General features: G+C 66.2%; 49 protein-coding genes and 1 other RNA gene. 27 read left to right on the top strand and 23 right to left on the bottom strand.

Annotation, left to right across the window (positions count from 1 at the left end):
• Positions 1-475: 475 nt before the first annotated feature.
• Complete coding sequence (locus tag ACN6O8_RS19075) at positions 476-952, bottom strand: Lrp/AsnC family transcriptional regulator (RefSeq protein ID WP_427992557.1); 477 nt, start codon at positions 950-952, stop codon at positions 476-478.
• A 156-nt stretch (positions 953-1,108) separates the two neighbouring features.
• Between ACN6O8_RS19075 and hppD the strand changes: the two genes are divergently transcribed.
• The gene (gene hppD / locus ACN6O8_RS19070; protein WP_427992556.1) at positions 1,109-2,221 is read left to right on the top strand and encodes a 4-hydroxyphenylpyruvate dioxygenase; all 1,113 of its coding nucleotides are present in this window, start codon (positions 1,109-1,111) and stop codon (positions 2,219-2,221) included.
• An 84-nt stretch (positions 2,222-2,305) separates the two neighbouring features.
• Here the strand turns inward: hppD and msrA are convergent, their stop codons facing one another.
• Genes msrA through ilvD form a run of 3 tightly spaced genes read right to left on the bottom strand, consistent with a single transcriptional unit; the run spans position 2,306 to position 4,903 of the window.
• Positions 2,306-2,860, bottom strand: coding sequence for a peptide-methionine (S)-S-oxide reductase MsrA (msrA, locus tag ACN6O8_RS19065; protein ID WP_427992555.1), 555 nt, complete (start codon positions 2,858-2,860; stop codon positions 2,306-2,308).
• 38 nt (positions 2,861-2,898) lie between these two features.
• Entirely contained in the window at positions 2,899-3,234 is a 336-nt protein-coding gene (locus ACN6O8_RS19060; protein ID WP_427992554.1) for a c-type cytochrome, read from the bottom strand.
• A complete protein-coding gene (gene ilvD, locus ACN6O8_RS19055) occupies positions 3,218-4,903 on the bottom strand; it encodes a dihydroxy-acid dehydratase (protein WP_427992567.1) in 1,686 nt (561 codons plus the stop codon). Before ilvD ends, ACN6O8_RS19060 begins: the two co-directional genes overlap by 17 nt.
• Before the next feature lie 181 nt (positions 4,904-5,084).
• On the opposite strand from ilvD, the gene lgt reads away from it, so the two are divergent.
• Positions 5,085-5,873, top strand: a complete 789-nt coding sequence (lgt, locus tag ACN6O8_RS19050) for a prolipoprotein diacylglyceryl transferase (protein WP_427992553.1) — start codon at positions 5,085-5,087, stop codon at positions 5,871-5,873.
• On the opposite strand, the gene ACN6O8_RS19045 is transcribed toward lgt, so the two are convergent.
• From ACN6O8_RS19045 to ACN6O8_RS19030, 4 genes are all read right to left on the bottom strand, one after another.
• Positions 5,848-6,618 carry an SIMPL domain-containing protein gene (locus tag ACN6O8_RS19045; RefSeq protein WP_427992552.1) on the bottom strand — a complete coding sequence of 257 codons (771 nt, stop codon included), beginning with the start codon at positions 6,616-6,618 and terminating at the stop codon, positions 5,848-5,850. The two genes, lgt and ACN6O8_RS19045, sit on opposite strands and share 26 nt — an antisense overlap.
• 74 nt (positions 6,619-6,692) lie before the next feature.
• Positions 6,693-6,877, bottom strand: a non-coding RNA gene (gene ssrS, locus ACN6O8_RS19040) — 6S RNA.
• Between the two features lie 34 nt (positions 6,878-6,911).
• Positions 6,912-7,223: a cell division protein ZapA gene (locus ACN6O8_RS19035; RefSeq protein ID WP_427992551.1), complete on the bottom strand. Its 312-nt coding sequence runs from the start codon at positions 7,221-7,223 to the stop codon at positions 6,912-6,914.
• Positions 7,223-7,669: a hypothetical protein gene (locus ACN6O8_RS19030; RefSeq protein ID WP_427992550.1), complete on the bottom strand. Its 447-nt coding sequence runs from the start codon at positions 7,667-7,669 to the stop codon at positions 7,223-7,225. The genes ACN6O8_RS19035 and ACN6O8_RS19030 overlap by 1 nt, the downstream gene beginning before the upstream one ends.
• Positions 7,670-8,151: 482 nt before the next feature.
• Here ACN6O8_RS19030 and ACN6O8_RS19025 point away from each other — a divergent pair, with 482 nt between their 5' ends.
• From ACN6O8_RS19025 to ACN6O8_RS19010, 4 genes are all read left to right on the top strand, one after another.
• Positions 8,152-8,616, top strand: coding sequence for a tripartite tricarboxylate transporter TctB family protein (locus ACN6O8_RS19025; RefSeq protein WP_427992549.1), 465 nt, complete (start codon positions 8,152-8,154; stop codon positions 8,614-8,616).
• A gap of 13 nt (positions 8,617-8,629) precedes the next feature.
• A complete protein-coding gene (locus ACN6O8_RS19020) occupies positions 8,630-10,135 on the top strand; it encodes a tripartite tricarboxylate transporter permease (protein WP_427992548.1) in 1,506 nt (501 codons plus the stop codon).
• Between the two features lie 203 nt (positions 10,136-10,338).
• A complete protein-coding gene (locus ACN6O8_RS19015) occupies positions 10,339-11,943 on the top strand; it encodes a gamma-glutamyltransferase family protein (RefSeq protein WP_427992547.1) in 1,605 nt (534 codons plus the stop codon).
• A gap of 52 nt (positions 11,944-11,995) precedes the next feature.
• Entirely contained in the window at positions 11,996-12,901 is a 906-nt protein-coding gene (locus ACN6O8_RS19010) for an NAD(P)-dependent oxidoreductase (RefSeq protein WP_427992546.1), read from the top strand.
• 47 nt (positions 12,902-12,948) lie between these two features.
• Here ACN6O8_RS19010 and ACN6O8_RS19005 read toward each other — a convergent pair whose 3' ends face one another.
• Positions 12,949-13,581, bottom strand: a complete 633-nt coding sequence (locus ACN6O8_RS19005; RefSeq protein WP_427992545.1) for an FMN-dependent NADH-azoreductase — start codon at positions 13,579-13,581, stop codon at positions 12,949-12,951.
• Positions 13,582-13,705: 124 nt separating this feature from the next.
• Here ACN6O8_RS19005 and ACN6O8_RS19000 point away from each other — a divergent pair, with 124 nt between their 5' ends.
• Positions 13,706-14,647 carry a LysR family transcriptional regulator gene (locus tag ACN6O8_RS19000; RefSeq protein ID WP_427992544.1) on the top strand — a complete coding sequence of 314 codons (942 nt, stop codon included), beginning with the start codon at positions 13,706-13,708 and terminating at the stop codon, positions 14,645-14,647.
• Here ACN6O8_RS19000 and ACN6O8_RS18995 read toward each other — a convergent pair.
• The 6 genes from ACN6O8_RS18995 to ACN6O8_RS18970 all read right to left on the bottom strand — a co-directional run bounded on the left by ACN6O8_RS18995 (position 14,641) and on the right by ACN6O8_RS18970 (position 20,684).
• Positions 14,641-15,570, bottom strand: a complete 930-nt coding sequence (locus ACN6O8_RS18995; RefSeq protein WP_427992543.1) for a 2-hydroxyacid dehydrogenase — start codon at positions 15,568-15,570, stop codon at positions 14,641-14,643. The genes ACN6O8_RS19000 and ACN6O8_RS18995 overlap by 7 nt on opposite strands.
• Positions 15,571-15,682: 112 nt before the next feature.
• A complete protein-coding gene (locus tag ACN6O8_RS18990) occupies positions 15,683-17,206 on the bottom strand; it encodes a tripartite tricarboxylate transporter permease (RefSeq protein WP_427992542.1) in 1,524 nt (507 codons plus the stop codon).
• Between the two features lie 6 nt (positions 17,207-17,212).
• Positions 17,213-17,692, bottom strand: a complete 480-nt coding sequence (locus tag ACN6O8_RS18985) for a tripartite tricarboxylate transporter TctB family protein (RefSeq protein WP_427992541.1) — start codon at positions 17,690-17,692, stop codon at positions 17,213-17,215.
• Between the two features lie 212 nt (positions 17,693-17,904).
• Complete coding sequence (locus ACN6O8_RS18980; protein ID WP_427992540.1) at positions 17,905-19,437, bottom strand: sensor histidine kinase; 1,533 nt, start codon at positions 19,435-19,437, stop codon at positions 17,905-17,907.
• Positions 19,438-19,444: 7 nt separating this feature from the next.
• The gene (locus ACN6O8_RS18975; RefSeq protein ID WP_020925157.1) at positions 19,445-20,131 is read right to left on the bottom strand and encodes a response regulator; all 687 of its coding nucleotides are present in this window, start codon (positions 20,129-20,131) and stop codon (positions 19,445-19,447) included.
• On the bottom strand, positions 20,112-20,684 hold the full coding sequence (locus ACN6O8_RS18970) for an RNA pyrophosphohydrolase (protein WP_049071340.1): 573 nt from the start codon (positions 20,682-20,684) through the stop codon (positions 20,112-20,114). Before ACN6O8_RS18970 ends, ACN6O8_RS18975 begins: the two co-directional genes overlap by 20 nt.
• 65 nt (positions 20,685-20,749) lie before the next feature.
• Here ACN6O8_RS18970 and ACN6O8_RS18965 point away from each other — a divergent pair, with 65 nt between their 5' ends.
• From ACN6O8_RS18965 to ACN6O8_RS18920, 10 genes are all read left to right on the top strand, one after another.
• The gene (locus tag ACN6O8_RS18965; RefSeq protein ID WP_427992539.1) at positions 20,750-22,480 is read left to right on the top strand and encodes a proline--tRNA ligase; all 1,731 of its coding nucleotides are present in this window, start codon (positions 20,750-20,752) and stop codon (positions 22,478-22,480) included.
• 57 nt (positions 22,481-22,537) lie between these two features.
• Entirely contained in the window at positions 22,538-22,960 is a 423-nt protein-coding gene (ybgC, locus tag ACN6O8_RS18960) for a tol-pal system-associated acyl-CoA thioesterase (RefSeq protein ID WP_427992538.1), read from the top strand.
• A 2-nt stretch (positions 22,961-22,962) separates the two neighbouring features.
• Positions 22,963-23,640 (top strand): protein TolQ, encoded by a 678-nt coding sequence (tolQ, locus tag ACN6O8_RS18955; protein ID WP_427992537.1) that lies wholly within the window; start codon positions 22,963-22,965, stop codon positions 23,638-23,640.
• Positions 23,640-24,098, top strand: coding sequence for an ExbD/TolR family protein (locus ACN6O8_RS18950; protein WP_006392914.1), 459 nt, complete (start codon positions 23,640-23,642; stop codon positions 24,096-24,098). The genes tolQ and ACN6O8_RS18950 overlap by 1 nt, the downstream gene beginning before the upstream one ends.
• A 39-nt stretch (positions 24,099-24,137) precedes the next feature.
• A complete protein-coding gene (tolA, locus tag ACN6O8_RS18945; RefSeq protein WP_427992536.1) occupies positions 24,138-25,214 on the top strand; it encodes a cell envelope integrity protein TolA in 1,077 nt (358 codons plus the stop codon).
• A gap of 16 nt (positions 25,215-25,230) precedes the next feature.
• Positions 25,231-26,553 carry a Tol-Pal system beta propeller repeat protein TolB gene (gene tolB / locus ACN6O8_RS18940; protein ID WP_427992535.1) on the top strand — a complete coding sequence of 441 codons (1,323 nt, stop codon included), beginning with the start codon at positions 25,231-25,233 and terminating at the stop codon, positions 26,551-26,553.
• 31 nt (positions 26,554-26,584) lie between these two features.
• Positions 26,585-27,085, top strand: a complete 501-nt coding sequence (gene pal / locus ACN6O8_RS18935) for a peptidoglycan-associated lipoprotein Pal (protein WP_173010749.1) — start codon at positions 26,585-26,587, stop codon at positions 27,083-27,085.
• A gap of 86 nt (positions 27,086-27,171) precedes the next feature.
• Positions 27,172-27,864, top strand: a complete 693-nt coding sequence (gene ybgF, locus ACN6O8_RS18930; RefSeq protein ID WP_427992534.1) for a tol-pal system protein YbgF — start codon at positions 27,172-27,174, stop codon at positions 27,862-27,864.
• Positions 27,864-28,907, top strand: a complete 1,044-nt coding sequence (locus ACN6O8_RS18925) for a FecCD family ABC transporter permease (protein WP_427992533.1) — start codon at positions 27,864-27,866, stop codon at positions 28,905-28,907. Before ybgF ends, ACN6O8_RS18925 begins: the two co-directional genes overlap by 1 nt.
• Positions 28,904-29,707 carry an ABC transporter ATP-binding protein gene (locus ACN6O8_RS18920; protein WP_427992532.1) on the top strand — a complete coding sequence of 268 codons (804 nt, stop codon included), beginning with the start codon at positions 28,904-28,906 and terminating at the stop codon, positions 29,705-29,707. The genes ACN6O8_RS18925 and ACN6O8_RS18920 overlap by 4 nt, the downstream gene beginning before the upstream one ends.
• Positions 29,708-29,762: 55 nt before the next feature.
• Here ACN6O8_RS18920 and ACN6O8_RS18915 read toward each other — a convergent pair whose 3' ends face one another.
• Complete coding sequence (locus ACN6O8_RS18915; RefSeq protein ID WP_427992531.1) at positions 29,763-30,260, bottom strand: YbaK/EbsC family protein; 498 nt, start codon at positions 30,258-30,260, stop codon at positions 29,763-29,765.
• A 140-nt stretch (positions 30,261-30,400) separates the two neighbouring features.
• On the opposite strand from ACN6O8_RS18915, the gene ACN6O8_RS18910 reads away from it, so the two are divergent.
• Positions 30,401-31,210: an alpha/beta fold hydrolase gene (locus ACN6O8_RS18910; RefSeq protein WP_427992530.1), complete on the top strand. Its 810-nt coding sequence runs from the start codon at positions 30,401-30,403 to the stop codon at positions 31,208-31,210.
• A gap of 13 nt (positions 31,211-31,223) precedes the next feature.
• On the opposite strand, the gene ACN6O8_RS18905 is transcribed toward ACN6O8_RS18910, so the two are convergent.
• Positions 31,224-31,694, bottom strand: a complete 471-nt coding sequence (locus ACN6O8_RS18905; RefSeq protein WP_427992529.1) for an Lrp/AsnC family transcriptional regulator — start codon at positions 31,692-31,694, stop codon at positions 31,224-31,226.
• 245 nt (positions 31,695-31,939) lie between these two features.
• Between ACN6O8_RS18905 and ACN6O8_RS18900 the strand changes: the two genes are divergently transcribed.
• Complete coding sequence (locus tag ACN6O8_RS18900; RefSeq protein WP_427992528.1) at positions 31,940-32,896, top strand: DMT family transporter; 957 nt, start codon at positions 31,940-31,942, stop codon at positions 32,894-32,896.
• Between the two features lie 46 nt (positions 32,897-32,942).
• Here ACN6O8_RS18900 and fusA read toward each other — a convergent pair whose 3' ends face one another.
• From fusA to ACN6O8_RS18880, 4 genes are all read right to left on the bottom strand, one after another.
• Positions 32,943-35,054 carry an elongation factor G gene (fusA, locus tag ACN6O8_RS18895; protein WP_427992527.1) on the bottom strand — a complete coding sequence of 704 codons (2,112 nt, stop codon included), beginning with the start codon at positions 35,052-35,054 and terminating at the stop codon, positions 32,943-32,945.
• 282 nt (positions 35,055-35,336) lie between these two features.
• Positions 35,337-35,801: a universal stress protein gene (locus ACN6O8_RS18890; RefSeq protein WP_006388728.1), complete on the bottom strand. Its 465-nt coding sequence runs from the start codon at positions 35,799-35,801 to the stop codon at positions 35,337-35,339.
• A gap of 87 nt (positions 35,802-35,888) precedes the next feature.
• The gene (locus ACN6O8_RS18885) at positions 35,889-36,233 is read right to left on the bottom strand and encodes a TIGR01244 family sulfur transferase (RefSeq protein ID WP_427992526.1); all 345 of its coding nucleotides are present in this window, start codon (positions 36,231-36,233) and stop codon (positions 35,889-35,891) included.
• A gap of 46 nt (positions 36,234-36,279) precedes the next feature.
• Positions 36,280-37,719: a PLP-dependent aminotransferase family protein gene (locus tag ACN6O8_RS18880; protein WP_427992525.1), complete on the bottom strand. Its 1,440-nt coding sequence runs from the start codon at positions 37,717-37,719 to the stop codon at positions 36,280-36,282.
• Positions 37,720-37,856: 137 nt separating this feature from the next.
• Between ACN6O8_RS18880 and ACN6O8_RS18875 the strand changes: the two genes are divergently transcribed.
• On the top strand, positions 37,857-38,783 hold the full coding sequence (locus ACN6O8_RS18875; RefSeq protein ID WP_427992524.1) for a DMT family transporter: 927 nt from the start codon (positions 37,857-37,859) through the stop codon (positions 38,781-38,783).
• Positions 38,780-39,424 (top strand): LysE family translocator, encoded by a 645-nt coding sequence (locus ACN6O8_RS18870; RefSeq protein WP_427992523.1) that lies wholly within the window; start codon positions 38,780-38,782, stop codon positions 39,422-39,424. Before ACN6O8_RS18875 ends, ACN6O8_RS18870 begins: the two co-directional genes overlap by 4 nt.
• 64 nt (positions 39,425-39,488) lie before the next feature.
• Here ACN6O8_RS18870 and ACN6O8_RS18865 read toward each other — a convergent pair whose 3' ends face one another.
• Together ACN6O8_RS18865 and ACN6O8_RS18860 are read right to left on the bottom strand one after the other, a co-directional pair.
• Positions 39,489-40,184 (bottom strand): LrgB family protein, encoded by a 696-nt coding sequence (locus ACN6O8_RS18865; RefSeq protein ID WP_427992522.1) that lies wholly within the window; start codon positions 40,182-40,184, stop codon positions 39,489-39,491.
• On the bottom strand, positions 40,174-40,578 hold the full coding sequence (locus ACN6O8_RS18860) for a CidA/LrgA family protein (protein WP_427992521.1): 405 nt from the start codon (positions 40,576-40,578) through the stop codon (positions 40,174-40,176). The genes ACN6O8_RS18865 and ACN6O8_RS18860 overlap by 11 nt, the downstream gene beginning before the upstream one ends.
• A 93-nt stretch (positions 40,579-40,671) precedes the next feature.
• Here ACN6O8_RS18860 and ACN6O8_RS18855 point away from each other — a divergent pair, with 93 nt between their 5' ends.
• The 6 genes from ACN6O8_RS18855 (at position 40,672) to ACN6O8_RS18830 (ending at position 46,522) form a co-directional block, all read left to right on the top strand.
• Positions 40,672-41,559 (top strand): LysR family transcriptional regulator, encoded by an 888-nt coding sequence (locus tag ACN6O8_RS18855; protein WP_427992520.1) that lies wholly within the window; start codon positions 40,672-40,674, stop codon positions 41,557-41,559.
• Between the two features lie 71 nt (positions 41,560-41,630).
• On the top strand, positions 41,631-42,518 hold the full coding sequence (locus ACN6O8_RS18850) for an alpha/beta hydrolase (protein WP_427992566.1): 888 nt from the start codon (positions 41,631-41,633) through the stop codon (positions 42,516-42,518).
• Positions 42,519-42,781: 263 nt separating this feature from the next.
• Positions 42,782-43,693 (top strand): dihydrodipicolinate synthase family protein, encoded by a 912-nt coding sequence (locus tag ACN6O8_RS18845; RefSeq protein ID WP_427992519.1) that lies wholly within the window; start codon positions 42,782-42,784, stop codon positions 43,691-43,693.
• Between the two features lie 75 nt (positions 43,694-43,768).
• Positions 43,769-44,524, top strand: a complete 756-nt coding sequence (locus ACN6O8_RS18840) for an ABC transporter ATP-binding protein (RefSeq protein WP_427992518.1) — start codon at positions 43,769-43,771, stop codon at positions 44,522-44,524.
• Positions 44,517-45,230 carry an ABC transporter ATP-binding protein gene (locus ACN6O8_RS18835; protein WP_427992517.1) on the top strand — a complete coding sequence of 238 codons (714 nt, stop codon included), beginning with the start codon at positions 44,517-44,519 and terminating at the stop codon, positions 45,228-45,230. Before ACN6O8_RS18840 ends, ACN6O8_RS18835 begins: the two co-directional genes overlap by 8 nt.
• 86 nt (positions 45,231-45,316) lie before the next feature.
• Complete coding sequence (locus tag ACN6O8_RS18830) at positions 45,317-46,522, top strand: ABC transporter substrate-binding protein (protein ID WP_427992516.1); 1,206 nt, start codon at positions 45,317-45,319, stop codon at positions 46,520-46,522.
• Positions 46,523-46,555 lie beyond the last annotated feature (33 nt).

Here is a 46,555-nt window from a genome sequence, read left to right as displayed (position 1 = left end):
CTTCTGCCTGATTTGCACCGACTTACGCAAAATTCGCCGACTGCCGGTTCGAGAGAATCATCGCTGACTCACCGCCTCGCTGCCCTGCGACAAATCCGATTGCCGTAGCGTTCGAATCCGTTGCACTTGCCTGGCTTCGCGGCTCAACAGAACTGCTTGAACTGCGAAGGAGCGAGACTATAGCACAGAATTTTGGCTTGTCACGCCAGCATGGCAAGCTTTTTGCAGAAAGATGATGCTTCCGGGGACGCACCTCGCATTTGCCATGGAAACATCATCCGCGCGGCTTTATGTAACGCGAGCCCGCAGGGGCCGCTCGCCTAGAAATTCCTAATTGCCGAGGCCACCACACCATTGCCCCCCAGAGGAAACCGCGCATCTCAGGCCTATACCTATATATAGAGAAAGTTTTGTCGCCGCGATGGACAGCCTATATAGATAGCCCGACAGACAAAGGACAACTCTTCCCATTCCCCTACAGCCGCAGCTCGGTAGTTTCCTTGATCTGCTGGAGTGCGAAGAACGAGCGCATGTCGACCACCGCAGGGTGGCGCATCAGCGTGTCCATGGCGAACTTGGAGAAATGCGCCAGGTCGGCGACCTGGATACGCAGCAGGTAGTCCATGTCGCCGGACATGGCGTAGCACTCGACGACCTCGGGCCAGAGCTGAACGTCGCGGGCGAAGTCGCTCATGGGTGCGTGGCTGGAACCGCTGTGCTTGTTCAGGCGGATATTGACATAGGCCAGCAGGCCCAGCCCGACTTTCCCGGCATCGATCAGCGCCACGTATTTCTTGATGAAGCCCCTCTCTTCCAACCGGCGCACCCGACGCAGGCAGGGACTAGGCGAGAGCGATACCCGGTCGGCCAATTCCTGGTTGCTCAGCCGGCCGTCCCGTTGCAATTCGGCCAGAATCTTTATATCTGTCCTATCCAGCTCCATGTCAGACATTTTCAGCCCCATATTTTTTATCTTGGGCAATATTATTGCTCAACCTCGGCGCGTTCGCGACATGTTTGCAATTGTCTGCCTGCCTTTCCTCCCTACAATCTTCATCCTGGACTTGAACAACAAGTCGCCTCTACAACGACTCAAGGGAGCAGACTCATGAGCAGCGCTTTCCAACCCTGGGACAACCCGATGGGCACCGCCGGGTTCGAATTCATCGAATATGCCGCGCCGGATCCCGCCGCGCTGCGCAAAGTGTTTGAACTGCTGGGCTTCAAGGCGATCGCCAAGCACCGGCACAAGGATGTCACGCTGTACCGCCAGGGCGGCGTGAACTTCCTGATCAACGCCGAACCCGATTCCTTCGCCCAGCGCTTTGCCCGCCTGCACGGCCCGTCGATCTGTGCGATCGGCTTTCGCGTGCAGGATGCTGCAGCCGCCTACAAGCGCGCGCTGGAACTGGGCGCATGGGGTTTCGACTCGCACAGCGGCCCGATGGAATTGAACATTCCCGCCATCAAGGGTATCGGCGACTCGCTGATTTACCTGGTGGATCGCTGGAACGGCAAGGAAGGCCATGGCGGCATCGGCGACATCAGCATCTATGACGTGGACTTCGTGCCGGTGGATCCGCAGAACGCCCAGGCCGACCTGAACCACCGCGGTGCCGGGCTGACGCTGGTGGATCACTTGACGCACAACGTGCACAAGGGCCGAATGGCCGAGTGGTCGGAGTTCTACGAGCGTCTGTTCAACTTCCGCGAGGTGCGCTACTTCGACATCGAGGGCAAGGTGACTGGCGTGAAGTCCAAGGCCATGACCTCGCCCTGCGGCAACATCCGCATTCCCATCAACGAGGAAGGCACCGAAGAGAAGGGTCAGATCCAGGAATACCTGGATCTGTACCGTGGCGAAGGCATCCAGCACATCGCCATGGCCACTGACGACATCTACGGCACCATCGAGGCCTTGCGCGCCAATGGCGTGGTGTTCCTGGATACGCCCGATACCTACTACGAACTGCTGGACCGCCGCCTGCCCAACCATGGCGAAGACGTGGCGCGCCTGAAGAAGAACCGCATCCTGCTGGACGGCGCGCCCGATGGCGGCCTGCTGCTGCAGATCTTCACCGAGAACCAGATCGGCCCGATTTTCTTCGAGATCATCCAGCGCAAGGGCAACGACGGCTTCGGCGAAGGCAACTTCAAGGCGTTGTTCGAGTCCATCGAACTGGATCAGATGCGCCGCGGTGTGGTGAAGGCCGTCGACTGACCGCTTCCCCTGCCGGCGCCCGGAGGCTTGTGCCCGGCGCCGGCCTTGAAACCTCGCCGGTGGCGAGGTTTTTTTTCGTCTGCGCTACCGCTTCAGGCGATCCTGGAATTGCTTGCGGAATTTGGCCACCTTGGGCGCGATCACAAATTGGCAATAGCCCTGCTCGGGATGCAGGGCGAAATAGTCGCGGTGATAGTCTTCGGCGGGCCAAAAGCGCGCGGGTGCCAGCAGCTTGGTGACAATGGGCGCGTCGTAGACCTTTTGCGCCTGGACCTCGGCGATCACCGCCTCGGCCTGCGCGCGCTGGGTCTCGTTCTGCCAGAAGATGGCGGATTCGTACTGCGGGCCGACATCGTTGCCCTGACGGCCCGGCGTGGTCGGATCGTGAGTGGCGAAGAAGACGCGCAGCAGGTCACTGTAGGAGAGTTCCGCCGGATCGAATTCGACGCGGGCGACTTCGATGTGGCCGGTATCCTTGCCGCAGACCTGTTCGTAGCTGGGGTTGTCGACGTGCCCGCCGCTGTAGCCGGGCAGCACGCCCTTGACGCCGCGCAGGTCGGTGAAGACCGCTTCGACGCACCAGAAACAGCCGCCGCCGAGAACGGCGACTTCATTGCCCGGGGAGGGTTGTTCTGCCATGACGATTCCTTTCCTGAAACGATCCAGAGACGATACGACTACTTCTTGGCCGGCGCCAGCGTCAGGATCCATTCGGCCAACTGGCGGGCATCTTCCGGGCTGACATGGGTCTGCGCCGGCATCGGCACGGCGCCCCAGGCGCCCCGGCCGCCACTGCGGATCTTGCCGGCCAGATAGTCCACCATGGCGTCACCCTGGCCGGCGTAGCGTTCGGCCACGCTGGCCAGCGGCGGGCCGACGCGCTTGACGTCGACTTGGTGACAGGCCATGCAGGCCTTGCTCTTGGCCAGATCCAGGCCGGTGGTTTGCCCCTGGGCCGCGCCGGCGACCAGCAGGCCGGCGGCGACCGCCAACAGACTACGTATCAAATGCATCGGTTACTGCCCCACGGCTCGCGGTGCTGGCGAGCTTGCCGAACTTGGCAAGCACACCGCGTGTATAACGCGGCTTGGGCTGGACCCAGGCCTGGCGACGAGCCGCCATCTCTTCGTCGCTGATATTGAGCTGCAACAGCAGCTGGTGGGCATCGATGGTAACCGAATCGCCCTCGCGGATCAGCGCGATCGGGCCGCCGACGAACGCTTCGGGCGCGACGTGGCCCACCACCATGCCCCAGGTGCCGCCGGAGAAACGGCCGTCGGTGATGAGGCCGACGGTTTCACCCAGCCCCTGGCCCACCAGCGCGGAGGTGGGCGCCAGCATTTCGCGCATGCCAGGCCCCCCCTTGGGGCCTTCGTAGCGGATGACGACCACATCGCCGTCGCGGATCTGCCGCGCCATGATGGCGGCCATGGCATCGTCCTCGGAATCGAAAACCCGCGCCGGCCCGGTGATCACCGGATTCTTCAGGCCGGTGATCTTGGCCACGCAGCCTTCCGGCGACAGGTTGCCTTTGAGAATGGCCAGATGCCCCTGGGGATAGAGCGCGCGATCAAGCGGCATGATCACGTCCTGGTCGGGGCGCGGGCTATCGGGCACGCCGGCCAGCGTTTGCGCCACGGTCTGGCCGCTGATGGTGATGCAATCACCATGCAGCAAGCCGGCATTGAGCAACAGTTTCATGACCTGGGGAATGCCGCCGGCGCGATGCAGGTCGGTGGCCACGTATCGACCCGAGGGCTTGAGGTCGCACAACACCGGCACACGTTGGCGGATGCGTTCGAAATCGTCGATGGTCCAAGGCACTTCGGCGGCATGGGCGATTGCCAGGAAATGCAGCACCGCGTTGGTCGAGCCGCCGGTCGCCATGATGACGGAGACCGCATTCTCGATGGACTCGCGCGTGATGATGTCGCGCGGACGCAGGCCGCGCCGCACGGCATCCACCAGCACCCGCGCCGATGCCGCGGCCGAGGCCACCTTCTCGTCGTCCTCGTTGGCCATGGTGCTGGAGTACGGCAGGCTCATGCCCATGGCCTCGAAGGCCGAACTCATGGTGTTGGCGGTGTACATGCCGCCACACGAGCCGGATCCGGGAATGGCGCATTTCTCGATCTGCTTGAAATCGGCTTCTTGCATCCGCCCCATGGTGAACTCGCCGACCGCTTCGAACACCGAGACGATGGTCAGATCCTTACCCTGGTAGCGGCCCGGCTTGATGGTGCCGCCGTAGACATAGATACCCGGCACATTCATGCGCGCCAGCGCGATCATGCCGCCCGGCATGTTCTTGTCGCAGCCGCCGATGACCACGACGCCATCCATCCACTGCCCCTGCGCGGCGGTCTCGATACAGTCGGCGATGACCTCGCGCGACACCAGCGAGTACTTCATGCCCTCGGTGCCCATGGACATGCCGTCGGAAATGGTGGGGGTGCCGAAGACCTGTGGATTGGCCTTGGCGCCGCGGATGGCCTCGATGGCGGCGTCCGCCAGACGCTGCAGGCCGCTGTTGCACGGCGTGATGGTCGAATGGCCGTTGGCCACGCCGATCATGGGATTGTCGAAGTCGGCCTCCTGGTAGCCCAGCGCGTAATACATGGCGCGGTTGGGGGCCCGGGCGACGCCGTGCGTGATGTGGCGGGAACGTTCGTTGTGCGACATGGTCTGTTGTCTCCTGTCGGCCGTCAGGGCGTGGACATGGCGATCGCGCCCGGTGAGGGTGGCCTGCTCGCTCGCGGGCGAGTCTCGGGATACATCGGCATTCAAGGCGCCCGCCTGTCGTGTCGATCTACCGCAGGGCTCGCCGGTTATTATCATTCAACTTTATTGTGTCGGGCGGAACATGCTGCAATATCCAAAATTCGACCCCGTTGCCCTGCAGATCGGACCCCTGTCCATCCATTGGTACGGGCTGATGTACCTGGTGGGCTTTGCCTTGGTCTATCTGCTGGGCCGGCGCCGCATCACCCGCGGCCACACCACGTCGATGAACGTGCGCGACCTGGAGGATCTGATCTTCTACAGCGTGCTGGGGGTGGTGCTGGGCGGACGGCTGGGCTACGTGCTGTTCTACAAGCCGGGCTACTACCTGGCCCACCCGTTGGAAGTGGCCTACCTGTGGGAAGGCGGCATGTCGTTCCATGGCGGGCTGATCGGCGTGATCCTGGTGATGCTGCTGTTTGCCCGCAAGAAGGGCCTGCCGTTCTTCGCCGTCAGCGACTTCATTGCGCCGTTGATTCCGCTGGGACTGGGCTTTGGCCGCCTGGGCAATTTCATCAATGGCGAACTGTGGGGCCGTCCGACCGACGTGCCGTGGGCGATGGTGTTCCCGAGCAGCGGCGATGGCATTGCGCGCCACCCGTCCCAGCTCTATGAACTGGGGCTGGAGGGCATTGTGCTGTTCGCGCTGATGTGGTGGTTCTCGAACAAGCCGCGCCCCCTGGGCCAGGTGAGCGCGGTTTTCCTGATGGGCTACGGAGCGTTCCGTTTCCTGGTGGAATTCACCCGCGAGCCGGACAACTTCCTGGGGCTGCTGGCGGGCGGCTTGAGCATGGGACAGTGGCTGTCCCTGCCGATGGTCGCCCTGGGCGCCATCATGTTCGTGCTTACTGCAAAACGATCGTCCCGTTGACCGAGATGCTGACCGTGACGTTCCCCGCTTCCAGGGGAACGTCCGCGCTGTAGCGGGCGCCTCCCGACGCGTCCTTGGCCATTGCGTTCATCATGCGCGGCATCGGTGTGACGCCGCCGGCGCCGCCCAGCTCGAGCTTGCTCAGGCGGTAGCCCGAGAAACCGAAAGCGTTGGCGGCGGCCAGCGCGCGATCCTTGAAAGCCTGGGCCGCTTCCTTGAGCAGCTTGCGCTCCTCGGCTTCGCGCACTTCGCGCGACAGCGAAAAGCCGATGCTGGAAATCGCGGTCTTGTCGGACAGTTTGGACGCCAGCGCCGCGGCGGCGGCAAAATCCTTCGATTCGAGAATGACCTCGCCCTGGCCGCGCCAGTTGGTGCTGGTCTTGCTCTTGCTGCTGCCGGTGGAATTGGGCCAGACGTTGAAGCCGCCAGTGCGCACTTCGACTGCCTTGGTGTCGCGCGCGCGCTTGACTACGTCGTCCAGCATTTCGGTCAGCTTCTTGCCAGCGGTAGGCTGGTCGCCGGCCTCGACCTCGGCCGACAGCGTGATACGTACCGTGTCCTGGTTGACCTCGGACGACGCGGTGGCCTGCAGCGTCAGTTCCGGCGAACGGTTGGCCGCGGACTCCGACGCGGCGGGCGCCTGCGCCTGGGTCTGCGCGAAGACAGGCTGCGCCAGGGACAGCGCGGCCACGGCAGCGCACGCCGCGCCAAGTCTGGTCAGCGAAAAAACGGGGGATTTCGACATGGACTGGTCCTATGAGGGAGGACGATGGGAAGGCGCCCGGCGCGGGCCTGCGCTCATGGCAGGCCCGCTGGGATAGATGCCCCGCCTGTGCCGTCAAGGCCGGCATCTCGAACCCTGAGGTTCAAGGTGGTCGCGTTCCGAAGAGCGTCGGGTTCGTCTACGAGAGACAATCGCTCCAGCTCTGCACTCCCGCAACCAATATGCCATAAGACATAGGTTCAGAGAATGTATGGCCAGGTCACGGACACGGCAGGGACAAACTGAAAAATCTTGATGAAAACCGCTTATGAACGTCAGAGCAGTTTTTCTTGCCCCGACAGGGCATTGTCCAGCACTGCGTTCATGTCCTCGATTCTACGCTTGAAGTCGCCGACCGCCAAACCGCCCAGCGGACCATCCGGCGCCTTCATGGCAAGCAGCTCGCCGGCGACCTGCAACGCGGCCATCACGGCGATGCGTTCGTTGCTGGAAACCTTGCCGGTGCCCTGGATGCGCAGCATGAGCTGGTCGACGTGGCGCACAGCGGCCAGCAGCGTGGGCTTTTCCTCGGCCGAACACGCCAGCGAGTAGTCGCGCCCGAGTATCGTTACATCAACGCGTTCCATCAGTGTTGCTCTCCGGACGGCGCACCCGGCAGACGGGCCAGGACGGCGTCGATGCGCTCGCGGGCGGCGGCGGCGGCCACACGCAGGCGCTGTAATTCGGCGTCGCGGCTTTGCAGGTTGCCCTGCAGTTCGGCTTCGCGGGCGGCAAAGCGCGCCTCGATCGATTGGCGCTCGGCGATTTCGCGGGCGAGCTGTTCGCGCAAGGCCACTTCGGCTTGCTGCGCCTGCTCCAGCATCGCGCTGACGGCGCCGTCGTGGTCCTGCAACTTGATCTGCAGCGCGGCGATGTCGGCGTCGCGCTCGGCGGCGCGTTGCTTGAGCACGCGCGTCTCGGCTTCGGTTTCGTTCAGGCGCATCCGCAAAGCGTCACGCTCGGCATGAAGTTGCCGGGTGCGTTGCACCAGTTGCCCGATACGGGCGGCGAGTTGGTCTAGGTCTTGCAGCATGGGCGCTATCGTAAACCATCCAGGTGGGAATCGGGCCGCTTCACGCATGGTGAGAAACACGGCAATATTCAGTAGGAAATACGGCGATCACGCCGGCGGCGGGCAACATAACCGATCAGGCACGACTAGAAAAGTCCCACGCGCGCGGCAAGCGGCGGCTCAAGCGAACCCGCTTTCGCATTTCTTTCTATCAACTTTCACTTAGCTTTCAAAAAACCCTCAATCAGCCCGCCCCGTTACATCTGGGGATCGGGAGTTCCCCAATTTTAGGGAAAACCCCAGGCTTTCACCTACCTTACAGGGTTTGCATCGCTGCAGGCGTCCATTACCATTCGCCCTTTCAAGAAGCCGCGACGAAGCTTTCAGAAGAACACCGGGCACCGTGACGTGCCTTTTTTGTGCCTGTCACCTGGCTTTCCGGCAGCCCGGGCAGATCACAAGCCTCTTTTTATCTACATGCTGTAAACAGGAGCCAACCAATCATGCAGCTACGCAATCGACAGGACTTCTGGTCGGGGGTGATGTTCATCGCCCTTGGACTGGGATTCGCCTGGCAAGCCAGCAGCTACCAAATGGGTACTGCCGCCCGGATGGGCCCCGGGTATTTTCCTTTCTGGCTGGGCATCGTTCTCGCATTGCTGGGTGCCATCGTGCTGCTTGGCTCGATGTCGAAGAAGGCCCAGGAAACCCACGTCGACAAGTTCGACTGGCGCATCGTCTTCCTGGTGGTCGGATCCGTGGTCATTTATGGCCTGGTCCTGAAACTGCTGGGTATCTATATCTCGGTGTTCCTGCTGGTCGTCATAAGCAGCCTGGCCAGTCATGAGTTCAACCTGAAGGTCGCCGTCGCCAACGGCATTTTCCTGGTGGTGTTCTCGTACCTGGCGTTCGTCAAGGGGCTGGGGCTGATTTTCCCGCTGTGGCCGTCGTTTCTGGGCATGAACTGAGGAGCTACTGGTCATGGAATTGTTTGACAATCTTATGTTGGGTTTCTCGGTGGCGTTCACGCCCGAGAACCTGCTTTACGCCCTGTTGGGCTGCATCCTGGGCACGCTGATCGGCGTGCTGCCGGGTATCGGCCCCGTGCCGACCATCGCAATGCTGCTGCCGATCACGTACGTGCTGCCCCCGGTGGCCGGTCTGATCATGCTGGCGGGTATCTATTACGGCGCTCAATACGGGGGTTCGACCACCGCCATCCTGGTGGCGTTGCCAGGGGAAACGTCCGCGGTGGTGACCGTGCTGGACGGTCACCAGATGGCCCGCAACGGCCGCGCTGGCGCCGCGCTGGCAATCGCCGCCCTGGGTTCGTTCTTCGCCGGTTGCGTGGCCACGCTGCTGCTGGCCGCCTTCGCGCCGCCGCTGGCTGAAGTCGCCTTCAAGTTCGGCCCCGCCGAGTACTTCTCGCTGATGTGCCTGGGTCTGGTCGGCGCCGTGGTGCTGGCCTCGGGCTCGCTGCCCAAGGCGATCGCGATGATCATCCTGGGTCTGCTGCTGGGCATGGTCGGCACCGACGTCAACTCGGGCGTGGCCCGCTTCGACTTCGGCGTCCCCGAGCTGCAGGACGGCATCGACTTCGCCATCGTGGCCATGGGCGTGTTCGGCTTCGCCGAAATCATGACCAACCTCGAGCAGAAGGAAAACCGCGTCGACATCACCGACAAGATCGGCTCGCTGTACCCGAACAAGCAGGAATTCAAGGAGTCCGCGCCTGCCGTGCTGCGTGGCACGGCCCTGGGTTCGGCCCTGGGTATCCTGCCGGGCGGTGGCGCCGTGCTGTCGTCGTTCGCCTCGTACACGCTGGAAAAGAAGATCTCGAAGAATCCGGAACGCTTCGGCAAGGGCCACCCGGCCGGCCTGGCTGGCCCGGAATCGGCCAACAACGCGGCCGCGCAGACCTCCTTCATCCCGCTGCTGACCCTGGGGATCCCGGGCAACGCCGTGATGGCGCTGATGGTCGGCGCGATGACGATCCACAACATCCAGCCCGGCCCGCAAGTGATGACGAGCCACCCCGAGCTGTTCTGGGGCCTGATCGCCTCGATGTGGATCGGCAACCTGATGCTGGTGGTGTTGAACCTGCCGCTGATCGGCCTGTGGGTCAAGCTGCTCAAGGTGCCCTACCGCATCCTGTTCCCGGCGATCCTGGTGTTCTGCACGATCGGTGTGTACTCGCTGAACTACAACTCGTTCGACATCTTCACGACGGCCATGTTCGGCATTGTGGGTTATGTCTGGTCGAAGCTGAAGTGCGAAGGCGCGCCGCTGCTGCTGGGCCTGGTGCTCGGCCCCATGATGGAAGAGAACTTCCGCCGCGCCCTGCTGCTGTCGCGTGGCGACTTCAGCACCTTCGTGACGCGCCCGCTGTCGGCCTCGCTGCTGGCGGTGGCGGTGTTCCTGGTGATCCTGGTGGCCCTGCCGGCGATCCGCAAGAAGCGCGAAGAGACCTTCGTCGAGGAAGATTGAGAACGCGCCGCCGCATCGCGCGGCGGCGTCGTTGCACCCGAACCCCCGGCTTGCCGGGGGTTTTTCTTTGCGCGCGCGTACTTGCGGGCGGCGCATGCGCGGATCGACGAACGAAACTAATTGCTACAACTCAATACAGGGTGTGCGCGCAAGCGCCCGCATCTACGTTAAGCTACGGGTTTACCCCCACGCGATGATTCGAGATGAATTTCGACTGGAACAACCCTTATCCCACGACGCGCACACCGGTCTTTGCCCGCAATATCGTCGCCACCTCGCAGCCGCTGGCGGCGCAGGCCGGGCTGCGCATATTGGCCAGTGGCGGCAACGCGGTGGATGCCGCCATCGCCGCGGCCGCGACGCTGACGCTGACCGAGCCGGTCAGCAACGGCCTGGGATCGGATTGCTTCGCCATCGTCTGGGACGGTTCGAAGCTGCACGGCCTGAACGCGTCGGGGCCGGCACCGGCGGCCTGGAGCCTGGACTACTTCCGCCGCAAGCACCAGGGCGCGATACCCACCCGTGGCTGGGACAGCGTCACGGTGCCGGGCTGTGTGGCCGGCTGGGCCACCCTGCATGAAAAGCTGGGACGGCTGCCGTTCGCCGACGTGCTGGCGCCCGCCATTGATTATGCCGAACGCGGCTTCGCCATCAGCCCCATGGTGCATCAGAAGTGGGCCGCGCAGGCCGACGTGCTGCAACCGCAACCGGGCTTCGCCGAACACTTCCTGCCGCGCGGCCGGGTGCCGCAGATCGGCGAACATTTCACCCTGAAAGGCGCCGCCGCGACACTCAAGCGCATCGCCGCCAGCGGTGGCCGCGATTTCTATGAAGGCGAAACCGCCCACAAGCTGGTGGCCCATGCGCAGGCCCACGAGGCGGCCATGACGCTGGCCGACCTGCGCGACTTCGCGCCGGAATGGGTGACGCCCATCAGCCAGACGTACCGCGGCCACACCCTGCACCAGATTCCGCCGAACGGCCAGGGCATCGCCGCCCTCATCGCACTCGGCATCCTGCAGAACTTCGACCTGGCGGCGCGGCCGATCGATCATCCCGACACCCAGCACCTGCTGCTCGAGGCCATGAAGCTGGCCTTTGCCGATGTCTATACGCACGTGGCCGACGCCCGCCACATGCGCCTGGCGCCCGAGCAGATGCTGCGCGCCGACTACCTGGCCGAACGCGCCCGGCTGATCGATCCCAATGTCGCCCAGGCATTCGCCTGCGGCCATGCGCCGCAGGGCGGCACCGTCTACCTGACCGCCGCCGACCGCGGCGGCATGATGGTCAGCTTCATCCAGTCGAACTACATGGGGTTCGGCTCGGGCGTGGTGGTGCCAGGCACCGGCGTCAGCCTGCAGAACCGCGGCCACTGCTTCAGCACCGAGGCCGAGCATCCCAACGCGGTGGCGGGCGGCAAGCGCCCCTTCCACACCATCATCCCGGGCTTCCTGATGCGCGATGGCGCGCCCGCGATGAGCTTCGGCGTGATGGGCGGCAACATGCAGCCGCAGGGCCAGGTGCAGACGCTGGTACGCATGCTCGACTACGGCCAGCAGCCTCAGGCCGCCTGCGACGCGCCGCGCTGGAAATGGAACCAGGGGCTGGCGGTTGACGTGGAAACCTCGATGTCCGCCGCCGTGACGCAGGGCCTGCGTGCGCGTGGGCACGTGCTCGAAGGCATCGACGACCCATACATGGATTTCGGCTCCGGCCAGTTCATCTGGCGCCTGGGCGATCCGGCGGTGGACGGCTACGTCAGCGCCAGCGACAGCCGTCGCGATGGGCTCGCCGCCGGCTTTTGATTGCGTTAAGGTTACTGCCTCAGGTTTTCCTTTCCACAGTGGAGTTCCCTGCATGGCATCGATCGGTACCAAAAGCTACGACGCGGTCGTGGCCCAGAAAGTCGCATTCCTCGGCCTGGGCGTGATGGGCCTGCCCATGGCCGGCCACCTGGCCCGTGCCGGGCATGACGTCACTGTCTACAACCGCACCGCCGCCAAGGCGCAGGCCTGGGCCGCCGAATTCGGCGGCCGCAGCGCCGTGACACCGCGCGAGGCCGTGGCTGGCGCCCAGATCGTGTTCGCCTGCGTCGGCAACGACGACGACCTGCGCAGCGTGACGCTGGGCCCGGATGGCGCGTTCGCCGGCATGGCGCCAGGCGCGGTATTCGTGGATCACACCACCGCCTCGGCCGACGTGGCGCGCGAGCTTTACGCGCAAGCCAAGAACCTGGGCCTGAACTTCATCGACGCGCCGGTGTCCGGCGGCCAGGCCGGCGCGGTCAACGGCGTGCTGACGGTCATGTGCGGCGGTGAACAGGCGGTGTTCGACGCGATCAAGCCGGTGGCGCAGGCCTTCGGCCGGGCGGTGACGCGGGTGGGCCCGCCGGGAGCCGGACAACTGGCCAAGATGGTCAACCAGATCTGTATCGCCGGCATCGTGCAGGGCTTGTCCGAAGCCGTGGCGTTCGGCCAGGCCGCCGACCTCGACATGAAGCTGGTGCTGGATGTGATCAGCAAGGGCGCGGCGCAGAGCTGGCAGATGGAGAACCGCGGCGGCACCATGGTCGACGACAAGTTCGACTTCGGCTTCGCGGTGGACTGGATGCGCAAGGATCTCGGCCTGGTGCTGGCCGAGGCGCGCCACAACGGCGCCCGGCTGCCGCTGACGGCACTGGTGGACCAGTTCTACGGCGACGTGCAGAAAATGGGCGGCGGCCGCTGGGATACCTCAAGCCTGATCAAGCGCCTGCGCGATTGAACGCCAGCCGGCCATGAAAAAGCGAACCACGGGGGTTCGCTTTTTTTTCAGGCCGCTTGCAGCGCGACCCGCGACGGCGCCAGGTCGAGCGCGTCGATGCGCTGGCGCGCCAGCGCCACACCTTCAAGCGCCGCCACTTCACCCATCGCCATGCCTTCGGCGGCGATGAAGGTGACCTCGTTCATGCCCAGGAAGCCCAGCATCTGCCGCAGGTACGGCGTCATGGTGTCGTTCGGCGTGCCTTCGGCCTTGCCGCCGCGCGCCGTGAGCACGAACACCTGCTTACCCTTCACCAGTCCCTCGGCCATCCCTTCCGGCGTATAACGGAACGTGACGCCGGCACGGGCCACGTGATCCAGATAGCTCTTGAACTGGGCCGGCAGATTGAAGTTGTAGACCGGCACCGCGAACACGACGCGGTCGGCCTGCAGCAGCTCCGCGATCAGGGCATCGCTGCGTTCGACGATGCGCTGCTGCTCAAGGGTACGCGCATCGGCGGGCGTGAACAGCGCGCCGGCGGTGGCGCCGTCGAAGTACGGCAACGGCTCGGCGCCGATGTCCCGGGTGGTGATGACAGCGGCGGGGTCGGCCTGCTTGATGCGGGCCACCAGGTGGTCGGCCAGTTCCTTGCTGTGCGAGCGATTGCCAAGAATCGAGGACAGGATGACGAGGGTCTTCATAAGGTGATCTCCAGTGCGGACCGCGAAGAGCGCGGTTCCTGAGTGCATGGCGTCACTGTAGATCGCTTAATTGATCACATAAACCCGGGTATGATGAACTGTTCGTTCCAAGCATAGAACAATCATGCAAGATCTAAACGACCTCTACTATTTCTCTCAAGTCGTCGAGCAAGGCGGTTTCAGCGCCGCGGCGCGGGCACTGGACATCCCCAAATCGCGCCTGTCACGCCGCATTTCCCACTTGGAGGAAAGCCTGGGCGTGCGGCTCCTGCAACGCACCACGCGGCGCCTGCGCCTGACCGCGGCCGGCGAACGCTACTTGCATTACTGCCGCGAGATGGCAGCCTCGGCGCGCGCGGCCGACGATGCGATGCGCCAGTTGCAGGCCGAGCCTGCCGGACCGGTGGTGGTCAGTTGCCCGGTCTCGATCGCGCAGGACGTACTGGCGCCACTGCTGCCGGAATTCCTGGACGCGTGGCCGGCCATTTCGGTGCAACTGCTGGTGACCAACCGCCGGGTGGACCTGATCCGCGAAGGCGTCGATCTGGCCCTGCGCGTACGCACCAAGCTCGATACCGACGCCGAGCTGGTGGTGCGGCACCTGGGCACCGCGCGCGGTACCCTGGTGGCCAGCCCGGCCTACATCCAGCGCCACGGGGCGCCCGACACGCCGCAGGATCTGGCCTCGCACACCACTTTGAGTTTCAGCGATCCGCAGAACGAGGTGCGCTGGCCGCTGCGCAACGACAAGGGCGAAGAGGTGCATATCGAGCTGAAGCCGCAGCTCTCGTGCAACGATTTCATTGTGCTGGTGGAGGCGGCCGTGCGCGGCCGCGGCATCGCGCTGTTGCCGTCGATCGCCACCCAGGAAGAACTGCGCCGTGGCCAACTGGTGCCGGTCCTGCCGCAGTGGCAATCGCCGGAGGGCATCGTCCACTGCATCTATCCGTCGCGGCGCGGCATGATGCCGGCGGTGCGCACCCTGCTGGATTTCCTGTCGCAGCGCCTGCCTCCCACCTACCAGCGGCTGGAAAAGCAGGGCACCACGGCGCCCGCGGCTCAGTAGCCGCGTTCGCGCTCGACCACGCCGCTGATGGGCTCGCCGCGCATCAGCCTGGCGACCTTGCCGGCGATCTGCTCGATGCTTTCGTCGCGCAGCGTGCGGGCGGCGATGTGCGGCGTGACATGCACGCGCGGATCGCGCCAGAAAGGATGATCCTGGGGCAACGGCTCGGTATGGAACACATCGAGCGTGGCGCCGGCGATCTCGCCCTCTTCCAACATTTGCACCAGGTCTTCCTCGACCAGATGCTCGCCCCGGCCAACGTTGACCAGGTGCGCCTCGGGCAGCAGTTGGCCGAGGGTGTCGCGGTTGAGGATGCCGCGGGTGTCGGGCGTAAGCGGCAGCACGTTCACCAGGAAGCGGGTGCGCGCCAGAAAGGCCGGCAACGCATCCTGGCCGCTGAAGGACTCCACGCCGGGAATCTCGCGCGGCGTGCGCGACCAGCCGGCCACCGGATAGCCGAATTCGGCCAGCGTCCGCGCCACGCGCGCGCCCACCTGGCCCAGGCCCAGCACGCCCACCGGCCAGTCGGCCTGGCGCGTGCCTTCGCGGGTATCCCAGTGCTGGCGTGCCTGCGACTCGTCGAAGGCCTGGAAATCGCGCGATACGCGCAGCAGCGCGTACAGCGCGTATTCGGCCATCTGCACCGACATGCCGGCGTCCTCCAGGCGGACAATGCGCACGTGCGGCGGAATTTCCTTCATCTTGAGCAAGGCGTCCACGCCCGCGCCGAGGTTGAACAGGGTCTCGATGCGGGTCTCATGCTGGAACAATTCCACCGGCGGTTTCCACACCAGGGCGACCTCGGCGCCCGAGGGCGGGCCTTCGGGATTCCAGACGGAAATGCGACAGCCGGGCATGGCGGCTTGCAGGCGCGGGACCCAGACGTCGGGGTCGTGCAGGGGGCAGGCGAAGAGGATATGCATGGCGGAAATCCGGACAGGCTCGGGAAACCGCAAGCATGGGGGAATACGGCGCGTAAATCAAACGGCCCGGCGTGAAAGCCGGGCCGTGTTCAGGACGGGTGACGCGCAGCGGTCAGGCCGTCTGCGTGACCTGCGGCTTGTTCTTGCTCTTGCCGCGGCGCAGGAAGGCCCACACCTGCAGCAGGATCAGCAGCGCGCTGGCGCCGATGAACCAGGCGCTGATCGGGCGTTGCACGAACACCGCCAGGTCACCGCGCGACAACAGCAAGGCGCGGCGGAAGTTCTCTTCGACCATCGGCCCCAGCACAAAGCCGAGCAGGATGGGCGCGACCGAGAACTCCAGCGTCATCAGGACGGCGCCGATCACGCCGAAGGCCAGCACTTCCCAGATCTGGAAGAGGCTGTTCTGGGTACTGAACACGCCCACCGCGATGAAGAACAGCGCCGACGGGAACAGGTAGCGGTACGGCACCTGCAGCAACTTCACCCAGACACCGATCAGCGGCACGTTGAGCACCATCAGCAGCACGTTGCCGACCCAGAAGCTGGCGATCAGGCCCCAGAAAATGTCCGGATGCTCGGTGATCAACTGCGGGCCGGGCTGGATGCCCTGGATCAGCAGCGCGCCCAGGATCAGCGCCATCACCGCGTCGCCAGGGATGCCCAGGCTCATGGTGGGGATGAAGTCGACCTGCGTCTTGGAGTGCGACGAGGCTTCGGGCGAGGCCACGCCGGCGATCATGCCGGTGCCGAACTTCTCGGGCGTCTTGGAGATCTTGCGTTCCAGCGCGTAGGCCACGAAGGTGGTGATGGTGGGACCGGTGCCGGGCATGGCGCCGAACAGCGTGCCCACGGCGGTGCCGCGCACCATCGGCCAGAAGGCCGTCTTCAGTTCCTGCTTGCTGGGACGCATGTCGCGCAGGCGCAGCTTGGCGCCGCTGCCGATGATGGTCATGCGGTTGACGCTCATCAGGAAGTCGGCCACGCCGAACAGGCCCATCGAGATCGCCACCAGTTCGAGGCCGTCGGACAGGTCCAGCAGGCCGAACGAGAAGCGGATGGTGCCGGTGTTCACGTCGGTGCCGACCACGCCGCACATCAGGCCGAACAGCGTCATCGCCACGCCCTTGAGCGGCGAGCCGCGCGACATGGTGGCGCCGGCCAGCAGGCCCAGCAGCATGATCGAGAAGATCTCGGTCGGGCCGAACTTGAAGGCGACTTCGACCAGCAGCGGCGAGGCGAAGATCATGACGATGATGCCGACCGAGGCCGCGAAGAACGAGCAGATCATCGTGATGCCGAGCGCTGTTCCGCCCTTGCCTTGCTTGGTCAATGGATAACCGTCAAGGCAGGTCACCGCGTGCGGCGGGTGCGAAGGCAGGTTGAGCAGGATGGCGCCGATGGCGCCGCCGTACTGCGAGCCGTAGAAGATGCCGGCCAGCATCAGAATGGCGGGCACCGGCTGCATCACGTAGGTCAGCGGCAGCAGGATCGAGATGGCCGACAACGCGCCCATGCCGGGCAGCACGCCGATGAGGTTGCCCACCAGCACGCCGAAGAACGACCACATCAGGTTATGGAGCTGGAACGCGACGCCGAAGCCGTACCAGAGATCGGTCAGAGCTTGAGAAATCATGGCGCATCAACCCCAGCGAAACAGCGGCAACTGCAGTTGCAGCGCCCACCAGAAAACCACGACCGCGATCAAGGACATGCCGATCGACAGTACGAATGCCTGCTTGACCGTGTTCTTGCGGTCGCCCAGGGCGGAAATGAACACGATGGCGAACGTGGCGGGCAGCAGGCCGCCATAGTGGCCCAGCAACAGGAACGCCAGCGTGCCGAGCAGGATGCAGACGCTGCCGCGCAGATCCGGCAGGCCATGGGCGTGGCCGTCGCCCGGAGCGGGCGGCGTGGACTCGCCGGAACGCGCCGAGACGGCGATCAGGATCCCCGTCAATGCCAGCAGGCCGCCCAATGCCGCGGGGAAGAACCCCGGGCCCATGTGGCTGAGCGTTCCGATGTGATAGTCGGTACCACCGTAGATCGCCCCCAATCCGATAAGGACCATCAGCGCGCCGCCGTAGTAGTCCTTTCTATTAATTGTTTTTTGCACTTCCATCCTCCTGAGGCAGAGCCGTGCAGGCTCCCAGGATGGCGCCATGAGCGTGCGCCATCCGGCTCTTTACAACAAGCCGGCTGGCAGATTACGGAAGGAAGCTGCTAATTCGCTTTCTATGCGCTGTCGCGATCCTGAATCCGGGGGTTATCCCTGATGGAAAGCGGTGCGATGCCCGACGCGAGCGAGGATCAAGGAATGAAAGCTCCGCGGAATTATTGTTCGCCGGTGAACTCGGCGTCGGCGGGGCGCGGGTACTGCGACACGGTCGTCGCCAGCGGCAGCCAGAGCACCGATGCCAGGCCCACCCCGCCCTGCGCATTGGCCTCGCCATCGCGCAACTCGATATCGCCGTCGTTGCGCCGGGCGTAGGCGCGGGCGATGGCCAATCCAAGACCCGATCCCGACGAGGCGACCGGCTTGTCGGTGCCGACCCGCTCGAAGCGGGCGAAGGCGCGGGCGCGCAGCAACGGCTCCAGGCCGGGCCCGTTGTCGGACACGGCCACTTCGGCGCGGTTCTCGCCCCGGCTGACCGACACCGTAATGCGGGCCCCCACGGGCGCGTAGTGGATGGCGTTATGCACCAGGTTGGACAGGGCTTCGTGCAGTTCGGCCTCGTTGCCGGACACCGGCGCGTCGATCTCCTGGCCCTGCCCGTTGGTGGCCTGCACCCAGCCCAGATCCTGCTGCTTTTCGTGCGCCAGCGGCAGATATTGCAGAACCACCTCGCGCGAGACGGCGTTCATGTCGAGCAATTGGCGCGGCAATGGGTCGGCCTGGTTGGCGTGCGCCAGCGACAGCAACTGCTCGGTCAGGCGGCGAGTGCGCCCCAGTTGATCGACGATGGCGCGCAAGCCTTCCTGGGCGCGCGCCGGATCGCGCTCGCGCAGGGCGTATTGCGCCTGCGTCAACATGATGGCCAGCGGCGTGCGCAACTGGTGCGAGGCGTCCGCCAGGAAGTGCGACTGCTCTTCCAGCACCCGGCGGTAGCGGGCGATGTGGTGGTTGACGGCGTCCACCAGCGGCGCCACTTCGCTGGGCACGCGCGAGGCATCCAGGGGGGTCAGGTCATCGGGCCGGCGGTTGCGGATGTCGGCGCGCAGCCGGCGCAGCGGTTTCAGGGCCCACGACACGCCCCACCAGACCAGCAGCACCACCAGTGCCAGCATGCGCGCGTCGCGCAGGATTTCCTGACGCCGGGCGCTGTTCTCGGCCTCGATGCGTTTGCCGGTGCTTTCGGCGACCAGCACCAGCACCTGGCGATGCGCCCCCTGGTAATACAGGTCGCGCACCAGCGATACCACCCGCACCGGGTCGTTGCGGTAGACGCCGTCGTAGAACACGGGCGGGCCATTGGAGCGCGGCCAGCTCGGCGGACGCGGCAGTTCGGGCATGCCCAGCAGGGTCTTGCCCTGTTCGGCCGGCACCGGCGCATCGTCCGGCAGGGGGGGATCGATCTGTTCGATGCGGAAATACTTGCGCAACCCGGCGCGCGATTCCAGCATGACCTGCGCGTACAGTGGCGTGGCCACCTGCAGCGCGCCGTCGGGGGTGAACTCCAGGCTGCTTTCGAGCACGCGGGCGGGCTCGACCAGCGCGCTGTCATAGGCCTCGTTGGTGATCTCGGAGAGCGTGCGGTAGTCGTTCAGGCTGTCGATGACCAGCAGCGCCACCACGCCGGGCAGCAGCAGGATGATCAGCAGCGCGCGGATGCCGACCCGCGGCAACCCAGGGATCCGGAGGCTCACGAGGGGGTCAGGAGTCGGCGGCTTCGCTGGCGACGCTTTCCAGCATGTAGCCCAGCCCGCGCACGGTGACGATCCGCACGTCGCTGCCGGCCAGCTTCTTGCGCAGGCGGTGCAGCACCACCTCGATGGCGTCGGGGTTGGCCTCGCTGTCGTGGGTGAAGACCTTGCCGAACAACTGTGATTTGTCCACCGGGTAGCCGCTGCGCGTCAGCAGCGCCGCCAGGGCGGCGTGCTCGCGCGGAGTCAGGAACAGCAGGGAGCCGTCGAGCGTGAAGGCGCGGCTTTCGCTGTCGTAGGACAACGAACCACACTGCAGGCGCGGATGCTGGCGGCCGCGGCTGCGGCGCACCAGCGCGGTCAGGCGGGCTTCCAGCTCTTCGAGGGCGAACGGCTTGGTCAGGAAGTCATCGGCGCCCAGGTTCAGGCCGCGCACCCGGTCCTGCAGCGCGCCCTGGGCGGTCAGCAGCAGCACCGGGGTGCGGTCATCGCGGTTGCGCATCTCGCGCAGCACCACCAGGCCGTGCTTGTCGGGCAGGCGCAAGTCCATGACGATGGCGTCGTACTCGGTGCCCGCCATGAAGGCTTCGGCGGTGCGGGCATCGGCCGCGTGATCCGGCACGAACCCGCTTTGCGCGAGCGCGCGCATCAGCCAGGATGCCATGTCCCGTTCATCTTCAACCAACAATATGCGCATGACCGTCCGTTCCTTCGGGCAAGTTCTCTGCCGTCCGCTGCCCATGCACGCGCTGACGCAGGTAGCGGGTTTCGTGGTGACGCCGAAAGAGAATTGCCGACAACTCGTTCAACGCCTGGGTGTAGACGTCCCGCTTGAACTCGATCACGGCATCCAGCGGCACCCAGTACTGGCTCCAGCGCCAGGCGTCGAATTCCGGATGCTGCGTCGCGCGCAGGCAGACGTCACTGTCACGTCCCACCAGGCGCAACAAGAACCAAATCTGTTTTTGTCCTTTATAGTGGCCACGCCACTCACGCCGGACGAAGTGATCGGGCACGTTATAACGTAACCAATCGCGTGTACGCCCCAAAATACGGACATGCTCGGGCTTCAGGCCCACCTCTTCATGGAGTTCGCGATACATGGCCTGCACCGGGCTTTCGCCATACTTGATGCCGCCCTGGGGGAACTGCCATGCATGTTCCCTGATACGCTTGCCCCAAAAGACCTCGTTTCTACCGTTGACGAGAATGATGCCGACATTGGGGCGGTAGCCTTCGCGGTCAAGCATGGGCCACCCCCACCGAATTCAATACAATTACGGTCGATTATACGTATCTGCTGCCACCTTTAAACATGCGCGCATCCAACTACCACATCAACACCCTCAAAGAAGCCCCTTCCGAAGCCGAAGTCGCCAGCCACCAGCTGATGACCCGGGCCGGCATGATCCGCAAGCTCGCGGGCGGCATCTACACCTACATGCCCCTGGGCCTGAAGATCATCCGCAAGGTCGAGGCGATCGTCCGGGAGGAAATGAACGCCTCGGGCGCCATCGAACTGCTGATGCCGGTGGTTCAGCCGGCCGAGCTCTGGATGGAATCGGGCCGCTGGGAGCAATACGGCGCCGAACTGCTGCGCATCAAAGACCGGCACCAGCGCGATTTCGTGCTGCAGCCGACCTCCGAAGAGGTGATCACCGACATCGCCCGCAACGAGATCCACAGCTATCGCCAACTGCCGCTGAACTTCTATCACATCCAGACCAAGTTCCGGGACGAGCGCCGGCCCCGCTTCGGCCTGATGCGCGGCCGCGAATTCACCATGAAGGACGCCTACTCCTTCGACCGCGACGAGGCCGGCGCCCAGCGCAGCTATGACAACATGTATGCCGCCTACATGCGCATCTTCGGCCGCCTGGGCCTGGAGTTCCGCGCCGTGGCGGCCGATACCGGCTCCATCGGCGGCACCCGCAGCCATGAATTCCAGGTGATCGCCGACACCGGCGAGGATCTGCTGGTCTACAACGCCGAGTCCGACTACGCCGCCAACATCGAGCTGGCCGAGGCGCCCTGCCTGTACGCCGAGCGCGGCGCGGCCACCCAGCCGATGGCCGACGTGGCCACCCCGGGCGCCGCCAAGTGCGAGGACGTGGCCCGCCTGCTGGGCCTGCCACTGGAACGCACCGTGAAATCCATCGTCCTGGCCACCGACGGCGACAAGGGCAAGGTCGACATCTGGCTGTTGCTGCTGCGCGGCGACCACGAACTCAATGAAATCAAGGCCGGCAAGCTGCCGGGCCTGGCCGGCTTCCGTTTCGCCACCGAAACCGAGATCGTCGAGCATTTCGGCTGCAAGCCCGGTTACCTGGGTCCGGTGCGCACCGCGCGTCCGGTGCACGTGATCGCCGACCGCACCGTGGCCAACATGGCCGATTTCGTCTGCGGCGCCAACCGCGAGGATTTCCACATCCAGGGCGTGAACTGGGGCCGCGACCTGCCCGAGCCCGAACGGGTGGCCGACCTGCGCAACGTGGTCGCGGGCGACCCCTCGCCCGACGGCAAGGGCACGCTGTCGATCCAGCGCGGCATCGAGGTCGGCCACGTGTTCTACCTGGGCAAGAAGTATTCCGAGGCCCTCAAGGCCACCTTCCTGGACGAGACCGGCAAGCCGGCCGTCCTGGAGATGGGCTGCTACGGCATCGGCGTGACCCGTATCGTGGGCGCGGCCATCGAGCAGAACCACGATGCCCGCGGCATCATCTGGCCGCGCGCCATCGCGCCGTTCGAAGTCGTCATCTGCCCGGTGGGCTGGGGCAAAAGCGAAACCGTGCGTAACACCTCCCTGAAACTGTACGAATCGCTGCTGGCGCGTGGCGTGGACGTCATCCTGGACGACCGCGACGCCCGCCCCGGCGTCATGTTCGCCGAATGGGAATTGATCGGCGCGCCGCTCCGTGTAACAGTTGGAGAACGCGGGCTGAACGACGGTGTGGTGGAATTGCAGGCCCGCCGGGAAACCGAAGCGGCCAAGATTCCGGTAGAGTCCGCGCTGGAAGCGGTGCTGACGAAACTCGACACGCTGTAAACCTTATAGCAACTACGGACTTTCCGCGTCCCGACCCGCATCATCGAAACCCGTATCGTGACCGATCCGAAGTCCAGCGAGTCCCTCCTGCAAGTCCGTGTCTACTATGAAGACACGGACGCGGGCGGGGTGGTTTTCTACGCCAACTACTTGAAATTCCTGGAGCGCGCCCGCACTGAATGGCTGCGCGACCTGGGAGTCAACCAATCCGGCCTGGCCGCCAGCGAGCAACGACTGTTCGTCGTCCGCTCGCTGGACATGTCTTACCGCAAGCCAGCCAAACTGGACGATTTGCTTACCATACGCAGCCGGGTCACACGACTGGGCCGCGCTTCGATACACTTCGCGCAGCGCGCAGAACGGGACGGGGAACTGCTTGCCGAAGGCAATATCCAAGTCTGCTGCGTCGATGCCATCAACATGCGGCCGGTGGAACTGCCGGCCGACGTCCGCGCCAAACTGGAATCAATTCAGGAATAACCATGCAAGCCACCAACGACATGTCGTTGCTTTCGTTGATTTCGCACGCCAGCGTGCCGGTCCAGTTGATCATGCTGATGCTCCTGGGCATCTCGATCATGTCCTGGACCTACATCTTCGCCAAGCGGCTGGCCATCAAGCGCGCCCATGCCCAGACCCGCCGCTTCGAGGACGATTTCTGGTCGGGCGGCGACCTGTCGATGCTGCAACAGGCCGTGGCCTCGCGCCGCGATGAACAGGGCGCGCTGGCCCGCATCTTCGACGCCGGCATGACCGAATTCCTGAAAGCCCGCCGCGGCACCAGCACGGATGCCACCGCCCTGCTCGACGGCCCGCGCCGCGCCATGCGCGCCGCCTACCAGCGCGAGATGGACGCGCTGGAATCGCACCTGAACTTCCTGGCGTCGGCCGGCTCGGTCTCGCCCTACATCGGCCTGCTCGGCACGGTCTGGGGCATCATGCACGCCTTCATCGGGCTGTCGAACATGCAGCAGGCCACGCTGGCCTCGGTCGCGCCCGGCATCGCCGAAGCGCTGATCGCCACCGCCATCGGCCTGTTCGCCGCCATTCCGGCGGTCGTCGCCTACAACCGTTTCACCAACGACATCGACCGCATCTCGATCCGTTTCGACAGTTTCGTCGATGAATTCCTGAACATTCTGCAACGGCAGGTGCGCTAATGCCCTCGGTAAGCTCGCGCGGCAGGTCCGGCCGCCGCATGAAGGCCGACATCAATGTGGTGCCCTACATCGACGTGATGCTGGTGCTGCTGGTCATCTTCATGGTGACCGCGCCGCTGATCACGCCGGGCCTGATCCAACTGCCTTCGGTGGGCGCGGCCTCCGACGTTCCGGTCAAGCCGCTGGAAGTCCAGATTTCGGAAGACGGCAAGATCGCGCTGCGCATGCGCGAACCCGGCGCCACCCTGCAGGACATCGCCCGTCCCGAGCTGGTGGCGCAGGTGCGCTCGCGCATCACGGCCGAAACGCCGGTGGTGATCGCGGCCGACGGCAAGGTGCCCTACGAGACGGTGGTGAAGGTCATGGATGAACTGCGTACCAATGGCATCACCCGCCTGGGCCTGCTGGTGGACCAGTCCGCCGGCGGCAACCAGCCCGCCCCCGCGAAGAAACGCTAACGCGACGCCCTCCGCCGGCGCCGCCGGCCTGCAACGCTCATGACGCCACCCATCATTCGACACCACAGCGGCCCCCCGGCCACGCCGCCCAACAACGACAACCGGATCGCCCTGGTCCTGGCGTTGCTGGTGCACGCGCTGCTGCTGGCCGTGTTGATCTTCAACCTGAACTGGCACACTGAAAATCCGGGCCCGGTGGAAGTGCAACTGTGGGCCGACGGCAATTCGCCCGTCTCGCCCCCGCCGCAACCACAGCCGGCGCCGCCCAAGCCCCAGCCCAAACCGGAACCCAAGCCGCAACCCGAGCCCGAGCCGCAAAAGCAGCCCGAGCCGCCGCCGCCCCCGCCCCAGCCCAAGCCGGAACCGCAAGTCCAGCCCAAGACCGAGGAAGTCGATCCGGAAATCGCGCTGCAGGAAGCCAAGAAGAAGCGTGAAAAGGAAGAGCAGGCCCGCCAGGCCGCCGAGGCGGCCAAGGAAAAGGCGCGCCTGGAGGAAGAGCGCAAACAGGCCGAATTGAAGGAAAAGAAGCGCCTCGAACAAGAACGCCAGGCCGCGGAAAAGGCGGCGGCCGAGAAGGCGGCGGCCGAGAAAAAGGCCAAGGAAGAAGCGGCCAAGAAGGCCGCCGCCGAAAAAGCGGCCGCCGAGAAGGCCGCCGCGGAAAAGGCCGCGGCGGAGAAAGCCGCCGCGGAAAAGGCCGCCGCCGAGAAAAAGGCCAAGGAAGAGGCGGCCAAGAAGGCTGCGGCGGACAAGGCCCTGAAGGACGCGTTCCGTAACGATGCGCTGGGCGCGGCCGGCATTCCCGGCGGCACCGCCGACCGCAACCAGGCCGGCGGCGGCCGCGACAGCGGCTACGGCGCCAAGGTGCGCGCCTGCGTGCAGCCCGGCGTGGCCTACCCGCCCCCGCCGCGCAGCGGATCGGACAATCCGACGGCGCAATACCGGGTACAGTTAGGTTCCGACGGGAAGGTGAACGGGGTCACATTGACCAGTTCGTCCGGCAACGCGGGCTTCGACCGTGCGGTCGAGACCGGCATCCGCCGCTGCAACCCCTTCCCCAAGCCTTCGACCGGCCGCTACGAACCCATCATTGACGTTGTGTACAGAATGTATGATTGACAGGAGATTGCTGATTATGACTCCCGCCCATAGCCGACGAGCTTCCCCCCTCGTTCTCTGGCGATCGTATGGCTTCGGCCTGTTGCTGCTGGCGCTTGCCTGCCTGATGGCCATCAAGCCCGCCCAGGCCCAGCTGCGTGTCGATATTTCCGGCACGGGCGCCACCCAATACCCCGTCGCCATCGCCGATTTCGCGGTGGATGACGCCCATGGCCGCGCCCTGGCCGACGTCATCCGCGCCGACCTGACCCGCACCGGCCAGTTCCGCCTGATCAGCGCCGCCGGTTCGGGCCTGAACGTGGATTCGCCCATCGCCCATGACGACTGGCGCGCCAAGGGCGCCGACTTCATCGCCTACGGCAGCATCGTGCGCGGCGCCGACGGCCGCTATGACGTGCGCTACCGCCTGGCCGATACGGTCAAGAAGGGCCAACTGGACGGCGTCGCCTTCTCGGGCACCGAGCAGGAACTGCGCCGTGTCGCCCACCAGATCGCCGACCGCATCTATGAAAAGATCACCGGCGTGCGCGGCGTGTTCTCGACCCGCATCGCCTACGTGCTCAAGCAAGGCGCCACCTATGAGCTGCAGGTGGCGGACGCCGACGGCCAGAATCCGCAGGTTGCCCTGCGTTCGCGCGAACCGATCATTTCGCCGTCCTGGTCGCCCGATGGCTCCAAGCTGGCATATGTGAGCTTCGAATCCGGCAAGCCGGTGGTGTACGTGCACACCCTGGCCACCAGCGCCCGCGTGCCGGTCGCCAACTTCAAGGGCAACAACAGCGCCCCCGGCTGGTCGCCCGACGGCACCCAGCTCGCCGTGGCCCTGACGCGTGACGGTCTGTCGCAAATTTACATCGTTAGCGCGGCCGGCGGCTCGAATATGAAGCGAGTTACGCGTTCTCCCGGGATTGACACCGAGCCGAGCTTTACGCCGGACGGCCGTTCCATTATCTTTACCAGTGACCGCAGCGGCGGGCCGCAGATTTACCAAACCGGCCTGGACGGTGGCGATGCTCGCCGCCTCACGTTTAATGGTGGTTACAACATCTCACCCCGAATTTCCCCCGATGGATCGACGCTGCTGTACGTTGCCAGACGCGACGGCGCGTTTCGAATCGCGTCGTTGAACCTGTCCTCCGGCTCGGAGACCTTGTTGACCGATGGTCGTGACGATCAGTCGCCAAGCTTCGCGCCGAATGGCATGCAAGTCCTCTACGCCGCGATCCAAAACGGACGTAGCGTGCTTGCAGGTGTTTCGAGCGATGGTCGCGTACGGCAGACGCTTTCGGTACTGAACGGGGAAATACGTGAACCGACTTGGGGCCCATTTACCCGATAACACGTGTGACTCTCTTTGCAAAGGAACTATCATGAAGTCGCGCATTGCCAAAAGCCTAACCATCGCCGCTCTGGCTGCCACGCTGGCAGCTTGCAGCTCCGTCCCTCTCGACGATAAAGCGGGTCAGGGCGGAGGCGCTGGCCAAGGATCCTCGGCCTCCGGCCAGATCCTTGATCCCTTCAACCCCCAAAGCATCCTGGCGCAACAGCGCTCGGTATACTTTGACTTCGACAGCTACACGGTGTCCGATCAGTACCGCGGCTTGGTGGAAACCCACGCCCGTTACCTGGCTTCGCACCAGCAGCAGAAAATCAAGATCGAAGGCAACACCGACGAACGCGGCGGCGCCGAATACAACCTGGCGCTGGGCCAGCGCCGTGCCGACGCCGTGCGTCGCATGATGACCCTGCTGGGCGTCAGCGACAACCAGATCGAAACCATCAGCTTCGGTAAAGAAAAGCCGAAGGCGACTGGTACGTCGGAAGCCGACTTTGCGGAAAACCGCCGCGCCGATATCGTTTATCAGCGCTAAGCTTTTCGTATAGTTAAGTGCCCCACCACGCGTCGGGACGGTCTACCGGCCGTCCCGACGTTTGTTTTTATACCCCGGGAATTTTCATGCGCGATACCGTTCTGTCCCTGCGTCCCTTGATGGCGGCCACTGGCCTGGTGCTGGCCGCCCTGACGGCGCCCGCCCACGCTTTCTCCGATGACGAGGCCCGCAAGGCCATCCTGGATTTGCGCCAGCAGGTGCAGCAACAGAACGAGCAGAGCCAACGCGCCAAGCTGCAATTGGCTGACCAGATCCAAGCCTTGCAGCAGGAGGTCGCCCAGTTGCGCGACCAGCTCGAGCTGGTGTCGCGCCAGCAACCCAGCGCCAACAAGCCGGGCGGCGCCGCCGGCGGCGCCAACCCGCCGGGCGCCACTGCCGGCGATCCGCAGGAACAGGCCGCCTATGACGGCGCCATCGACCTGTTCCGCAAGGGCCAGTACAAGGAGGCGTCCGAATCGCTGGCCGCCTTCACCGCGCTCTACCCCGCCAGCCAGCTCGCGCCCAGCGCCCAGTTCTACCTGGGCAGCAGCCGCTACGCGCTGAAGGACTTCAAGGGCGCCATCGAGCAGTTGAACGCCATGGTGCAGAAGGCGCCCGACAACGCCCGCGCCCCCGACGCCCTGCTGGTCATCGCCGGCAGCCAGATCGAGATGAACAACCGCGCCGGCGCCAAGACCACGCTGCAGCGCATCGTGCGCGACTACCCGACCACGCCGGCCGCCAACACGGCCAAGAGCCGCCTGCAACTGTTGCAGTAATGGCGGAAGCCGCTTCCGCGGTCGCCGCTTACCGGCACATCCTGCGCCGCCGGGCAGGGCTCATCGCCCTGCTGCTGGCGGCGCTTTGCATTGGGCTGCTACTGGACTTCACCCTGGGCCCGTCCGGGCTCGGCCTGGGCGAGCTGTGGGCCACGCTGAGCGCGCCTGCCGCGGCCGATCCCACCCTGCGCGTGATCGTCTGGGAGATCCGGCTGCCCTCCGCGCTGATGGCGGCGCTGGTGGGCATGGCCCTGGGCCTGGCCGGCGCGGAAATGCAGACCATCCTGAACAATCCGCTGGCCAGCCCTTTCACCCTGGGGGTCTCGTCGGCAGCCGCCTTCGGCGCCTCGCTGGCCATCGTGCTCAACCTGGGAATCCCGGGCGTGCCGGACGGCTGGCTGATCGCCGGCAACGCCTTCCTGTTCGCCCTGCTGGCGGCGCTGCTGCTGGACGGCGTGGCGCGGCGCGGCGGCATGCACACCTCGGGCGTGGTGTTGTTCGGCATCGGCATGGTGTTCACGTTCAACGCGCTGGTGTCGCTGGTGCAATTCACCGCCAGCGCCGAAGCCCTGCAGAATCTGGTGTTCTGGACCATGGGCAGCCTGTCGCGCTCGAGCTGGACCACCGCCGCCACTTTGGCGCTGGCGTTGGCCCTGGCCTTGCCGCTGGCGCTGCGCCAATCCTGGAAACTGACAGCGCTGCGGTTGGGCGAAGAGCGCGCCGCCAGCTTCGGCGTGGATGTGCGCCGTGTGCGGGTGACGGCGCTGGCCCGCGTCAGCCTGCTGTCGGCGCTGGCGGTGGCGTTCGTCGGCACCATCGGCTTCATTGGCCTGATCGCGCCCCACATCGCCCGCCGCCTGGTGGGCGAGGATCATCGTTTCTTCCTGCCGGGCAGCGCGCTGACCGGCGGCGTCATCCTGTCGCTGGCGTCGGTGGCGTCCAAGAACCTCGCGCCGGGCGTGATCGTGCCGGTGGGCATCGTGACCTCGCTGATCGGCATCCCGTTCTTCGTGGCGGTCGTGCTGCGCCGGAGCCTGCCATGACGGGCGCCGCGCACGCGCCGGCGCTGGCGATCGATGGCATCACCGCCGGCTATGGCGGCAGCGACGTGTTGCACGACCTGTCGCTGCCGCGCCTGGGCGCTGGCGCGGTCACGGCTTTGCTGGGCCCGAACGGCAGCGGCAAATCGACGCTGCTCAAGGCGCTGGCGGGGCTGGTGAAAGTGCGCGCCGGCCACGCGTGGCTGGACGACCTGGACCTGGCGCGGCTGGATTTCGCCGCCCGCGCGCGGCACCTGGTCTACCTGCCGCAAAGCTTGCCGGCCGCGGTGCATCTGCGGGTGTTCGAATCGGTGCTGGTGGCGGCCCGCGCCAGCGCGGCCGAGGGGCCGCCGGCGGACGTCCGCGAGATCGAGCGGTTGCTGCAACGATTGGGCATCGGCCACCTGGCGCTGCAATACCTGGATGCCCTATCGGGCGGCCAGAAGCAGTTGGTGGGACTGGCGCAGGCCCTGGTGCGCCGGCCGCGCGTGCTGTTGCTGGACGAGCCGCTGTCGGCGTTGGATCTGAATTACCAGTTCCATGTGATGCGGCTGCTGAAGCAGGAGACCGCGCAGCACGGACTCATCACGGTGATCGTGCTGCATGACCTGAACGTGGCGCTCCAGCATGCCGAACACGCGGTGATGATCCAGGGCGGCCGGCTGGCCGCGGCAGGCGCGCCGGCCGCGGTCATCACACCGGCATCGCTGGCGGCCGTGTATGGGATCCAAGGCCGGGTCGAGGCGTGCTCGCGCGGCCGGCTGCAGGTGCTGATCGACGACCTGGACGCGCAACCGCACTGACGCGGCAGGCCCGGCCAGCGGCCCGCGCCCTCGCGGGGCGCGGCCCCTGAAAACGCTAGGCGCGCTGCGCCACGTCGGCGACCGGCGCGCCGGTCATGGCGGCCAATTGCCGCGGCGTCAGGTTGAACACCGCATGCGGGTGGCCCGCCGCCGCCCACAGGCTGTCGTACTGGAACAGGTCCTGGTCCAGCAGCATGACCGGCTTGACCGCATGGCCGATCGGGCAGACGCCGCCGATGGCGTAGCCGGTCATGTCGCGCACGAACTTGGCATCGGCCTTGACCAACGGGCCGACCTGGCTGGCGACCTTGGCCTCGTCGACGCGGTTGACGCCGCTGGCGATGACCAGTACCGGCGCATCGTCGGAGGCGCGGCGGAAGATGATCGACTTGGCGATCTGCGCCACCTCGCAGCCCAGACCGGCCGCCGCTTCCGCCGAGGTCTTGCCGGTCTGCGGCAGCACCACCACCGGCTTGTCGTGGCCCATGTCGGCCAGCAGGCGGGCGACGCGGCGGGCGGACTCGGGAAGATCGGCGGGGGTGGCAAGGGACATCTGGCGAACTCCGTTCAGGAAAAAAGATCGGGAGACGAGTTTATCAGCCCCGCCAATGCCCCCGCCGCGGGCGCGGGCGTGCCGCTGCCGCCGGAGTGAACCGGCTAGAATGCCCGCCTGGCTTTCCCGACCCCGACCCGATGCGTTCCGAACCCGTCCTGCCCCTGCAAAGCGCCGATATCGGCGGCTACGCCATGTCCTACACCGAATACGGCGAAGGGGCGCCGCTGGTGCTGGTGCACGGCTCGCTGTCCGACTGCCGCTATTGGAAATCGCAGATGGCGCCGCTGGGCCGCTCGTTCCGGGTACTGGCGGTATGCCTGCGACGTTACTGGCCCGAAAGCTGGGATGGCGCCGGCGAGGGGTTCTCGGTGGCACAGCACGGCGCCGACGTGCTGGCTTTCATCGACCGGGTGGCGGGCGAACCCGCCCACCTGGTGGGCCATTCGCGCGGCGGCCGCGTGGCGCTGGAAGCGGCGCTGGCGCGCCCGGAGGCGCTGCGCAGCCTGACGCTGGCCGACCCCGGCCTGCCGCTGCCCGGCGGCGACGATGCCCGGGGCGGTTTTCGCCAGCGCGCGCTCGACCTGATCCGCGACGGCGCCGTGGAAGAAGGCCTGGCGTTGTTCGTGGACACCGTGACCGGACCGGATACCTGGCAGCGCATGGTGCCGTGGTTCAAGGAAATGGTGCGCGACAACGCCGGCACCCTGTTCGGCCAGGCGCGCGAGACCCCTGCGACCCTCGCCCCGGAACAGATCGGCTCGCTGACGCTGCCGACGCTGTTGATCGGCGGCGCGCTCAGCCCGGCGCCCTACCCGGCGGTGCTCGACGCGCTGGCGCAATGGCTGCCGCAGGCGCAACGGGTGGACATCGCCGGCTCATCGCACGGCATGAATCTGGGCAACCCGCGCGCCTTCAACGGCGCCATTGAATCGTTCCTGCGCGGCTGACCCGGGCGCGCCGTCAGGGTTCGACCGACGGCATGTGCTTGAGGCGCTTGAGCACGAAGGTCGAGCGGCTGTGGCGCACGCCCGGCAGCTTGTAGAGCCGCTTGCGCAGGAATTCCTCGTAGCCTTCCGTGCCGGCCACCGCGACCTTGATCAGGTAGTCGTATTCGCCCGTCACCAGGAACGCCTCCACCACTTGCGGCAATCGCGTGATCGCCTCGCCGAAGCGCGCCAGCGTGTCGTCGTCGTGGTGCTCGAGCGTGACCTCGATCATGACGGTGTCGGGCAGGCCCAGCGCCTTCTGGTTCAACAGGGCCGCGTAGCCCTCGATCACGCCCGCGTCCTCCAGCGCCTTGACCCGGTTCCAGCAGGGCGTGGGCGACAGGCCGACCTGCTCGGCCAGTTTCAGGTTGGTGAGGCGGCCGTCGGCGCGCAAGGCGCGCAGGATCTTGCGGTCAGTTTCGTCGATTTTGGGCGGGGTGGACATGGGCAGCGAATTCCTGAAAGACAATATCCCTGGAAAATTCGATTTCAGAGGATAAATATTCTTCCATTACCGCATAAAAGACGGGAATCCGGAAACCTATTTTCCCTATCCGGCCGTAGACTTTCCAGCAAGACGGGCATTACCCCGCCCGTCGGATCCAGCGCCCGCGCCGTGGCACAACCCGGCCTTGACGCCGGTGTAGTCCACCGCAGTGTGCCGCGCGCCGATCCGCGCGGCGGGAAATCATGTCTCACGCAGCAGCAGTACCCGCAAGAACCGGCCTGGGCCTGTCCGGCACCGCCATGCTCCTGGCCGCGCCGGCGCTCTTCGCCTCCAACATGGTGGCCGCCCGCTGGGCCCATGACGCCGCCCTTCCCCCCGTTTTCCTGGCCTTCGGCCGCTGGCTGATCGCCTTCCTGATCCTGTTGCCGCTGGCCGCGCCGGCCCTGCTGCGGCATCGCCAGGCGCTGTGGCGCGGCCTGCCCACGCTGCTGCCGCTGGCGGTGCTGGGCATGGGCGTGGCGGTGGCGCCGCAGTACATCGGCGCGCAAAGCACCAGCGCCACCAACATCGCCCTGATCTTCTCGTGCAGCCCGATCCTGGTGGCGCTGCTGGAGGCGGTCATCTGGCGCAAGCCCCTTTCGCCCCTGCGCGCCGCCGGCCTGGCGCTGGCGCTGGGCGGGGTGCTGGCGGTGCTGACACGCGGCGACGCCGGGGCGCTGGCGCGGCTGGCGTTCGGCCAGGGCGATCTGTGGGTGCTGCTGGCCGCCACCGGCTGGGCCTTCTACACGGTGCTGCAAAAGCGCCTGATCCTGCCGGCGGTGCCCGACGGCGCGCGGCTGGCCGCGATGATGCTGGGCGGCGCGATCGCGCTGGCGCCGTTCGCCGGCATCGAGGCCGCCGCCGGCACGTTGCCGCCCTGGAGCGACCCGCGGTTGGCGGCGGTGCTGCTGTTCCTGGCGGTGGTGCCGAGCCTGGGCGCGTACTACGTCTATGGCCGGCTGATCTGCCGCGCCGGCCCGGCCACGGCCGGCCTGTCCATGTTCCTGGTGCCGGTGTACGCCGCGTTGCTGGCCTGGCCGCTGCTGGGCGAGACGCCGCGGTTGTTCCACGCCTATGGCTTTGTGATGATCCTGCTGGGGGTGAAGCTGGCCTCGTCGCGGCAGCGGACGACGACGGCCGGCGCCCCGGCGCCGGCCTGAAAACAAGGCCGCCGGATCGGCGGCCCTTGCCATCGCATGACGGCAATCAACGGCCCGAGCCCTGGGCCGCGATCACTTCCTGCGCCACCTGGCGCGGCGCTTCGGCGTAATGCTTGAACTCCATCGTGTAGGTGGCGCGGCCCTGCGTCAACGAACGCAGCGAGGTGGAATAGCCGAACATCTCGGCCAGCGGCACCTCGGCGCGCACCACCTTGCCGCCACCGCCGGCGATGTCTTCCATGCCCTGCACCATGCCACGGCGCGACGACAGATCGCCCATGACGTTGCCGGTGAAGTCCTCGGGCGTTTCCACCTCGACCTGCATCATCGGTTCCAGCAGCACCGGATCGGCGCGCCGCATGCCCTCCTTGAACGCCATCGAGCCGGCCATCTTGAAGGCGTTTTCGTTCGAGTCGACGTCGTGGTACGACCCGAAGAACAGCGTCACCTTGACGTCGACCACCGGGTAGCCCGCCAGCACGCCGGCATTGAGCGACTCGCGGATGCCCTTGTCCACCGCCGGGATGAACTCGCGCGGCACCACGCCGCCCTTGATGGCGTCGACGAACTCGTAGCCCTTGCCCGGTTCCTGCGGCTCGAGCTTGAGCACCACGTGACCGTACTGGCCGCGGCCGCCCGATTGCTTGACGAACTTGCCTTCGACTTCGTCGCAGGTCTTGCGGATGGTCTCGCGATAGGCCACCTGCGGCTTGCCCACGGTGGCCTCGACGCCGAACTCGCGCTTCATGCGGTCGACCAGGATTTCCAGGTGCAGCTCGCCCATGCCGGAAATGATGGTCTGGCCGGATTCCTCGTCGGTACGCACGCGGAACGACGGGTCTTCCTGCGCCAGCCGGCCCAGGGCGATGCCCATCTTTTCCTGGTCGGCCTTGGTCTTGGGCTCGACCGCCTGCGAGATGACCGGCTCGGGGAACACCATGCGTTCCAGCACGATGACGTGCGCCGGGTCGGTCAGCGTGTCGCCGGTGGTAACGTCCTTGACACCCACCGCGGCGGCGATGTCGCCGGCGTAGACCTCGGTGATCTCGCGCCGTTCGTTGGCGTGCATCTGCAGGATGCGGCCCAGGCGCTCTTTCTTTTCCTTGACCGGGTTGTAGACCGAATCGCCGGACTTGACCACGCCCGAATAGACCCGGAAGAACACCAGTTGGCCCACGAACGGATCGGTCATGATCTTGAAGGCCAGCGCCGAGAACGGTTCTTTGTCGGTGGGGTGGCGCTCGATTTCATGGTCGCGTTCGTCGTGGCCCTTGATGGCGGGCACGTCGACCGGCGAGGGCAGGTAGTCGATGACCGCGTCCAGCATGGCCTGCACGCCCTTGTTCTTGAAGGCGCTGCCACAGAGCATCGGCACGATCTCGTTGGCGACCGTGCGCTGGCGCAGGCCCTGCTTGATCTCGGCTTCGGTCAGCGCTTGGCCGCCCAGGTACTTTTCCAGCAGCGTTTCGTTGGCCTCGGCGGCCTTCTCGACCATTTTGTCGTGCCACTCCTGCGCCTGCGCCTGCAGCGCCGGCGGAATGTCGCGGTACTCGAAACGCACGCCCTGGCTGGCGTCGTCCCAGATGATGGCCTTCATCTTGACCAGATCGATCACGCCTTCGAAGCCGTCTTCGGCCCCAACGGGCAGTTGCACCGGCACGGCGTCGCCCTTCAGGCGTTCGGTGATCTGGCGCTGCACGCGCAGGAAGTCCGCGCCGACGCGGTCCATCTTGTTGACGAAGGCCAGCCGCGGCACGCGGTACTTGTTGGCCTGGCGCCAGACGGTCTCGGATTGCGGCTGCACGCCGCCGACCGCGTCATAGACCATGACGGCGCCGTCCAGCACGCGCATGGAGCGCTCGACCTCGATGGTGAAGTCGACGTGGCCCGGGGTGTCGATGATGTTGATGCGGTGTTCGGGATAGTTGCCGCCCATGCCTTTCCAGAAGGCGGTGGTGGCGGCGGACGTGATGGTGATGCCGCGTTCCTGTTCCTGCTCCATCCAGTCCATCACGGCGGCGCCATTGTGCACTTCGCCGATCTTGTGGGTAATACCGGTATAGAAGAGGATGCGCTCGGTGGTCGTCGTCTTGCCCGCGTCGATGTGGGCGCTGATGCCGATGTTCCGGTATAGCTCGATAGGCGTCTTGCGAGTCATGGCCTCGTTCCTTGCAGTAATCACCAGGAATGGGCGGCAGGTCCGACCGGAAACTGCCGCGGCGGGCGCCATGCCGCGTTGAGAGGTGTGCTCGGGGATTGCGAAACCGCGCCCGCACTAATCCGTAAATATTACGCGCAGCGAGCCGGTTTACAAGCCTTAGCCCTGTGCGCCTCAGGGGAAGGCGCGGGCACGAAAAAGCCCCTCGACGACGAGGGGCTTGAGCGGCGGGCGCCGCCGGCGGGCCTGACAACAGCCTGACGCCGGCGAGACGGCCCGGGATTACTTCTTTTCTTCCTTGACGCGGTACACCAGCACGGCGGTGCTGGCCAGCGACAGCACCTTGGCGGTGACGCTGCCCAGCAGCAGGCGCGACAGGCCGCTGCGGCCGTGGCTGCCGATGAAGATCAGGTCGCAGCCGGCGTCCGCGGCGGCCTGCACGATGCCGTCGGCCACGTTGAAGTTGGACACGGCGCGCGCCTCGGACTTCACGCCGGCGGTGTCGGCGCGGTCGGTGATCTGCTTGAGGTACTTGTCGGCCTGTTCGGCGGAGGCCTTTTCGTAGTCTTCGTCGGTGATGGCGTAGGCCGCGGCCATGCCGTCGAAACCGATGGTGGCGGCGAATGGCTGCGTCACATAGAGGGCGACGACGTCAGCGCCCACGGAGCGCGCGAAGGAAATGCCGGCGTTGGCGGCTTGGGCCGACAGCGGCGAGCCGTCGGTGGGAATCAGGATCTTCTTGAACATCTTGCCTGCTCCTGTTTGAGAGGAAACTCCATGCTACCGGAAACCCGTCAGGTTCACATCAAGCGAACCCGGGGCGCTTGATGCGCGTCAACCCAGTTGCTGGGCGGCGGCGAACAGGTTGGTGCAGCGGGTGCCGGTGCGGCAGTACGCCAGCACCGGGCCGGGCAGCGTGCGCAGCAGCTCGGCGAAGCGGGCCACGTCGGCGGCGGTCATGGCGCTGCCGACGACCGGCTGGTATTCGATTTTCAGACCGGCGGCGGTGGCGGCCTTGGACACGTCGGCGGCGGTCGGCTGGTCGGGGCCGCCTTCGAAGTCGGGGCGGTTGATGATGACGCTCTTGTAGCCGGCGGCGGCCACGTCGGCCATGTCGTCGGGCCCCAGTTGCGGGGCGACGGCGAAATTCTCGGTGAGCGGCTTGATCGGTGCGGACATGGCGATTCCTTGATGGGATGGACTGCGTATTATTGTAGGAGCCGTTTCAGGCGAAAAGCTTTTCCAGCACATTCCAGACACCGCGGTCGTCGGCCATCGACACGGAGAAGCGCAACATCGTCGACGGCCCCTGCGAGGGCGAGAACAGCGTGCCGGGCGCCAGCAGCATGCCGCGATCGGCGGCGGCGCGCGCCAGCACCTCGCTGTCGCGGCCGCAATCGGCCCAGACGAACATGCCGGCCTGCGGCTCGTGCGCGACCGTCAACCCCAGTTTGAGCAATCCTTTCAGGCAGCGCTGGCGGGCCTCGTCCACGCGCTGGCGCACCCGTTCTATGTGGCGCCGGTACTGGCCTTCCATCAGTACCCGGTGCACCACCCGCTCGCCCAGTTCGGGCGAGGTCAGCCCGGCCAGCATTTTCAGGTCGGCCAGCTTCTGCAGGATGTCGGGATTGGCGGCCAGGTAGCCCACCCGCAGGCTGGCCGCCAGCATTTTGGAATAGCCACCGACCAGGATGACGCGGTTGAGCCGGTCCAGCACCGCCAGTTTCATGGCGCCGCCGGGGTGCAGTTCGCCGTAGGTGTCGTCTTCCACCACCAGGAAATCGTGGCGTTCGGCGATGCGCAGGATGTCATAGGCGGCGCCGGCCGACAAGGTGTGGCCGGTGGGGTTGTGCACGGCGCTGTTGATGATGAACAGCTTGGGCTTGTGCTGCGCCGCCAGTTGCTCGAGCAAGGCGATGTCGGGGCCGTCCGGGCCACGCGGCACGCCGATCAGGCGCGCGCCGAAGGCCGCCAGGCGGCCGAAGATGACGAACCAGGCGGGATCCTCGACCAGGACGGTATCGCCCGGCTGCACCAGCAGGCGGGCGATCAGGTCGAGCCCATGGGTGACGCCGTTGGTGGTGAGCAGGTTGCGCTCGGGATGGGCCGGCACGCCATCGCTTTGCAGCGAGGCAGCGATCTGCTGACGCAGGGGGGAAAACCCCTGCGGATGGCCGTAGGACACCAAATGGCCGCGCACCGAGCGGCCCACGGCCCGCACCGCGCCCGCCACCATTTCCGGATCGAGCCAATCAGCCGGCAACAGGCCGGCACCACCCGGCATGCCGGGGCCGCCCCCCTCGCGGAACATGCTGCGCAACAGCCAGGCAATGTCGACCCGCGCGGGCGGGACGAAGCTTTGCGCGGCCGGCGCGGCAGCGTTGGCCGCCGGGGCCAGCGGCCCGCTGCGGGCCCGCACAAAGAAGCCGGCGCCCCGGCGCGACTGCACCAGGCCGCGCGCCACCAGGCGGTCATAGGCTTCCACCACGGTGAAGCGGCTGACGCCGGATTGCTCGGCCATCTTGCGGATCGACGGCAGGCGGGTGCCGGGTCGCAGGCCCTGTTCGTCGATGCGTCGGGCCAGGCCATCGGCCAATTGCGCCACCAGAGTGGCATCGGCCTGGCGCACGGGCTGCCAGGGCATGGAGGGAGAGGCAACTGTCATGGAGATTTCACCAGGCCAGTGGTTAAAGTGACCTGCAAAAGTGTACCGGTACTGTACCGATGACTATGCGTAGAGTGACAGCAATGGCGTCAACCCGCAAGCCCTGTGGAGCGCCCCTCTTTCCTGGACGCCCGCCGATGAGCCGCTCCGCCTTGCATCCCTCGCCCCATGGCGCTTCCCTGGCGTCTTCCGCCTCGCCCTGGGAGGGCTATGGCTACGGTCTTCTGGGCGTGCTGGTGTTCTCGCTGACCCTGCCGATGACGCGGCTCGCCGTGGCCGAATTGCCGCCGCTGCTGGTGGGTCTGGGACGGGCCCTGCTGGCGGCTGTACCGGCAGTGGCCCTGTTGTGGCTGACCCGCAGCCGGCGGCCCGATCGCCGCGAATGGCCCGGGGTCATGCTGGCCGCGCTCGGCATCGTGGTGGGCTGGCCGCTGGCCTCGACGCTGGCGATGCAGACCGTGGCGTCGTCGCACGGCGCGGTGTTCAATGGCCTGCTGCCGCTTTCCACCGCCGTCTTCGCGGCCTGGCGCAGCGGCGAACGGCCTTCGCCGTCGTTCTGGGGCTGGGCCCTGGTGGGCGCCGCGCTGGTCTGCGCATTCGCGCTGCGCGAGGGCCAGGGGGCGCTGGTGATGGGAGATTTCTGGCTGTTGCTGGCCGTGCTGCTGGGCGGCATGGGCTATGCCGAGGGCGCGCGCGCCTCGCGCACGCTGGGCGGCTGGCGCACCATCTGCTGGGCGCTGGCCATCAGCGCGCCGGTGCTGGTCGTGCCGGTCGGCTGGATGGCCTCGCGCCAGACAGGCTGGCCCGCCGCCGATGTCCTCGGGGCCTGCGCCTACCTGGCGTTCGGTTCGATGTTCCTGGGTTTTTTCGCCTGGTATCGCGGCCTGGCGGCGGGCGGCATCGCCCGCGTCGGGCAGATCCAGTTGCTGCAGCCGTTCCTGACGGTGCTGGCCGCGGCCCTGCTTTTCGGTGAATCGGTGGATCTGACCACCTTCCTGTTCGCCATTGCTGTCATCGTGGTCATCGCCGGCGGCCGCCGCGCGATTGTTGGAGTCAAGAAATGACGCTGTTCCCTTCCAGTCTGGCCGACGTGCCGCTCGCTTCCCTGTCTCTGCTGGGCCCCCTGGCGCTGTTCGCGCTGGTCAGCTCGATCACGCCCGGGCCAAACAACGTCATGCTGGCCGCGTCCGGCCTGAACTTCGGTTTTCGCCGCAGCATGCCGCACCTGCTGGGCGTGAACCTGGGTTTTACCCTGATGATCTTCCTGGTGGGCATCGGCCTGGGCTCCGTGTTCCAGCAGGTGCCGGCGCTATACACCGTGCTGAAGTACGCGGGCGCCGCCTATCTGCTGTATCTGGCCTGGAAGATCGCCAATTCCGGTGGCGTCGAGGAAGGCCAGGCGCGCGGCAAGCCGATGACGTTCCTGCAGGCCGCGGCGTTCCAGTGGGTCAACCCCAAGGCCTGGGTCATGGCGGTGGGCGTGATCGCCACCTACACGCCGCAAGCCGGCTTCTTCGCCAACCTGGTCATTGCCACCGTGGTCTGCGGCATCGTCAACCTGCCCAGCATCGGCATCTGGGTCACCTTTGGCACCGCGCTGCGCCGGGTGCTGCACAGGCCCGGGGCGATCCGCGCCTTCAACATCGTCATGGCGCTGCTGCTGGTGGCATCACTGTATCCGGTGGTGCTGGAGGCGCTGCGCTGAGCACGCCGGCCTGACACAGTGCCGTCAGGGCCGTGACGGATCGCCCGGCCGAGCGCGCGCCGCCTCAGCGGGCCAGCAGCGCGACCACCACCGCGGGCGTGACGAGCACGTTGAAGAGCCCCGCCATCACCATCACCAGCCCCGCGACCGCGCCCTCCTCGGCGGCCAGCTCGCGGGCCTTGGCCGTCCCGGCCCCATGCGCACCCATGCCGAACAGCGCGCCGCGCGCCAAGGCCGAGCGCAGCGGCAGCCAGCGGCGCATGAACTGGCCGATGGCGGCGCCGAACACCCCGGTAACGATGACGAACACCGCGGTCAGGTCGGGCACGCCGCCAACGTGCGACGACACCGCCACCGCGAACGGCGTGGCCACCGAACGCGGCAGCAGGCTCAGCCGCAGATCCGGCGGCAGATCCAGCAGGCTGCCCAGCAGCCAGGCGCTGGCGCCAGCGATGGCGCTACCGACCGCCACGCCCGCCACCAGTACCGGCCAATAGCGCCGGATCAGCGCGCGCTGTTCGTACAACGGCAATGCGAAAGCGACGATGACCGGCCCCAGCATCATCATCAGCCAATGGGAGCCGGCCATGTAATCGCGGTAGCCGGTATGCAGTAACAGCGCCAACAGCAGCAGCAAAGCCGGCGCCACCACCAGCGTGGAGGTCCACCAATAGGCATAGCGGCGGTAGAACAGGCGCGCGCAGGCATAGGCCAGCACCGTGGCCAGGGGCCAGAACAGCAGATTGAATTCAGCCCGCATGGCGATTCATCCAGCGATAGCAGAGGTCGATCGTCAGCGCGGTGCCGAGCATCACCAACGCCGTGCCCAGCAGGATCACGGTCAGCAGCTTCAAGCCCAGCACGCCCAGGAATTCGCGGTGATCCAGCAACGACATCACGGCCGGCACGAAGAACAGCAGCATTTCGCCCAGCAACCAACTGGCGCCGCGATGCACGTTGCGCACCCGCAGCAGGCCCGCGGCCAGCAGGGTCAATACCAGCGCCATGCCGATCACGCCGCCCGGGATCGGCAGGCCGGCGGCGTTGGCCAACATCTGACCCAACAGGGAAAACAGGATGAGGAGAAAGATCTGCAGCACGCGGCTGCGGCGCAGCAGACTGCGCGGGATGATGAGATAGCGACGGCGAGACATGGAAATTTCCAGCGGACGGAAACGTTTTACGCCGCTCGCGGCCATAGATAAAATGAATTTGTAGAATTCAACCCATTCCAATCAGGCATATCCATGGATCTGCGTCCGTTGCGCGCGCTGGTGGAGGTGGTCCGCCAGGGCGGCTTCTCCCTGGCCGCGAAAGCCGTCTTCGCCACCCAGCCCACGGTCAGCAAGGCCGTGCGCCAGCTTGAGGACGAGATCGGCATGCCGCTGCTGGACCGCCAGGCGCAGCCGCCGCGGCTGACCGAGGCGGGCGAAATCGTCTACCGGCGGGCCGTGAAAATGTTGGCCGAACGCGACGACCTGTATGCCGAACTGGATGAGTTGCGCGGTCTCAAGCGCGGGGTGCTGCGGCTGGGCCTGCCGCCGCTGGGCAGCAGCACCTTGTTCGCGCCCATGTTCGCGCGTTTTCGCAGCCGCTATCCGCACATCGAAATCAGCCTGCTGGAACACGGCGGCCACCGGCTGGAGGAAAGGGTCATGGCCGGAGAGATCGAACTGGCCGCGTCGCTGCGGCCGGACTCCGACAATTTCGACTGGCAGCCGGTGGCGCGCGAGCCGCTGGTGGCGCTGCTGCCGGCCGACCACGCGCATGCCGGGGCCGCCGGCGTCAGCCTGGCGCAATTGCGCGATTCGCCCTTTATCCTGTTCGAAACCGGTTTCGCGCTCAACCGCATCATCGAGCAGGCCTGCCGGCGGGCCGGCTTCGCGCCCACCATCGCGGCGCGCAGCGGCCAGATCGACTTCATCGTGGCGCTGGTCAGCGCCGGACTGGGCGTGGCCTTCCTGCCGCGCGTGAAGGCGGAAGAAGAACGCCACGCGGGCGTGACCCTGGCGCCGCTGCGCGACGCCCACACAGACTGGCAGATGGGGCTGGTGTGGCGCCGCGGCGGTTACCTGTCGCCCGCCGCGCAGGCCTGGCTGGGGCTGGCGCGCGAGATGCATCCGGACACCGCTTGAAGCGATCCGCCAACACGCCGCGTTGTATGCTGGCGGCGCAACCGCGCCCGTCGGCGCGGGTTCCGTCCATCATGCCCGCCCTGCCCCGATTCACCGTCCGCCGCCTGTTCGGCGCCGCCGTGCTCGCCGCCGCCAGCGTGGTCGGCTGTTCGCAACTCGACTCCTGGCAACGCCAGACCATTTTTTCGCCGCAATCCGAGCCGCAGACCTGGTGGCGCGAGCCGGCCAAGGGCACGCAGGTCTACGACCTGACACTGGCCAATGGCGACAAGGTGCGAGCCTGGTATTGGCAAAGTCAGCAGGCCAACGCGCCCACCGTGCTGTACCTGCATGGCGCGCGCTGGAACCTGAACGGCAGCGCCTTCCGCATCGACGGCTGGACCCGCAAGGGCTATTCGGTGCTGGCCATCGACTACCGCGGGTTCGGCGCATCGACGCCGCGCCTGCCGTCCGAGGCCAGCGCGCTGGAAGACGCCATGGCGGGGTTGAAGGAACTGGCGCGGCTGCAGCCCGATCCCGCGCGCCGCTTCGTCTACGGCCACAGCCTGGGCGGCGCCATCGCCATCAACCTGGCGGCGCGGCCGCAGCAGCCCGACTTCGCTGGCCTGATCGTGGAATCGAGCTTCACCAGCATCAGCGCGATGCTGGCGACGATGAAGTGGGGCCGCGTGCCGGGCGCCAGCCTGCTGGTCACCCAGCCTTTCGATTCGGTGCAGACGCTGGCGCGGCTGCATACGCCGATGCTGATCATGCACGGCACGGCCGACCGCGTGGTGCCGCACACCATGAGCGACGAACTCTACATGGCGGCCCGCGGCGTCGCGCCCGAACTCAAGCGGCTGGTCAAGATCGAAGGCGCCACACACTCGGGCGCGTTCCGCAGCGGCGAACAGTACGACGAAGCCGTCAAGACCTTCATGCGCGACGCCAGCCGCGCCTATCAGCGCAAGGCGGGCTGAGCGCCTGCCGGCTCGCGCTCACGGGCGGGGCCGCCCACCGAGCGGGCCACGACGGCGTGCGCTTCCGAGGCGTGATCGCCTCGCGCCTTGCCGGGCATGTCCCACGCGCCGGCACGGCTGCCAACGCCCCTCTTCCCCCGGGGAAAACCCGCTCTCGGGAAACTCCCATATCAAAATATCTTCTAAATATATTTAACGGATATTAGACTTTCTCGCACCCGCCGCCCTTCTTTCGCGGCGCCGGCCATCCGAGGAGAATCCAGTTGAGTAACGTGCGTTGGCAGGGCGTCTTTCCTGCCGTAACCAGTAAGTTCCATGCCGACGAAACCCTCGACTTCGAAGCGATGCGCAAGCATTTCGGCTTCCTGATCGACAACGGCGTGCATGGCCTCGTCACCTGCGGTTCGCTGGGCGAAGCCAGTACCCTGACGCTGGAGGAAAAGCTGGCGGTCACGGGCTGCGCCGTGGAAGTCAGCGGCGGCCGCGTCCCGGTGCTGGCCAACGTGTCGGAAACCAGCACCCGCGAGGCGCTGCGTTTCATCAAGGCGGCGGTAGCGCTTGGGGTGGACGGCTTCATGCTGATGCCCTCGCTGATCTACGTGGCCGATGCGCGCGAGGCGATGCAGAGCATCCGCACCATGGCCGAGGCCGCCGCCAAGCCCTGCATGATCTACAACAACCCGGTCGCTTACCGCGTCGACCTCAAGCCTGAACACATGGCCGAACTGGCCGACTGCCCCTGGCTGGTGGCGATCAAGGAAAGCAGCGACGACATCCGCCGCGTGACCGACCTGCGCAACCTGCTGGGCGACCGCTACCAGCTTTTCATCGGCGTCGACGACCTGTCGTTCGAGGCCCTGGCGCTGGGCGCCGATGGCCTGCTGGCCGGCCTGGTCACCGCGTTCCCGCGCGAAACCGTGGCCCTGTACGACCTGATGAAGGCCGGCAAGTGGCAGGAAGCGCTGGCCCTGTACCAGTGGTTCACGCCGCTGCTGCACCTGGACGTGTCGACCAAGCTGGTGCAGAACATCAAGCTGGCCGAGACCCTGGCCGGCGTCGGCAACGAGCACGTGCGCCGTCCGCGCCTGCCGCTGGTGGGGGCCGAGCGCGAGCGCTGCGCCGCCATCATCGAGGCGGCGCTGGCCAAGCGGCCGCGGCAATACCAGTCGAAGTAAACGACCCAGCCCGACGCAGGACGGCGCGCCAGCAGAGCCGGGACGCGCCGTCCTACCGCCAGCCTCTCGGACACCATGCACAGCGACATCATCCTTCAGACCCGCGGCCTCACCAAGGAATTCCTCGGCTTCGTGGCGGTCAACGACGTCAATCTGAGCGTCAGGCGCGGTGCCATCCACGCGCTGATCGGCCCCAACGGGGCCGGCAAGACCACGGTCTTCAACCTGCTCACCAAGTTTCACATCCCGACGCGCGGCCAGATCGTCTACGACGGCGTGGACATCACCGGCGAGCGGCCGGCGCAGACGGCGCGGCGCGGCATCGTGCGCTCGTTCCAGATCTCGGCGGTGTTCCCGCAACTGACGGTGCGCGAGAACGTGCGCGTGGCCTTGCAGCGCAAGCTCGGCGTGGACTACTGCTTCTGGCGTTCCGAACGCTCGCTGGAACGGTTGCATGCGCGCGTCGAGGAATTGCTGGATCAGGTCGGCCTGCGCGCGCAATTGGACGTGGCCGCCGGCGACCTGCCCTACGGCCGCAAGCGCACGCTGGAGATTGCCACCACCCTGGCGCTGGAACCCGAGCTGCTGTTGCTGGACGAACCCACCCAGGGCATGGGCCATGAGGACGTGGACCGCGTCAAGCACCTGATCAAGCAGGTCTCGGCCGGCCGCAGCATCCTGATGGTGGAGCACAACATGAAGGTGGTGGCCGACATCTGCGACGCCATCACCGTGTTGCAGCGCGGCGAGATCCTGGCCGAAGGGCCATATGCCGAGGTGTCGGCCAATCCGGCGGTGCGCGAAGCCTACATGGGAGCGGAAGATGAATGAGCAGACCCGGCCCATGCTGGAAATCCGCGACCTGCATGCCTGGTATGGCGAATCGCACATCCTGCACGGCATCGACCTGGACGTGAACGCCGGCGAATGCATCACGCTGCTGGGGCGCAACGGCGCCGGCCGCAGCTCGACCCTGAAGTCGGTGCTGGGCCTGGTGGGCCGGCGCAACGGTTCGATCAAGGTGGACGGCCGCGAGACCATCGGCCTGCCGCCGCACAAGATCGCGCGCCGGGGCATAGGCTATTGCCCCGAAGAGCGCGGCATCTACGCCTCGCTGAGCGCCGAGGAAAACCTGATGCTGCTGCCCACGGTGGGGCCTGAAGGCATGTCGGTGGATGAGATCTACACGATGTTTCCCAACCTGAAGGAGCGCGCCCACAGTCCCGGCACCAGGCTGTCGGGCGGCGAGCAGCAGATGCTGGCGATGGCGCGCATCCTGCGCACCGGCGCCCGCCTGCTGCTGCTCGATGAAATCACCGAAGGGCTGGCGCCGGTCATCGTGCAGGCGCTGGGCCGGGTGATCAGGCAGTTGCAGGAGCGCGGCTACACCATCGTGCTGGTCGAGCAGAACTTCCGCTTCGCCCGGCACCTGGCCGACCGCCATTACGTCATCGAGCACGGCCAGGTGGCCGCCGTGATCGAGCGGGCCGAGGTCGAGCGGTCGCAAGACCGTCTCAACACCCTGCTCGGCATCTGAAGGCCGCCGCGCGCAATTGCCGTGGTTGCAGTTTCCCGTGGTGCTTCCGACCGCAGTCCCCCCATTCCCATACGGAGCGTAGTCAGATGAAATTGAATCGAATCGCAGCGGCGCTGTGCGCCATCGGCCTGGCCGGTAGCGCCCAGGCGCAGCCCGGCATCAGCGACGACGTCGTCAAGGTCGGCGTGCTGACCGACCTGTCGGGCGTGTATTCCGACCTGGCCGGCAACGGCTCGGTGATCGCGGCGCGCATGGCGGCCGAAGAAATGGGCAACAAGGTGTTGGGCAAACCGGTCGAAGTGGTGGCCGCCGATCACCAGAACAAACCCGACGTCGCCGCCAACCTGGCGCGCGAGTGGTTCGACCAGGGCAAGGTCGACATGATCACCGACTTCCCCACCGCCTCGACGGCGCTGGCGGTGATGGAGATCGCGCGCCAGAAGAACCGCGTGACGATGCCGTCGGCCGGGTTGTCGACCGCGATCCTGGGCGAGAAGTGCTCACCGCTGAACGCGCAGTGGACCACCAACACCTACGCGCTGGCGGCCGGCACGGCGCGCGCGCTGGTAAAGGATGGCAAGAAGACCTGGTACTTCATCACCGCCGACTACACCTTCGGCCACTCGCTGGAAAAGGACGCCACCGAAGTGATCCAGGAGAACGGCGGCAACGTCGTCGGCGTGTCGCGCCACCCCTTCCCCGGCAATGATTTCTCGTCGTTCCTGCTCAAGGCGCAGGCCTCCAAGGCGGACGTGATCGCGTTGGCCAACGCCGGCAACGACACCGTCAATGCGGTCAAGCAGGCCAATGAATTCGGCATCACCAAGAAGCAGATCGTGGCGCCGCTGCTGACCTATATCTCGGACGTGCACAGCATGGGCCTGGCCAAGGCCCAGGGCATGTACCTGACCGAGGCGTTCTACTGGGACTATGACGACGCTTCGCGCGCCTGGGCCAAGAAGTTCTTCGAGAAGGCCAAGAAGATGCCGACCGCATCGCAGGCCGGCGTCTACTCGGCCACGCTGTCGTACCTGAAGGCGATCGAGGCAGCCGGCACCGACGAGGCGCCGGCGGTGATGGCCAAGCTGCGCGAGATGACCATCAACGACGCCGTGATCCGCAACGGCAAGCTGCGCGCCGACGGCGCGCTGGTGCATGACATGCTGCTGTTGCAGGTGAAGGCGCCGGCCGAATCCAAGGCGCCGTGGGACTACTACCACGTGAAGTCGGTGCTCAAGGGCGAAGAGGTGTTTCCCAAGCCCCAGGCCGCCTGCGCGTTGAACAAGTCATGACGCCTGCCGGCGCCGGGGGGGGGGGGGGGGGGG

Origin of the sequence: Achromobacter sp. (assembly GCF_050285565.1) — a bacterium.
Lineage (GTDB): Bacteria > Pseudomonadota > Gammaproteobacteria > Burkholderiales > Burkholderiaceae_B > Achromobacter.
Note: the sequence above shows the minus strand (reverse complement) of the source record. Positions and strands in the feature narration are given on the sequence as shown.

What these genes read in the sequence shown, in the direction of transcription:
- ACN6O8_RS19075 (WP_427992557.1), bottom strand. Translation starts at nt 952, where the DNA reads ATGTCTGACATGGAGCTGGATAGGACAGATATAAAGATTCTGGCCGAA.
- hppD (WP_427992556.1), top strand. Translation starts at nt 1,109, where the DNA reads ATGAGCAGCGCTTTCCAACCCTGGGACAACCCGATGGGCACCGCCGGG.
- msrA (WP_427992555.1), bottom strand. Translation starts at nt 2,860, where the DNA reads ATGGCAGAACAACCCTCCCCGGGCAATGAAGTCGCCGTTCTCGGCGGC.
- ACN6O8_RS19060 (WP_427992554.1), bottom strand. Translation starts at nt 3,234, where the DNA reads ATGCATTTGATACGTAGTCTGTTGGCGGTCGCCGCCGGCCTGCTGGTC.
- ilvD (WP_427992567.1), bottom strand. Translation starts at nt 4,903, where the DNA reads ATGTCGCACAACGAACGTTCCCGCCACATCACGCACGGCGTCGCCCGG.
- lgt (WP_427992553.1), top strand. Translation starts at nt 5,085, where the DNA reads ATGCTGCAATATCCAAAATTCGACCCCGTTGCCCTGCAGATCGGACCC.
- ACN6O8_RS19045 (WP_427992552.1), bottom strand. Translation starts at nt 6,618, where the DNA reads ATGTCGAAATCCCCCGTTTTTTCGCTGACCAGACTTGGCGCGGCGTGC.
- ACN6O8_RS19035 (WP_427992551.1), bottom strand. Translation starts at nt 7,223, where the DNA reads ATGGAACGCGTTGATGTAACGATACTCGGGCGCGACTACTCGCTGGCG.
- ACN6O8_RS19030 (WP_427992550.1), bottom strand. Translation starts at nt 7,669, where the DNA reads ATGCTGCAAGACCTAGACCAACTCGCCGCCCGTATCGGGCAACTGGTG.
- ACN6O8_RS19025 (WP_427992549.1), top strand. Translation starts at nt 8,152, where the DNA reads ATGCAGCTACGCAATCGACAGGACTTCTGGTCGGGGGTGATGTTCATC.
- ACN6O8_RS19020 (WP_427992548.1), top strand. Translation starts at nt 8,630, where the DNA reads ATGGAATTGTTTGACAATCTTATGTTGGGTTTCTCGGTGGCGTTCACG.
- ACN6O8_RS19015 (WP_427992547.1), top strand. Translation starts at nt 10,339, where the DNA reads ATGAATTTCGACTGGAACAACCCTTATCCCACGACGCGCACACCGGTC.
- ACN6O8_RS19010 (WP_427992546.1), top strand. Translation starts at nt 11,996, where the DNA reads ATGGCATCGATCGGTACCAAAAGCTACGACGCGGTCGTGGCCCAGAAA.
- ACN6O8_RS19005 (WP_427992545.1), bottom strand. Translation starts at nt 13,581, where the DNA reads ATGAAGACCCTCGTCATCCTGTCCTCGATTCTTGGCAATCGCTCGCAC.
- ACN6O8_RS19000 (WP_427992544.1), top strand. Translation starts at nt 13,706, where the DNA reads ATGCAAGATCTAAACGACCTCTACTATTTCTCTCAAGTCGTCGAGCAA.
- ACN6O8_RS18995 (WP_427992543.1), bottom strand. Translation starts at nt 15,570, where the DNA reads ATGCATATCCTCTTCGCCTGCCCCCTGCACGACCCCGACGTCTGGGTC.
- ACN6O8_RS18990 (WP_427992542.1), bottom strand. Translation starts at nt 17,206, where the DNA reads ATGATTTCTCAAGCTCTGACCGATCTCTGGTACGGCTTCGGCGTCGCG.
- ACN6O8_RS18985 (WP_427992541.1), bottom strand. Translation starts at nt 17,692, where the DNA reads ATGGAAGTGCAAAAAACAATTAATAGAAAGGACTACTACGGCGGCGCG.
- ACN6O8_RS18975 (WP_020925157.1), bottom strand. Translation starts at nt 20,131, where the DNA reads ATGCGCATATTGTTGGTTGAAGATGAACGGGACATGGCATCCTGGCTG.
- ACN6O8_RS18970 (WP_049071340.1), bottom strand. Translation starts at nt 20,684, where the DNA reads ATGCTTGACCGCGAAGGCTACCGCCCCAATGTCGGCATCATTCTCGTC.
- ACN6O8_RS18965 (WP_427992539.1), top strand. Translation starts at nt 20,750, where the DNA reads ATGCGCGCATCCAACTACCACATCAACACCCTCAAAGAAGCCCCTTCC.
- tolQ (WP_427992537.1), top strand. Translation starts at nt 22,963, where the DNA reads ATGCAAGCCACCAACGACATGTCGTTGCTTTCGTTGATTTCGCACGCC.
- ACN6O8_RS18950 (WP_006392914.1), top strand. Translation starts at nt 23,640, where the DNA reads ATGCCCTCGGTAAGCTCGCGCGGCAGGTCCGGCCGCCGCATGAAGGCC.
- tolA (WP_427992536.1), top strand. Translation starts at nt 24,138, where the DNA reads ATGACGCCACCCATCATTCGACACCACAGCGGCCCCCCGGCCACGCCG.
- tolB (WP_427992535.1), top strand. Translation starts at nt 25,231, where the DNA reads ATGACTCCCGCCCATAGCCGACGAGCTTCCCCCCTCGTTCTCTGGCGA.
- pal (WP_173010749.1), top strand. Translation starts at nt 26,585, where the DNA reads ATGAAGTCGCGCATTGCCAAAAGCCTAACCATCGCCGCTCTGGCTGCC.
- ybgF (WP_427992534.1), top strand. Translation starts at nt 27,172, where the DNA reads ATGCGCGATACCGTTCTGTCCCTGCGTCCCTTGATGGCGGCCACTGGC.
- ACN6O8_RS18925 (WP_427992533.1), top strand. Translation starts at nt 27,864, where the DNA reads ATGGCGGAAGCCGCTTCCGCGGTCGCCGCTTACCGGCACATCCTGCGC.
- ACN6O8_RS18920 (WP_427992532.1), top strand. Translation starts at nt 28,904, where the DNA reads ATGACGGGCGCCGCGCACGCGCCGGCGCTGGCGATCGATGGCATCACC.
- ACN6O8_RS18915 (WP_427992531.1), bottom strand. Translation starts at nt 30,260, where the DNA reads ATGTCCCTTGCCACCCCCGCCGATCTTCCCGAGTCCGCCCGCCGCGTC.
- ACN6O8_RS18910 (WP_427992530.1), top strand. Translation starts at nt 30,401, where the DNA reads ATGCGTTCCGAACCCGTCCTGCCCCTGCAAAGCGCCGATATCGGCGGC.
- ACN6O8_RS18905 (WP_427992529.1), bottom strand. Translation starts at nt 31,694, where the DNA reads ATGTCCACCCCGCCCAAAATCGACGAAACTGACCGCAAGATCCTGCGC.
- ACN6O8_RS18900 (WP_427992528.1), top strand. Translation starts at nt 31,940, where the DNA reads ATGTCTCACGCAGCAGCAGTACCCGCAAGAACCGGCCTGGGCCTGTCC.
- fusA (WP_427992527.1), bottom strand. Translation starts at nt 35,054, where the DNA reads ATGACTCGCAAGACGCCTATCGAGCTATACCGGAACATCGGCATCAGC.
- ACN6O8_RS18890 (WP_006388728.1), bottom strand. Translation starts at nt 35,801, where the DNA reads ATGTTCAAGAAGATCCTGATTCCCACCGACGGCTCGCCGCTGTCGGCC.
- ACN6O8_RS18885 (WP_427992526.1), bottom strand. Translation starts at nt 36,233, where the DNA reads ATGTCCGCACCGATCAAGCCGCTCACCGAGAATTTCGCCGTCGCCCCG.
- ACN6O8_RS18880 (WP_427992525.1), bottom strand. Translation starts at nt 37,719, where the DNA reads ATGACAGTTGCCTCTCCCTCCATGCCCTGGCAGCCCGTGCGCCAGGCC.
- ACN6O8_RS18875 (WP_427992524.1), top strand. Translation starts at nt 37,857, where the DNA reads ATGAGCCGCTCCGCCTTGCATCCCTCGCCCCATGGCGCTTCCCTGGCG.
- ACN6O8_RS18870 (WP_427992523.1), top strand. Translation starts at nt 38,780, where the DNA reads ATGACGCTGTTCCCTTCCAGTCTGGCCGACGTGCCGCTCGCTTCCCTG.
- ACN6O8_RS18865 (WP_427992522.1), bottom strand. Translation starts at nt 40,184, where the DNA reads ATGCGGGCTGAATTCAATCTGCTGTTCTGGCCCCTGGCCACGGTGCTG.
- ACN6O8_RS18860 (WP_427992521.1), bottom strand. Translation starts at nt 40,578, where the DNA reads ATGTCTCGCCGTCGCTATCTCATCATCCCGCGCAGTCTGCTGCGCCGC.
- ACN6O8_RS18855 (WP_427992520.1), top strand. Translation starts at nt 40,672, where the DNA reads ATGGATCTGCGTCCGTTGCGCGCGCTGGTGGAGGTGGTCCGCCAGGGC.
- ACN6O8_RS18850 (WP_427992566.1), top strand. Translation starts at nt 41,631, where the DNA reads ATGCCCGCCCTGCCCCGATTCACCGTCCGCCGCCTGTTCGGCGCCGCC.
- ACN6O8_RS18840 (WP_427992518.1), top strand. Translation starts at nt 43,769, where the DNA reads ATGCACAGCGACATCATCCTTCAGACCCGCGGCCTCACCAAGGAATTC.
- ACN6O8_RS18835 (WP_427992517.1), top strand. Translation starts at nt 44,517, where the DNA reads ATGAATGAGCAGACCCGGCCCATGCTGGAAATCCGCGACCTGCATGCC.
- ACN6O8_RS18830 (WP_427992516.1), top strand. Translation starts at nt 45,317, where the DNA reads ATGAAATTGAATCGAATCGCAGCGGCGCTGTGCGCCATCGGCCTGGCC.